Genomic DNA, 56088 nt, shown 5'->3' with positions numbered 1-56088 from the left:
CAGCAGCCCGTCCTCGCCGTGCACATGGTCCACCGCCCCGCTCTCGTACAGCGTGAGGTAGGCCTGCGGCGCCAGTCCGCGCGCCTCGGCCCACTCCTCGCTCGCCAGCAGCACCACCGCGGCACCGTCGGTGAGCGGCGTGGAGTTGCCGGCCGTCATGGTGGCGCCCGGCTGGTCGGTCCCGAACACCGGCCGGAGCCGCGCCAGTTGCTCCACCGAGGAATCCGGGCGGAGGTTCTGGTCGCGGGTGAGCCCGCGGTAGGGCACCACCAGCGGGTCGAAGAAGCCCCGTTCGTACGCGGCGGCCAGCCGTCGGTGGCTGGTGGCGGCCAACTCGTCCTGCTCCACCCGGCCGACGCCGGAGGCCCGGGCGGTGCGCGCGGCGTGCTCGCCCATGGAGAGCCCCGTGCGCGGCTCGGCGTTGCGCGGGATCTCGGGGACGAGATGCCCCGGGCGTACGCGGGCCAGCGCCCGTATCCGCGCGGCGGTGCCCTTCGCCCGCCTGGCCTCCAACAGGATGCGGCGCAGACGGTCGTCGACCCCGAGCGGGGCGTCGCTGGCGGTGTCGGCGCCCCCGGCCACCGCGGCGTCCACCGCCCCCAGGGCGATCTTGTTGGCGGCGGCGATCACCGCCTGGAGCCCGGTGCCGCAGGCCTGCTGGATGTCGTACGCCGGCGTACGCGGGTCCAGCTTGGAGCCGAGCACGGTCTCCCGCGCCAGATTGAAGTCCCGGCTGTGCTTGAGCACCGCCCCGGCGACGAACTCGCCGACCGCGCCCCGCCCTTCGAGCCCGTACCGCTCGACCAGACCGTCCAGGGCGGCGGTGAGCATCTCCTGGTTGGAGGCGGTGGCGTACGGCCCGTCGGAGCGCGCGAACGGGATACGGCTGCCGCCGATGACGGCGACCCTGCGAGGCGTTCCCGGCGGCATCATCTCGACCAGCTCCTGACCTCTGAGTAACCTTACTCTGGAGTAAATCTACGACCGGGCAGGGAGCTTCGACAATGGCCGACCGCTATCTGCGTCTCACCAGCACCGCACCGGGCCGCTTTCTGACCCGGCGCCTCGGACTGCCCCAACCCACCCCGCTGCGCCGGTGGTCCGAGCGGACCCCCGCCCTGGACGGCCCGCTGCTGCACCTCACCGCGGGCCCCAAGGGCCTGGACGGGCTGGCCGACACCGCGACCCGCGCGGGGCTCCCACCCGCCTCCGGCACCCCCGGCGAGCGGTACGCCGCCGTCCTGCTGGACGCCACCCACCTCGCCACCCCCGCCGACCTGGCCGAGGTGCACACCGCCCTCCACCCGGTCGTCCGGCGGCTCGCCCCCAGCGGCCGGATCGTCCTCGCCGGTGCGCCGCTCTCGGCCGCCGACCACCATCAGGCAGCCGCCCAGCAGGCGTTGGAGGGGTTCGTCCGCTCCCTGGGCAAGGAGATCGGCCACGGCAGCACCGTCAACCTCCTCCGGCTCACCGACCCGGCCGCCGCCGAGTCCACCCTCCGCTTCCTGCTCTCCCCCAGGTCCGCGTACCTCAGCGGCCAGGTCCTCGACACCACCGGCACCCTCCCCACCTCTCCGGGCGACCCCGCCCGCCCCCTCGCCGGCCGCACCGCCCTCATCACCGGCGCCGCCCAGGGCATCGGCGCCGCCGTCGCCACCGCCCTCGCCCGGGACGGGGCCCATGTCCTCTGCCTCGACGTCCCCGGCGCCCAAGCCGCCCTCACCCGCACCGCCGAACGCCTCGGCGGCACCCCGCTCCCCCTCGACATCACCGCCCCCGACGCCGCCGAGCACATCGCGTCCGCCGCCCCCGACGGCCTGGACGCCCTGGTCCACAACGCGGGCATCACCCGCGACCGCCGGCTGGCCAACATGCCCGCCGAGCGCTGGAACACCGTCCTGGACGTCAACCTCGCCGCCGTCCTCACCACCACCGACGCGCTGCTGGCCACCGGGGCGATACGCCGGGGCGGCACCGTGATCGCCACCGCCTCCATCGCGGGCATCGCCGGCAACACCGGCCAGACCAACTACGCGGCGAGCAAGGCCGGGATCATCGGCCTGGTCCGCGCCCTCGCCCCCCGCGCCGCCGCCGAGCACGGCGTCACCGTCAACGCGGTCGCCCCCGGGTTCATCGAGACCCGGATGACCGCCGCGGTCCCCCTGCTCATCCGGGAGGCGGGCCGCCGGATGAACTCCCTCGCCCAAGGCGGACTGCCCGAGGACGTCGCCGAGACCACCGCCTGGCTCGCCGACCCCGCCTCCGCCGCCGTCAACGGCCAGGTCATCCGGGTCTGCGGGCAGTCCCTGCTGGGGGCGTGACCCATGAGCCTCCCCCTCACCCTGGCCACCGGCGCCCTGCGCTCCCCCTTCAAGCGGCTCCCGCCGACCCCCGCCGCCCTCAGCCACACGGCGCGGCTGCACCGCCCGGCCGTCCGCCCCGACCCCCACCGCCTCCACACCTACAACCACCTCTGCGGCTACGGCACCGCCGAAACGATCCCCCTCCCCTACCCCCACCTCCTGGGCTTCCCCCTCGCCATGCGCCTGATGGCCGCCCCCGCCTTCCCCCTCCCACTGCTCGGCCTGGTCCACACCCGCATCACCCTCACCCGCCACCACCCCCTCACCCCCGACGCCCCCCTGGACCTCACCGTCCACGTCACGGGCCTCTCCCCCCACCACCGGGGCACCGAAGCCACCGTCACCACCGAGGCCCACTCCCCCGACGGCACCCTGCTCTGGGACTCCACCAGCGCCTACCTGGCCCGCCACCCCACCCCCGACCAGGACCAGGAGCGCACCGACCGGTCGGCCCCCGCTCCCCTCCCCGCCCTCGCCGAATGGCGGCTACCACCCGACCTCGGCCGCCGCTACGGCGCCGTCTCGGGCGACCGCAACCCGATCCACCTCCACCCCCTGACCGCCCGCCCCTTCGGCTTCCGCCGCCCCATCGCGCACGGCATGTACACCCTCGCCCGCTGCCTCTCCCAGCAGCAACTACCGGACGCGGTACGGGTGGAGGCGACCTTCACCGCCCCCGTACCCCTCCCCGCCACGGCCGTGTACGCCGCCGACAACCAGGCCTTCGAGCTCCGCGCACCCGACGGCCGGGCACACCTGCGGGGCACGGTGACGATCCCGTAGACGACCCGGAGGCCATCAGCCACGGTGATACGGGTCAGCCGCCCACCGGTCGGGTGGGGGTACGCAGGGTCGCGCGCGCAGCGGCCGAGCGTAATGAGGCGGTGAGACTGACCGTCGAACGGTCAGCGCGAGCCGCGAGCACGTGAGCCCGGAGTGCCCACGCCCCCACCCACCGAACCGCGGACCCGACCACCGAAGCCGCATCCGGCCACCGGACCGCCACCGCAACAGACCCACCCGCGCCAGCGAACCCACCGGGCAGCGGTCCGGACACCGGCGGCGCAAGCTGCCCACCGCGGCAGCGAACCCACCGGTCCTACGGCCGAACACCGGCGGCGCCAGCCGCCCACGTCAGCGCGACCACCGACGCCCCTCCATCAACCCGCCCAGCCCCGTCCAGGCGAAGTTCATCAGCATCCCCGCCGCCTCCTTCGCCGTGACCCCCGGATTCTGGTTCGCCCAGTCGGCCAGCGACTCCGCCGCGCCGACCAGGGCGTGGGCCAGCCCGGAGAGGTCGCGGTCGGTGAAGGCGGGGTCCTGGCGGGCATCGCGCGCGGCGACGCCGATCAGCCCGGTGACGAAGGCGACCAGCTCGTCCCGCATCGCCGCCACCTCCGCGGCGAAGGGCTCCCCATGGGTGCGGGCCTGCTGGTGCAGGACCGCCCAGCCGTCCGGGTGCTCGGCGGTGTGCGTGAAGAAGGCGGTGAGCCCCGCCCAGAGCTGCCCGTCAGCCGAGAGGCACGGCTCCCCTTCGGCACCGTCCACCCCGGCCCGTACCGCCGCGACCAGCGCGGCCGCCTCCCGCCGGATGCAGGCGGTGAACAGCTCCTCCTTGGAGTTGAGGTACAGATACACCAACGGCTTCGAGACTCCCGCGAGTTCGGCGATCTCGTCCATGGAGGCGGCCCGGTAGCCCCGCTGCCCGAAGGTGCGCACCGCCGCGTCCATCATCTGCCGCTCGCGCACCGCCCGCGGCATCCGCTTGCCCCGGACCCCCGGCACACCCCCGCCGACACCGCCGTCCCCATTACTCTCGCCCACGCCAGCCCGTCCTTCCCGCCCCGCGTCCCCGCGTCTCCGCGGCCCCACGGCCGCGCACCCGCACTTCCGCCGCCCGTACCGACCGGTAAGCGTACGGGTCGCGGCAACCGATCGCACCGGTATGCGAACAGGCGCCCCCGCCGCGAAGAGCGGCAGGGGCGCCTGTCAGGGTCGGTCACACAAGGAGAACGTGCCGAACGCGCGGCACGCGCGCTACGCCGCGGCCGGCACCGCCGCGCCCGGACGGCTGTCCTCGGACTCGGGCTCGCGCTCGTCCACCGGGGAGGACGTGGCGCTGTCGTAGGCCTCGCGGTCGAGGATGTTCTCGCGGGCGGCGACGATCACCGGGACCAGCGCCTGCCCGGCCACGTTGGTGGCGGTGCGGATCATGTCCAGGATCGGGTCGATCGCCAGCAGCAGGCCGACGCCCTCCAGCGGCAGGCCCAGCGTGGACAGGGTCAGCGTCAGCATGACCGTCGCGCCGGTGAGGCCCGCGGTGGCGGCGGAGCCGACGACCGAGACGAAGGCGATCAGCAGGTAGTCGCTGATGCCCAGCTGCACGTCGAAGATCTGCGCGATGAAGATCGCGGCCAGCGCCGGGTAGATCGCGGCGCAGCCGTCCATCTTGGTGGTGGCGCCGAACGGGACGGCGAAGGAGGTGTACTCCTTGGGCACGCCGAGGCGCTCGGTGACCCGCTGGGTGACCGGCATGGTGCCGACCGAGGAGCGGGAGACGAAGGCCAGCTGGATGGCGGGCCAGGCACCGCGGAAGAACTGGATCGGGTTGACCTTGGCGACGGTGGCCAGCAGCAGCGGGTAGACGCCGAAGAGGACCAGCGCGCAGCCGATGTAGACGTCGGCGGTGAAGGTGGCGTACTTGCCGATCAGGTTCCAGCCGTAGTCGGCGATGGCGTAGCCGATGAGGCCGACGGTGCCGATCGGGGCGAGTCGGATGACCCACCACAGGGCCTTCTGCAGCAGCGCCAGCACGGACTCGCTGAAGGTGAGGATGGGCTGTGCCTTCTCCCCGAGCTTCAGCGCGGCGATACCGGCGACGGCGGCCATGAAGACGATCTGCAGGACGTTCAGCTCGGTGAACGGCGTGATGACGTCGGTGGGGATGATCCCGGTGAGGAAGTCCAGCCAGGAGCCGGCGTTCTCGGGCTTCTTGCCGTCGGCCGGGGTGAGGCCGGTGCCGGCACCGGGGTTGGTGAGCAGGCCGATCGCGAGGCCGATGGCGACCGCGACCAGTGAGGTGATCATGAACCAGAGCAGGGTGCGGGAGGCCAGCCGGGCCGCGTTGTTGACCTTGCGGAGGTTGGTGATGGACACCAGGATCGCGAAGAAGACGAGCGGGGCGACGGCCAGCTTCAGCAGCTGGACGAAGATCGAGCCCACCTGGTCGAGGGTGGTGTAGAGCCAGGACACCTCGTAGCTGCGGGTGATCCAGCCGAGCAGGACGCCGAGGACGAGGCCGGCGACGATCTGGGCCCAGAACGGGACCTTGGGCAGCCGGCGCCTGGGGGCCGGCGCGGGGGTCGCGGTGGGCTCGGGGCTCACGGAGGCGGAGCTCGCGGACGCGGACAACGGACACACTCCAGTGCTGCGTATCGGGGAAATACGGGGAGGGGTGCGGCGCTCTCGCGATGAGGGTGGATGAGGGGGTGGCGCCGCTGCGATGCCGGTTCAGATGGAGGCGCGGCAACAGACCGCGGACATACAGCGGCAGAGATCGACGTGCAGGCGCGCCACGAGCGGGGTGCTCGCGGCGTCTTCGCGGAGGCGCACTGCGGTCGTCATGCCCTCACGGTAACACCCGTACTTTGAGAAGCTCAAAGGACTTCTTTGGGGTAGGAACGAAGGCCGAAAGGGCGGAGGAACACCAACACCCCAGGCAAAAGCGGAGCTTCTGCGCTGGGGTGCGGGGTGGACATCGGCCGGGCGTGACAGAGGTCACGACCTCGGCGGCAGGTCAGGAGGTGACGCTGTCCTCGCGGCTGCGGTTGGCCTCCAGGCGCGCCTTGGCGGTGTCGACCTGCTCGACGATCCGCTGGGACATGGCGTCGCGCTGCTTGCGCAGCAGGACGAAGGAGAGCGGGGCGGAGACCACCAGCGAGAGCAGCAGCACCCACAGCAGGTTGGAGTCGCCGAGGCCGCGCGGGAGCACACCGGCGTAGACCAGGCCCCAGACGGCGAGGAAGCAGCCGGCGAACACGCCGAAGCGCATCAGGGTGTAGCGGAGAGTGGCGCTCTTCCTGGTTTCGGCAGCGGCAGCGGCATCGGCAGCGGGCACGGCTGGGCCTCTTCCTTCCGGTGTTCCTTCTCATGGCGGTGCGGGGTACCGCCCGTCCAGTGAAGCACGTCCGCTTTGGAACACTTCGGTCAGCCCAGGGGCAGCAGCATCAGGATGTCGTCGCGGTCGTCGCCGTCGGCGACCCGGATGGCGCCGGGCACCCGGCCGACCTCGCGGTAGCCGCAGGCGGCGTAGAACCGTTCGAGGCCGAGGCCGCCCCGGCAGCCGAGCCGGATCGCCTCGATGGAGTCGAAGCCGCGTACCGCCTTCTCGGCCGCCGCCATCAGCTCCCGCCCGTACCCCTTGCCCTGGTGGGCGGGGTGGACCATCACGGTGTGGAGCCAGACCCAGTGGCGCATCAGCCGGTGGGTGTTGAAGGCGATGAAGGCGGTCGCGGCCACCGCGCCGTGCTCGTCCCGGCCGACCAGCAGCCGGTCGCGGCCCTCGGAGAGCGCGGTGAGGTGGCGCACCCACTCGGGGCGGATGTCCTCGGGAGTGACGGGCGGGACGAAACCGACGGCGCCGCCCGCGTTGGTGACGTCCGCCCACAGGGCGAGCACTCCGTCGCGCAGCGCGCCGTCCACCGGCGGGTCCAACTGGAAGGTGAGCGGCATGCCCCGACCCTAACCGGGCCCGTCGACCCGACCGGGCCCGTGGCCGGACCCCGACCGTGACCGGGGCCGCGGACCCGCCCCCCGGCGGCTTCAGACCCGCATCGGCTGCGGGGACTCGCGGCGGTCGGCGTCCGGGCCCGGGTACTCGCGGATGATCTCGTAGCGGGTGTTCCGCTCGACCGGGCGGAAACCGGCGTCCCGGATGAGGTCCAGCAGGTCGTCGCGGGTCAGCTTGTTCGGGGTGCCGTAGTTGTCGGCGTCATGGGTGATCTTGTACTCGACCACCGAGCCGTCCATGTCGTCGGCGCCGTGCTGGAGCGCGAGCTGCGCGGTCTGCACCCCGTGCATGACCCAGAAGACCTTCACATGCGGGACGTTGTCGAAGAGCAGCCGGGAGACGGCGAAGGTCTTCAGCGCCTCCGCCCCGGTCGCCATGGTCGTCCGCGCCTGGAGCTTGTTGCGGACCTTGCCGTCCTGCATGTCCACGAAGTCGTGCTGGTAGCGCAGCGGGATGAAGACCTGGAAGCCGCCCGTCTCGTCCTGGAGCTCGCGCAGCCGCAGCACATGGTCCACCCGGTGCCGGGGCTCCTCGATGTGCCCGTACAGCATGGTGGACGGGGTCTTCAGGCCCTTCTCGTGCGCCAGGCGGTGGATGCGGGACCAGTCCTCCCAGTGGGTGCGGTGGTCCACGATGTGCTGGCGGACCTCCCAGTCGAAGATCTCCGCGCCGCCGCCGGTCAGCGACTCCAGGCCGGCCTCGATCAGCTCGTCCAGGATGTCCGAGGCGGACATGCCGGAGATGGTCTCGAAGTGGTGGATCTCGGTGGCGGTGAAGGCCTTCAGCGAGACGTTCGGCAGCGCCTCCTTGAGGGCGCTGAGCGAGCGCGGGTAGTAGCGCCAGGGGAGGTTGGGGTGCAGCCCGTTGACGATGTGCAGCTCGGTGAGGTTCTCGTTCTCCATCGCCTTGGCGAGGCGGACGGCCTCCTCGATGCGCATGGTGTACGCGTCCTTCTCGCCCGGCTTGCGCTGGAAGGAGCAGTACGCGCAGGACGCGGTGCACACGTTGGTCATGTTGAGGTGGCGGTTGACGTTGAAGTGCACCACGTCACCGTTCTTGCGGGTGCGCACCTCGTGGGCGAGGCCGCCCAGCCAGGCCAGGTCGTCGGACTCGTAGAGGGCGATGCCGTCCTCGCGGGTCAGCCGCTCCCCGGACCGGACCTTCTCCTCCAGCTCGCGCTTGAGCCCCGCGTCCATATCCGGCCGCCTCTCCTACGTGTGTCGTGTCTGCCGCGTCTACCTGCGTCTGCCCGCGTCCACCCGCGTCTGTCCTGATCGGGCCGTCCCCACGGTACTCCCCGGGGGTCACTCCTCCTCGGGCAGCTCCCCGACCCGGTTCTCCCACTTGGTGGAGAGCACGATGGTGGTACGGGTACGGGAGACGCCCCGGGTGCCGGAGAGCCGGCGGATGGTCTTCTCCAGCCCGTCCACGTCGCTGGCCCGCACCTTGAGCATGTACGAGTCGTCGCCGGCGATGAACCAGCAGTCCTCGATCTCGGCCAGGTCCTTCAGCCGGCGCGCCACGTCCTCGTGGTCGGCGGCGTCGGAGAGCGAGATGCCGATCAGCGCGGTGACGCCGAGGCCGAGCGAGGCGGAATCCACGGTGGCCCGGTAGCCGGTGATGACCCCCGCGGCCTCCAGGCGGTTGATCCGGTCGGTGACGGAGGGCCCGGAGAGCCCGACGAGCCGGCCGAGCTCGGCGTACGAGGCGCGACCGTTCTCCCGAAGGGCCTGGATGAGCTGCCTATCCACGGCGTCCATAGACGTGAAGCCTTCCATTGTTCATCGATCCGGCAGGACAAGTGTAGAAAGAAAGGCGACCCGGCGATCACGCGCGGTGCGCGCCCGGCCCCGCGGGCGTGACGGAGGCACCGAAGCAGTCCCGTACGGGGTGCGGAGGCGTCAGCCGCGGGACTCCCCCGGCCCCGACTCCGGCTCCCGGGCCGAGCCGCCGCCCAGCTCCCCCTTCCAGCGCCGGTACAGCCCGTGTTCCACGCCCGCCGCGTCCAGCACCCGGCCGGCCACGAAGTCCACCAGGTCCTGGATGTGGGTGGCGCCCGCGTAGAACGCCGGGGAGGCCGGCAGCACCACGGCGCCCGCCTCGTCCAGCGCCACCAGGTGCCGGAGCGTCTGGCCGTTCAGCGGGGTCTCCCGCACCGCCATCACCAGCGGGCGGCGCTCCTTGAGGGTCACGCTGGCGGCCCGCTGGAGCAGGTCCTTGGAGAGGCCGAGCGCCACGCCCGCCACACAGGCGGTGGAGGCCGGCACCACCAGCATCCCCTTGACCGGGTACGAGCCGGAGGACGGCCCGGCCGCGAGGTCGCCCGCCGCCCAGTGCCGTACCGCGTCCACGTCCACGTCGAAGGTGCCCGGCTTGCCGTCCGCCCCGCGCGCCAGCCACTCCCGCAGGTCGTCCTGCCAGTGGGCGTCGCGGAAGGCGATCCGGGTCTCGTCCAGCAGGGTCAGCCGGGAGGCCCGGGACACCACCAGGTCCACGCTCTCCCCGGCCGCGAGCAGCCCCCGCAGCACGGCGGCGGCGTACGGGGTCCCCGAGGCCCCGGACACGCCGACGACCCAGGGCACACGCGGGCCGCTGACGGAGCCGGCGGTGGGGCCGGTGGCGGGGCTGCTGGTCATGGCCCCGAGCCTATCCGCCGGCCCGGCACCCCGGACGCGCGGTGCGCCGCGCGAGGGAACCACCCACCCCGCCCGCACGTTCCCCCCACACAGGACCGCGACGACCGCGCCGCCGCGAGGGGGTTCCCATGGCACGGGCACGGACGACGACCGGCGAGCTCACCGGCTGGAGGCACGTCTCCCGGGCGAAGGCCGCCGCCTGGCTGATGGCGGGCTGGATCGCCCTGCTCTGGGCCCTGGAGTTGGTGGACACGGCCACCGGGCACGCCCTGGACGGCTACGGGGTCAGCCCGCGGGACACCGGCGAGCTGCGCGACATCGTGCCCTCCGCCTTCCTCCACTACGGCTTCGACCATCTGATGGCCAACACCATCCCGCTGGCCGTGATGGGCTTCCTGGCCGCGCTCGGCGGCATCCGCCGCTTCCTGGGCGTCGCCGCGCTGATCATCGTCGCCGACGGCCTCGGCGTCTGGCTGGTCTCCCCCGAGTACAGCGTCACCGCGGGCGCCTCCGGCCTGGTCTTCGGCCTCTTCGGCTACCTGGTCGCCCGCGGCTTCGTGGACCGCAGCGCCCCCGACATCGTGGTCGGCCTGCTGGTCGGCGCGATCTGGGGCGGCTCCATCTGGTTCGGCATATCCCCCGGCCAGGACGGCGTCAGCTGGCAGGGCCACCTCTTCGGCCTGGCCGCCGGCATCCTGGCCGCCTTCGTCTTCCGCCGCCGGGCGCCCCGTAAGGCGGCCCCGCCGACCTACGTCTGAGGCCGGCGGAGCCGAGTGCCGGTCAGGAACGACGGGCGTTGGGATCGATCGGGAAGTCCGTCGTGTCGACCACCAGTCGGCCCAGCTCACCGTCGATGGTCACCGTCTTGCCGTAGGGCACGGTGTCCCGGCCGCGGTAACCCTCGGGGCCGGGATTCCAGTGCACGCGGCACTGCCCCCTGTACGGATCGAAGATGACGTAATGCGGAATGCCACGCCGTGCGTAGGCCTCGTCCTTCACCTCGTAGTCGTGTCGCACGCTGCTGGGCGACACGACCTCCATCACCAGCCGGATCAGCTCGGGAGGGTAAGCGCTGAGGTTCTTCGCCTGTTCCGCCTTGGGGATCACCGCCATGTCGGGGCAGTACTCGTTGTCACCGTCGAACGGAACCACTACGTCGCTGATAAAGGCCCAGTCCCGCGACAACTGCGGCTTGAGCGCGTCCCTGATCTCCCAAATCGTCTCCTGGTGGTACGGCTTCACCGGACTCATCATGATGTTGCCCTCGACAATCTCTGTCCGGTAACCGGGGAACATGTCCTCGAACCGGCTGAGCTGCGAGTGCAGGCGGTCGCTCTCCGAGATGGTCACGTCAGCCTCCCTTCCGTGCACTCGATGGTAGGCCGGACGCTAGCGACACGGTGAGGAGTCGAACTCCTCGTTCCTCGGCCGCTCACCCCTCCGGGCTACCCCCGCAGCCCCCGGACGACCAGGTCCAGCAGGGCGCAGGCGAAGAGGGCGATGCCGATGAAGCCGTTGACCGTGAAGAAGGCGCGGTTGAGGCGGGAGAGGTCGTGGGGGCGGACGATGGTGTGCTCGTAGACGAAGGCGGCGGCGACGACGAGGAGGCCGAGCCAGAAGAGGAGGCCCGCGCCGGTGAGCAGGGCGTACCAGACGAGCAGCCCGGTGGTGATCACGTGGGCGGCGCGGGCGCCGTGGAGGGCGGCGGGGATGCCGTAGCGGGCGGGGACGGACTTCACCCCGTGGGCGCGGTCGGCCTGGACGTCCTGGCAGGCGAAGATGAGGTCGAAGCCGCCGATCCAGACGCCGACCGCGAGGCCGAGGACCACCGCGTCCCAGGACCAGGCGCCGGTGACCGCGATCCAGGCGCCGACCGGGCCCATGGCCTGGGCCAGGCCCAGGATGGCGTGCGGGAAGTTCGTGAACCGCTTGCCGTAGGGGTAGACCACCATGGGCACGACGGCGATGGGGGCGAGGGCCAGGCACAGCGGGTTGAGGAGGGCGGCGGCGCCGAGGAAGACGGCCAGGGCGAGCAGGGCGCCGGTCCACGCGGAGCGGACCGAGACCGCGCCGGTGACCAGTTCGCGGCTCGCGGTGCGCGGGTTCCGGGCGTCGATCTCCCGGTCGATGATCCGGTTGCAGGCCATCGCGAAGGTGCGCAGGCCCACCATCGCCACGGTGACCAGCAGGAGTTCCAGCCAGTGCACGGAGCGGTCGGCCTCGAACATGGCGGTCAGCGCTGCGATGTAGGCGAAGGGCAGTGCGAAGACCGAGTGCTCGATCATCACCAGCCGGAGGAAGGACTTCACCTTGCCGGCCGGCTGCGGCCGGGGCGCGGGACCGGAGCTGACGACTCCGTCGGCGGTGGTCACGCGAGGCTCTCCAGGAAGGCGTCGAGGTCGGTCAGCAGGGCGGCGACGGGCAGCGGTCCGGTCTCCACGGTGACCGGGGCGGCGTCGTCGCCGGGCGGGGTGAGGCGGGCGGTGAAGGCGTACGCGTCCGGGCCGGCCGGGCGGGCGTCCAGCCGCAGTACGGCGCCGCCGTCCACGGTGAACGGCCCGGCGGAGGCGCCCAGTTCGGCGCGCAGCTGCTCGGCGAAGCCGGCCGGCTCGGTGTTCCGTACGCCGGGCAGGTCGAAACCGTCGCCTTCGCCGTCCCCGGTCTCGTAGAGCACCGCCCAGGTGTCCCCGGGCCCGGCGAACTCGGCCGGGTCGACGCCCGCCTCGGCGGCGGCCCGGATCACGTCGGGGTCGGCCGGGTCGAGCTCGGGGCGGACGAAGGCCACATAGGCGTCCTCGCCGCCGAGGAAGAGGGCCGGGCCGGCCATCGGGGAGCCGCTCACAGTCCGTACTCCTTCCAGCGCCGGTCCACCGTGGCCGCCGTCTCCGGGTCGGACACCACCATCTCGGGCCAGCCGCCGTCCCGGGTGTAGCCCTCCTCGGGCCACTTGGCGGTGGCGTCGATACCCGCCTTGCCGCCCCAGAACTGCTGGTAGGAGGCGTGGTCCAGATGGTCCACCGGCCCCTCGACCACGGTGAGGTCGCGGGCGTAGTCGGTGTTGCCCAGCGCCCGCCAGGACACCTCGTGCAGGTTGCGCACGTCGCAGTCGGCGTCGACCACGACGATCAGCTTGGTCAGCGACATCATGTGGGCACCCCAGATGGCGCTCATCACCTTCTGCGCGTGCTTGGGGTACTTCTTCTCGATCGAGACGATGGCGCAGTTGTGGAAGCCGCCGGACTCGGGGAGGTGGTAGTCCACGATGTCCGGGACGATGATCTTGAGCAGGGGGAGGAAGAAGCGCTCGGTGGCGCGGCCCAGCGGGCCGTCCTCGGTCGGCGGCCGGCCCACCACGATGGACTGGAGCAGCGGCCGGCGGCGCATGGTCACGCAGTCGATGGTCAGCGCGGGGAACGGCTCCTGCGGGGTGTAGAAGCCGGTGTGGTCGCCGAACGGCCCCTCGGGGAGGGTCTTGCCGGGCTCCAGCCAGCCTTCCAGCACCACCTCGGCCTGCGCCGGCACCTGGAGCGGCACGGTCTTGCAGTCGACCATCTCGATCCGCTTGCCCTGGAGGAACCCGGCGAACAGGTACTCGTCGATGTCCTCCGGCAGCGGCGCGGTGGAGGCGTAGGTGACGGCGGGCGGCGCCCCGAAGGCGATGGCGACCGGCAGCCGCTCCCCGCGCCGGGCGGCCACCTGGTAGTGGTTGCGGCTGTCCTTGTGGATCTGCCAGTGCATCCCGATGGTGCGCCGGTCGTGCCGCTGGAGCCGGTACAGCCCGAGGTTGCGGATGCCGTTCTCGGGGTGCCGGGTGTGGGTGAGCCCCAGGTTGAAGAAGGAGCCGCCGTCCCCGGGCCAGGTGAACAGCGCCGGCAGCGCGTCCAGGTCGACGTCCTCGCCGGTGAGGACCACCTCCTGGACGGGGGCGTCCTTCACCTTCCTCGGCGGTACGTGGGCCATCGCGCCGAGCTTGCCGAAGGCCTCGCGCACCCCGGTGAAGCCGTGCGGCAGTTCGGGGCGGAGCAGCCCGCCGATCTTCTCGCCGATCTCGTCGTAGGACTTCAGGCCCAGGGCCTTCAGGGTGCGGCGGTCGGTGCCGAAGACGTTCATCGCCAGCGGCATGGACGAGCCGCGCACGTTCTCGAAGAGCAGGGCCGGGCCGCCGGACTTCTGCACCCGGTCGACGATCTCCCCGACCTCCAGGTACGGATCGACTTCGGCCTTGATGCGCTTGAGGTCGCCGTCGCGCTCCAGCGCCCTGAGCAGCGAGCGAAGATCGTCGTAAGCCATGGGGTCCAGTATCCGCCACCGGCTACGCTGGCTCTGTCACCGGGGCTGTCGCGACACGGCCCGCCGCTGCTTCCAGGGGGCTGTCCCACATGCTCAGGGCGCTCATGTTCATCCTGCCGCTGGCGCTGACGATCTACGCCTTCATCGACTGCCTGAACACCTCGGAGGAGGAGACCAAGCACCTGCCGAAGGTGGCCTGGGTCTTCATCATCCTGCTGTTCTGGATCGTGGGCCCGATCGTCTGGCTGGTCGGCGGCAAGGCCCGCACCGGGCCCCGACCGTCCGGCGGCCGCGGGACCAGGGGCGCAGGCGGTGGCTGGGTCGCGCCGGACGACAACCCGGAGTTCCTGAAGTCGCTGGGCGGCGACCGCCCGGCCGCCCCGCGCGAGGACCGCGAGGACGAGCCCGCTCCTGAGCCCGCTCCCGAGCCCGCTCCCGAGTCCGGGAAGGACGCCCGGCCGGCGGACGAGCAGGGTGGCGGCGGCCCGGCCGACGGCGGCCCGGGCCCCTCGAAGTCCTGATGCCCGCGCGGGACACGGCTCAGGAGGCGTCGAAGTCGCGCGCCTCGTAGTCGTCGCGCAGTCCCTGCCAGCGCTCGGTGGACCAGGCCGCCCAGTCGGTGCGGTGGCCGTCCAGATGGGCGGCCAGGTGCAGGAAGTGGTCGTGCCAGCAGGCCAGCCGGTCCAGCCGCTGCTCCTCGGTGCCCCGGAACTCGTTGGTGAAGCGCAGCACGGTGCTGCCCGGCCCCTCGCCCGGCTCCAGCCGGAAGCGCATCCGGCCGTGCGGCCCCACCGTGTACTCGGCGACCCGCTCCGGGTCCCAGGCCGTCACCGTCCCGCTCTCGGCGGGCCCGGGGGCCGCCGTGCGGTCGGGCGGGGTCAGCCAGCGCAGTGCGACCTCGCCGCCGAGGCGGGGCTGGAGCCCCCGGGACTCGGCCAGCCAGTCGCCCAGCCCGCCGGGGGTGGTGAGCGCCAGCCAGACCCGCTCGCCGGGGTGCGGCAGCGGCACGGCGAAACGGAGGGTGTGCCGGTCGCCGCGGGTCTCCGTCTCACCGGGCGGCAGCAGCGTGGGGGCCATGCCTCCAGCGTCCCGCGCCGCCCGGCCGCGCGCTACCGCGCCTCCGCCGGAGCGGTCTCACACCCCGGCGATCACACCCCGGCGTAGGAGTGCTTGCTGTTCACGAAGATGTTCACGCCGTAGTAGTTGAAGAGGAAGCAGGCGAACGCGATGAGCGCGATGTACGCCGCCTTGCGGCCCTTCCAGCCGGCGGTCGCCCGGGCGTGCAGATACGCGGCGTAGGCGACCCAGGTGATGAAGGACCAGACCTCCTTGGCGTCCCAGCCCCAGTAGCGGCCCCAGGCGTCGCCGGCCCAGATGGCGCCCGCGATGATGGTGAAGGTCCACAGCGGGAAGATCGCCGCGTTGACCCGGTAGGCGAACTTGTCCAGGGACGCGGCGGCCGGCAGCCGCTCCAGCACCGAGCGGGCGAAGGCGCTCGGCGAACCGCCGCCCGCGAGCTTGCTCTCGTAGGAGTCGCGGAACAGGTAGAGCAGGGTGGCGACCGCGCCCAGGTAGAAGACGGCCCCGCAGAAGATCGCGGTGGAGACGTGGATCCACAGCCAGTACGAGTGCAGCGCCGGGACCAGCTGGTCGCTCTCGGTGTAGAGCCAGGTGGTGGCGATGCCGAGGTCCAGCAGGACGGTGGTGACCAGCGGCAGGCCCATCCAGCGGACGTTCTTCCTCGCCAGCAGGAAGCCGAGGTACGCGCCGACCGCCACCGTGGAGAAGGTGGTGGAGAACTCGTACATGTTGCCCCAGGGGGCCCGCTGCACCGAGATCGCGCGGGTGACCACGCCGGCCGCCTCCACCAGGAAGGCGAGCGTGGTCAGCGAGACGGCGATCCGCCCGTACAGGTCGCCCTGCTCGTCCCCGCCGGCCGCGCCCGGACCGTCCGGCACGTCCCGCGCCCCGCCGGCGGAGCGGGTGACCACCTTGGGGCGGTCCAGCACCGCCGTGCCGCCCGCGGCCTTCACCTGGGGGACGGCGGCCGGGGCGGCGGTACGGGCCGGGGTGAGCGCGGCGGCGGTGCGGCCGACCCTGCTGCGGCTGCCGAGGACCCATTCGGCGATATGCGCCAGGAAGGCGAGGGTGTAGACGGCCATCGACGAGTAGATGAGCACATTGCTCATCTCCGCGAGGCTCTCGTTGGTCGCGGCGGCGAGATTCACTTCTCAGCCCCTTCTTCGGCGGGGTCGACGGAGTCTGCGGGGGCCGCCGGGTCGGCGGCGGAGGCGGCGGCACGGGTGGGCTTGCCCGGGGTGGGGGACCCGGCGGGGTCTGCGGCGGGACGGGCGGGCTTGCCCGAGGCGGCGGAACCGGCGGAGTCCGCGGCGGGACCGCCGGAGCGGGCGGGCTTGCCCGGGGCAGGGGGCCGGGCGGAGTCCGCAGGGGTGACGGCGGAGTCGGCAGAGTCGGCGGCGGGCTCAGCGGGACCAGCCGGGGACGCGGCGTCCGGATCTGCCGCTTCCGGATCGACGGCTTCCGGGGCAGCCGCTTCAGGGTCGGCCGCTTCCGGGGCGACCGCTTCCGGGGCGGCGGCTTCCGGAGCAGCCGCTTCCCGGTCGGCCGCTTCCCGGTCGGCCGCTTCGGGGGCGGCGGCTTGCGGCTCCTCGCCCACGAGGGCATCCGTAGCGTCTCCGCCCCCGGGGCCCTCGGCCGCCGGTACGGTCGGGGCCACGGCGTGGAGCCGGGCGGCCAGTTCGGCCAGCTCCTCGGGGAGCTTCGCGGACTCGCTGCGGCCCAGGCCCGCCATCTCCACGACGGTCACCCCGTCGGGACCGGCGGTGGCCCGTACCCACACCCGGCGGCGCTGGATGAACAGCGAGCCGGCCAGACCCGCGATCGCGGCGATCGCCCCGGCCAGCGCCAGGCCGTTGCCGGGCTGCTGGGAGATCTGGAAGCTGGCCCACTCCTTGATCTCCTTCTCGAAGGTCACCGAGCCGGCGCCGTCGGGCAGCTTCATGGTCTCGCCGGGCAGCAGGGTCTGCTTGAAGACGTCGCCGTTCTTGTCCTTGAACGGCTTCAGCTTGCTGCGATCGAGCTGGTAGACGTTCTGCGGCAGCCCGCCGTTGACCCGCAGGTCGCCGTGGTAGGCGCCGAGGTTGAGGGCGGGGAAGGCCAGGCCCGGGAACTGGCTGAACATCTGGCCGTGGCCCTTGCCCGCGTACGTCGGCACGAAGAACGCCGGCAGGCCCAGCTGCTCCTTCTCGCCCTTCTTGTCGCGGTAGCCGTCCATCACCTTGATCACACCGGTGGAGGTGATGTTGTTGTCCACCGGCAGCAGCGGCACCGCGCCCTTGAAGACGACCTCGCCGCGCGGATCGCGGACGGTGACCACCGGGGCGTAGCCGTGGGAGATCAGGTACACCTTGGTGCCCTCGACCACCAGCGGCTCGTTGACCTTGATCCTGCCCTTCTTGTCCGGGCCGCCGGGCACCGAGTAGCTCACGTCCGCCTCGAAGGTGCGGGGCGTGCCGCGCTGCGGGCCGCTCGTCTCGTAGGTGCCGCTGAACTGGTCCAGGGTGAAGCTGAACGGGGCCAGGTCGTCGTTGTCGAAGAGGGAGCCGGAGCGGAAGTCGTCGTAGAGCGGCAGCGTGTTGGAGAAGCCGTCGCCCTCCACGACCAGCTTGCCGCCCTCGGACTTGAAGAGCTGGCCGGTGGCGAAGGCGACCAGCATCACGATCAGCGCCACATGGAAGAGCAGGTTCCCGGCCTCGCGCAGATAGCCCTTCTCGCCGGCGACCGAGCCCTTGGCGCGGTGCGCCCGGTAGCGGCGGCCCTTCAGCAGCCGCAGCGCGGCCTCGTCGACCTGCTCGGGCGTGGCCTCGGTGTGCCAGGTGGTGTACGCCGGGAGGCGGGTGAGGCGCTTGGGGGCGGCCGGCGGGCGGCCGCGGAGCTGGCCGACGAACTGCCAGCTGCGGGGCACGATGCAGCCGATGAGGGAGACGAACAGCAGGATGTAGATCGCGGAGAACCACACCGAGCTGTAGACGTCGAAGAGCTGGAGCTTCTCGTAGAGCGGGGTGAGGCCGGGGTGGGCGGCCTTGAAGTCCTGGACCTTCATCTCGTCCACGCCGTTCTGCGGGATGAGCGATCCCGGGATGGCGCCGAGGGAGAGCAGGAAGAGCAGGATCAGCGCGACCCGCATGGAGGTCAGCTGCCGCCAGAACCAGCGCAGCCAGCCGATCGGCCCGAGCGTCGGGCCGCCGGTGGAGGTGTCCTCCCGGGGGGCGGTGGACAGCTGGGCGCCGGCCTCGGCCTCGGAAGCCGTTTCGGCCTCGGAAGCCGCCTCGGCCTCGGAGGCGCGGTTCACGGCGCTCGTGTCGGTCTTGCTCATCGGACTAGATCCCCACCTGGAAACCGTTGGACCACACCTGCATCTGCTGCACCAGGGTGTCCCACACACCTGTGAGGAGCAGCAGTCCGGTCGCGATCATCATGGCGCCGCCGATCCTCAGCACCCAGGCGTAGTGCCGCTTGACCCAGCCGAAGGCACCGAGCGCCTTGCGGAAGGCGATGGCCGCGAGGACGAACGGTACGCCCAGACCGAGGCAGTACGCGAAGGTGAGCAGCGCCCCGCGCCCGGCGCTGGCCTGGTCGGAGGCGAGACCGAGGACGGTGCCGAGGGTCGGGCCGATGCACGGGGTCCAGCCGATGCCGAACAGGGCGCCCAGCAGCGGCGCCCCGATCAGCCCGGTGGCGGGCTTGTGGTGGAAGCGGAACTCGCGCTGGGTGAACCAGGGCATCAGCCCGGCGAAGAAGACGCCCAGCAGGATCATCAGCACACCGAGGATGGTGGTGAGGGTGCCCCGGTACTCCTGGAGGGTGGTGCCGAAGTAGCCGAAGAGGGCGCCGCCGGAGACGAAGACGGCGGTGAAGCCGAGGACGAACAGCGCCGCTCCGGCGGTCATCCGGCCGCGGCGGGCCTCGGCCAGGTCGGTGCCGGTGACCCCGGTCACGTACGACAGGTAGCCGGGGACCAGCGGCAGGACGCACGGGGAGAAGAAGGACACCAGCCCGGCGAGCAGGGCGATGGGCAGCGCGAGCAGCAGCGCACCGCTGTAAACCGTCTCGGTCATCGGGCTACTTCTCCGCGAGCTTCCCGGCGGCCTGTGCCGAGGCCTGCCCCGACGCCTTCCCGGCGGCCTGCCCCGAGGCCTTCTCCGCGACCAGCGGGTCGATCATCTCGCGCAGCTTGTCCTCGCCGAGGGCGGCCATCGAGCGGGCGGCGATCCGGCCCTCGCGGTCGAGCGCGATGGTGGTCGGGATGGTCTGCGGGTTGAGCGTGCCCTTGGGGAAGCCGTTCACCAGCAGCTTGCCCGCCGGGTCGTGCAGGCTCGGGTAGGTGATCCGGAAGTTCTTCTCGAACTGCACGGCCTGGTTCTCGTTAGGGTCGCGGACGTTGAGTCCGACGAACTCCACGCCCTGCTTCTTCAGCTCCTTGGAGACCTTGGCGAAGTGCGGGGCCTCGGCGCGGCAGGGGCCGCACCAGGAGCCCCAGACGTTGAGGACGACGACCTTGCCCTTGAGGTCGGCCACGTCGAACTGCTCGCCGGTGAGGGTCTTGCCCGCTATGGCCCCGGCCGGCTTGCGGTCGGCCGGGGCGACGGTGGCGATGCCGCTCTTGCCGGTGACGAAGTTGGTGCCGCCGCCGCTCTTGAGGTCGCCGTCGCCACCACCGCACGCGTTGAGCGTGAGCGCGGCCGCGACGGCGCCGGTGAGCAGCAGGGCGCGGCGGGTTCCGGAACTCGACCGAGGGCTCATGTGAAAAGTTTCGCATGGGCGTTCCGGGGATCTTCCGCGCCCCCCTGGCTGCCCGTAAAGGGCTGATGTGAATAGCGCCTAAGGAAGCCGGGAGCCTCCGGGGCTCCCTCGCATTCAAGATCGGCTCCGGCCCGCGGACCGGACCCCGTTCCGACCCCGCCCGGCCCTCGGAAGGGCCTCAGACGGACATCACACGGACATCACACGGACTTCAGGAAGGTGTTCCAGCCGCCGGTCGGGGACTGCCCGGGCTGCAGCGTACGCATTTTCTCCACGATCTTCGGGTCCTGCACGTCCAGCCAGTCGCAGAACTGGCGGAAGGAGACCATCCGCACGTCCTTCTTTCCGGCGATGTGCTTGATCGCGGATTCCACGGCGTCCATGTAGATGCCGCCGTTCCACTGCTCGAAGTGGTTGCCGACGAAGAACGGCGCGCGGTTGGACTCGTAGGCGCGCTGGAAGCCCGCGATGTACGCCTCGGTGGACTGCTTCTTCCACTCCGGGTAGCGGGAGGTCATGCCCTTGGTGGAGTTGCCGGACTGGTTGGCGAGCATGTTGTAGTCCATCGACAGCACCTCGAAGGCCCGCCCGGGGAAGGGGATCTGCTGGAGGGGCAGGTCCCAGACGCCCTGCTTCTTGGCGGGCCACATCTGGTGGCCGCCGGGCGAGCTGGCGTCGTACCGCCAGCCGAGCTTCTTCGCCGTGGGCAGCAGCTTGTCCTGGCCGAGCAGACAGGGGGTGCGGCCGCCGACGAGTTCCTTGCGGTAGTCGAAGGGCAGCGGGTCGAGGTCCTTCCAGCCGGAGATGGTCTTCCATTCGGTGACGAACTTCACCGCCTGGTCGATCTCGCTCTGCCAGTCCGCGGAGCTCCAGTTCCCCACCGATCCGGAACCGGCGCAGAAATGCCCGTTGAAGTGGGTGCCTATCTCGTGTCCGTCGAGCCAGGCCTGGCGGACGTATTTCAGCGTCTGCTTGATGTGGTCGTCGGTGAGGTAGCCGATGTCGGAGGCACCGACGCGGTTGTTCGGCGGGCGGTAGAGGGTCTGCTTGGACTCGGGCAGCAGATAGAGCCCGGAGAGGAAGAAGGTCATCGCCGCGTCGTGTTCCTTGGCGAGTTCCAGGAAACGGGGGAAGAGGCCGTTGCCGACCTCGCCCGCGCCGTCCCAGGAGAACACCACGAACTGCGGCGGGGTCTGACCCGGCTCCAGCGGTACGGGCCGGTCCGGCTGGTGGGGCTGCTTGCCGGTGTCGGCGGTGGAGCCGTCGCCTATCAGCCTTTCCTTGGCGATCGGAGAGGCCGAAGCCCCGCCGCCCTTGCCGGGGTCGCCGGCACGACCCGCCCCGCCGCCACCGGACTTGCCGCCCGCCGACTCGCAGCCGGCGACCCCGAGGGCGGCCGCTGCCCCGACTCCCGCTCCGAGCAGTCCCCTTCGAGTGATGCCGCGCATATCGTCCCCATCCGCGTTCGCGCTTTTCGCTGCCGTGCCGGCGCTCCCTACTTGACTTGGGTCAAAACCGGCATTCAGTGAGAGGGACGGGGAAGTCGCGCGGTTCCGGAGCGGGGTGCACCACTTCGCAGTGTCATGCACTGACCACACAGCGGCGCCCGGCCCCGTACCCATCAGATACGGAACCGGGCGCCCTGTGCCCTGCTCAGATGCCTTACTAGGCGCCGAAGGCCTTGGACGCACCCTTGGACCTGGCCGGCTTGGCACCCGCGCGCAGATGCGGCGGGACCAGGTCGAGCGCGGGCTCGCTGTAGCCGACCGAGACCAGCTTGGCGCCCTGGTAGGTGAAGGAGGTCAGCGAGGCGAGGGTGCACTGCCGGCGGCGCGGGTCGTGCCAGAGCCGGCGGCGCTCGGCGAAGCTGCGGACGATCCAGATCGGCAGCTGGTGGCTGACGCACACCGCCTCGTGGCCCCGGGCGGCGTCCCGGGCCGCGTCCAGCGCGCCCATCATCCGCACCACCTGCTCGATGTACGGCTCACCCCAGGAGGGGCGGAACGGGTTGGTGAGGTGGCGCCAGTTCTCCGGGCGGCGCAGCGCCCCGTCGCCGACGCCGAAGGTCTTGCCCTCGAAGACGTTGGCCGCCTCGATCAGCCGCTCGTCGGTGGCCACGTCCAGGCCGTGGGTCTTGGCGACCGGTCCGGCCGTCTCCTGCGCCCGCTCCAGCGGGGAGGACACCACATGGGTGACGTCCCGCGCCGCGAGGTGCTCGGCGACCCGGTCGGCCATCCGCCGCCCCAGCTCGGAGAGGTGGTAGCCCTCGCGCCGCCCGTAGAGCACCCCGTCCGGGTTGTCCACCTCGCCGTGGCGCACCAGGTGGACGACGGTGACCTCGCTCTCCTTGCCCCCGCTCACGCGGCGCCCCCCGGGGTGGCCTGGGCGGCGGCGCGGGCGGCGGCCGGCAGCGCGTCGGCGATCCGCTCGATGGCCCGGGCGTCGTGCGCGCTGGACACGAACCAGGACTCGAAGGCGGACGGCGGCAGGTAGACGCCCTCGGCGAGCATGGCGTGGAAGAAGGCGGTGAAGCGGAACGACTCCTGGCGCTTGGCGTCCTCGTAGTTCCGCACCTCGTCCCCGGTGAAGAACACCGAGAACATGCTGCTGGCGGTCTGGACCCGGTGCGCCACGCCCTCCTTGTTCAGGGCGATGGAGACCAGCTCCTGGATCTCCCGGGAGACCGCGTCCACCTTCGCGTACGCCCCGTCGTCCAGCAGCCGCAGCTGGGCGAGGCCGGCGGCGGTGGCGACCGGGTTACCGGAGAGGGTGCCCGCCTGGTAGACCGGGCCGGCCGGGGCGAGGTGCGCCATCACCTCGGCGCGCCCGCCGAACGCGGCGGCCGGGAAGCCGCCGCCCATCACCTTGCCGAAGGTCATCAGGTCGGGGACGACCCCGTCCACCCCGAACCAGCCGGCCCTGCTGGTGCGGAAGCCGGTCATCACCTCGTCCGAGACGAACAGCGCGCCGTGCTCCGCGCAGAGGTCCTTGAGCCCCTGGTTGAAGCCCTCGGCCGGCGGGACCACGCCCATGTTGCCGGGCGAGGCCTCGGTGATCACACAGGCGATCTGGCCCGGGTTGGCGGCGAAGGCCTCGCGCACCGCGTCCAGGTCGTTGTACGGCAGCACGATGGTGTCGCCGGCCTGGGCGCCGGTGACGCCCGGGGTGTCCGGCAGGGCGAAGGTGGCGAGACCGGAGCCGGCGGCGGCCAGCAGCGCGTCCACATGCCCGTGGTAGCAGCCGGCGAACTTCACCACCTTGGCGCGGCCGGTGAAGCCGCGGGCCAGCCGGATCGCGGACATGGTGGCCTCGGTGCCGGAGGACACCAGGCGCACCTGCTCCACCGGGGCGACGCGGTCCACGATCTCCTCCGCGAGCGCCACCTCGCCCTCACCGGGCGTGCCGAAGGAGGTGCCGCGGGCGACGGCCTCCTGCACCGCGGCGATCACCTCGGGGTGGGAGTGGCCGAGGATCATCGGCCCCCACGAGCAGACGAGGTCCACGTACTCCCGGCCGTCGGCGTCCGTCAGGTACGGACCGTCACCGGACACCATGAACCGGGGCGTACCGCCCACGGCTCGGAAGGCGCGCACGGGCGAGTTGACACCGCCGGGCGTCACTCGGGACGCGCGGTCGAAAAGCGTCTGTGAGACTGGGGCTTCGTATGAGTACGGCACGTTGTCCTGACCTGCGAGTACGGGTACGGCTACGGCTGACGGGCGGGCGGCGGCGGGGCGCCGTGGGAAGGTCCGTACGGCGGTCCCGCCCGACGGGCCCGTTGAACGGACCGCCCGCCCGCGACGTTCTTCACGACGAGGCGCCGGACCTCCGCGTCTGCGAAACTGGAGCCTCATAGGGAATGGTCACGCGATCCATGGTGTCAGAGGCGCGGGCCCATCCGCGGACAGGTGTTTCACCACACGTCCGTGGGGGAGGTCACTGTCACGATGATCGGGTTGCGCGGCGGGGGCTGTGTTACCTAAAAAGCAGTCGGGTGGAGATATGCATCGCGGTGGCGGACTGGGCGAGGGGACCGACGACCTGGGTCCCGAGCCTGCCCGGCGGGGAAGGCACCGACGCGAGCAGGACGGACCTCTGGGGAGCACCGGGCCCCTGGGCGGCAGCACAAGCGGGGGTGGCCGGGGCATGGGGGTGACCTACAAGTACTTCGGCGCGCCCGACGGCGCCACCGCGGCCCGGGTGCCGATCTCGATGCGCCCGGAGGAGCTGGGCGGCGACGAGCTCGGCATGGGCGGGATGTTCACCAAGATCAAACCCGAGACGATAGCCGCGATGGTGCTCACCGGCATCCAGGGCATGCCCCTGCACCGCGTCCCCCCGCTGGAGCTGGTCGTCCTCCACCCCGACTACGCGGTGGTCAAGCTCCCGATGACCGTCGTCGACCCGCTGCGCGGCGTGGGCGAGGAGTCCGTCGGCGCCGCCGCCTTCATCTGGTCCACCGTCCCCGACCGCGGCGGCCCCCGCGACGCCTTCAACGTCTACCAGCTGCTCCACGAGTGGCAGGACTTCAGCCACCGGCTCCACGAGGCGGGACACCAGCCGTACTGCCTGGTGTGGCCGTAGCGGCGCCACCCGCAGCCTCGCTGCGCTCGCTGCCGTACGACAGCGTCCGCACCGAGAGCCGGAGGCCGCCGCCTTCCTGACCGGGCCCTGAGACCGGGCCCGGGTCAGGACCGGATAGGCCCGGGTCAGGACCGGGCCGCGCCCACCGCCGCCGCGGCCCGTTGCGGGAGGCGCGGCGCTGGGACTCGGGCTCCGGGCGTCAGCGCCGTACGGAGCCCACCGCCGCCGCCACCGCGTGCAGGAAGCGCGCGGTCGCGGCGGCGCTCGGCGGGGTCTCCGGGTTCCAGTCGGCGAGCCGGGCGCCGGGCGGTACCGGCGGGGGTGAGGCGTGCGCCCGGTTGTCGGCGAGGACCACGTCCGGGGCGAGGCTCAGGGCCTCCTCGGGGGTGGTGGTCAGCCAGTTGACCCCGCCGCCGGGGGCCGGTTCGACCAGTTCGACGCCGAGCTCCACCAGGTGCCGCAGCTCGGGCCAGGTGGCCGGGCGGGCCAGGTGGACCTGCTCGTCGCCGGCGCCGGACAGCGCGAGCACCCGGACACCGGGGGCCGCGGCGACCGCGTCCCGGACCGCGCGCTCGGCCACCGCCAGCGGATCGGCGCCGGTACGGGGCAGCCGCCCGTCCTCGGCCAGGCTCCGGGCCAGGTCCGCGAAGCGCCCCAGCAGCGCGGGCAGCGGGGCGCCGCCCACCGAGAGCGCGACCAGCGGCACCCCGAGCGGACGGGTCAGGGAGTAGGGGTACTTCTCGTCGTAGGTGACGTCCACGACGAGGTCGGGGCGCAGCCCGTCGAGGACCTCGTCGGTCAGCTCCGGGCCCGGCCCGAGGTAGGGCACCCCGGCCGCGGTGAGGCCGCCCGACTTGGCCGGGTCGGGGAGTGCGCCGTCGTGGTTGGAGCCGTACACCCCCACCGGGGTCACCCCGAGGTCGTGCAGGGCCGCCCCGGCCCGTACATAGGCGACGATCCGGCGAGGCCGGGCCGCCGCCCGGACCTCCTGCCCGGTGTCGTCGGTGAACGCCCACCCGGCGCCGCCCGCCGGCACCGTGCCGTCGATGGCCGTCTGTGCTTCCGTATCGTCCGTCCCGTCCCGCACCGCGCCGCTCCCCTCGTGTGTCCCGCCCTGACGGACGGGCTGCGCCCACCATGGTCCCGAACCGGCCAACCGCACAAGGGTGCCTACGGCAAGGAACGTGCCAGGGGCCTCGCGCGGGCTCCGGACCAGGTCGGACGGCCGGGGACGGCATCGGGCGGGCGCGTTGTCAGTGGCGGCGCGTACGGTCGGGGACATGGACGATCAGGGGTGGGCCGGGGTGCGCCGGCGGGTGGGGGCCGTCGGTGACCGGGTGGGGGCCGAGGGCGTGTTCGGGGCGCTGGGGCACCGGTGGGCGCTGGAGGAGCCGCTGACCGCGGAGGAGCTGGCCGACCTGGAGGCGGGCACGGGGGTGCGGCTGCCGGAGGAGTACCGCAGCTTCCTGCTGGAGGTCGGCGCGGGCGGCGCCGGCCCCGGGTACGGGCTCTTCCCGCTCCGCCGGGAGGAGGGGCGCTGGCGGCTGGAGGGTGACGGGGCGGACCTGGCCGACCTCTCCCGGCTGGCCGAGCCGTTCCCGGAGCGCGGGCCGGACCCGGAGCTGCTGGCCGCGCTGCTCGCGGAGTGCCCCGAGGAGGAGGACTTCGACGACATCGAGGAGTTCGACGAGGCGTACGAGGCGTGGGACGAGCGGTGGGGCGCGGTGCTGTTCGCGCCGGAGCGCACGGCCGGCGCCCTGGTCCTCTCCCAGCTGGGGTGCGCCCGGCGGGAGTGGCTGGTGGTGAGCGGTGTCCACCGCGGCACGATGTGGTCCGACCGCCGTGCGGACGACGCCGACCTGGCCCCGCTGACCCACCAGGACGGCACCCCGGTGACCTTCGCCCGGTGGTACCGGGGCTGGCTGGAGTCGGCCGAGCGCGCCACCGGCGCGGCCGGCCCGGGCCGAGAAGGGGCAGCACCCGGGTGGGGGCTGGAAGGGGCAGCACCCGGCCCGGGACCGGAAGGGGCACCACTCAGCCCCGGCCGAGAAGGGGCAGCACCCGGCCCGGGGCCCGGCGGGGGGATACCCGGCCCGGACCCCGGGGGGAAACCTGCTGGTCCGGTCCCCGCGCCGGTGACATCCTGAACGGCGTGAACGGACCGGAGATCGAGATCAGCTTCGCGCCCGCGCTCGCCCTCTTCGTCGCGGCCCCGCGCCGCGCCGGGCGCACCGCCGCGGTGACCGACGGGGTGTCCACCCTGGGCCATGTCGTGGAGTCGCTGGGCGTGCCGCTGACCGAGGCCGGGGAGCTGCTGGTGGACGGCCGCCCGGTCGCGCCCTCGCATGTCCCGGCGGCCGGGGAGCATGTCCATGTCGCCGGGGTGCGGCGCCCGCAGCAGGTGCCCGGGGCGCCGTTGCGCTTCCTCCTGGACGTCCATCTGGGCACCCTGGCCCGGCGGTTGCGGCTGCTGGGAGTGGACGCGGCGTACGAAAGTGAGGACATCGGGGACGGGGCGCTGGCCGCGCTCTCGGCCCGGGAGCGCCGGGTGATGCTCTCCCGCGACCGGGGGCTGCTGCGGCGGCGCGAGCTGTGGGCGGGCGGCTATGTCTACAGCGACCGCCCCGACGACCAACTCCGGGACGTCCTGGAGCGGTTCGTCCCGCCGCTCGCCCCGTGGACCCGCTGCACGGCGTGCAACGGGGAGCTGGCGCAGGCCGACAAGGAGACGGTGCGGGCCCGGCTGGAGCAGGGCACCGAGCGCACCTACGACGTCTTCGCCCAGTGCTCGGCCTGCGACCGCGTCTACTGGCGCGGCGCCCACCACTCCCGGCTGGAGTCCATCGTGGCCGACGCCCTGAGGGAGTTCGGCGGCGCGGCGGCGTAGGGGCCGGCCGTATTGCGGTGACGGGCTCCGCCGGGGAAGGGCCGCCCGGCCCCGGAGCCGTAGCCGTGGCCGGCGCCGTAGCCGTAGTCGGCGCCGTAGCCACCGCTCGCCCGGAGGCCCGTCCCCCACATGGCACCCTGACCCCCATGCTGATCGCCCGCTCCGTCGCCCTCTTCGTCCTGGCCGCCCTCTGCGAGATCGGCGGCGCCTGGCTGGTGTGGCAGGGGGTACGGGGCGGGGCCGGCGAGGCGGGGCGGGGGTGGCTGTGGATCGGCGCCGGGGTCGTCGCCCTCGGCGCGTACGGCTTTGTCGCCACCCTCCAGCCGGAAGGCGACTTCGGCCGGATCCTGGCCGCGTACGGCGGGGTGTTCGTGGCCGGCTCGATCCTGTGGGCCATGGCCGCCGACGGCTACCGCCCGGACCGCTTCGACGTGGCGGGCGCGCTGATCTGCCTCGCCGGGATGGCCGTGATCATGTACGCGCCGCGCGGCCGCTGAGCCCCAGGGGCCTGGCGGCCCGACGCCCAGGACCCTGGCGGCCCGGACACCTCCGCGCACCCGACGCCCCCAACGCCCCGGACGGCGCCACCCGGGCGTTGCCTATCCTGGCCGGTACCGGCCGCCGTTCGACCACCCGTACGAGGAGCACGCCCATGACCTCCGCCCCCGCAGTCACGCCCGTCGCCGTCGTCACCGGGGCGAGCAGCGGTATCGGCGCGGCCACCGCGCGGCAGCTCGCCGAGGCGGGCCACCGGGTGGTGCTGACCGCCCGCCGCAAGGACCGGATCGAGGCGCTGGCGGCCGAGCTCACCGCGGCGGGCCACCAGGCCGCCGCCCACCCCCTGGACGTCACCGACCGCGCGGCCGTGGACGCCTTCGCGGCCGGGCTGGACCGCTGCGACGTACTGGTCAACAACGCGGGCGGGGCGCTGGGCGCGGACCCGGTGGCCACCGGCGACCCGGCCGACTGGCGGCAGATGTACGAGGTCAACGTGATCGGCACGCTCAATCTGACCCAGGCGCTGCTGCCCGCGCTCACCGCCTCCGGCGCCGGCACCGTGGTGGTGGTCAGCTCCACCGCCGGGCACGCGGCCTACGAGGGCGGGGCCGGCTATGTCGCGGCCAAGAACGGCGCCCGGGTGCTGGCCGAGACCCTCCGGCTGGAGATCGTCGGCACCCCGGTGCGGGTGGTGGAGGTCGCCCCTGGCATGGTGAAGACCGAGGAGTTCGCCACCACCCGGTTCCGCGGCGACACCGAGAAGGCCGCCAAGGTCTACGAGGGCGTGGCCGAGCCGCTGACCGCAGACGACGTCGCCGACACCATCGCCTGGGCCGTCACCCGCCCCCCGCACGTCAACATCGACCTGCTGGTGGTCCGCCCGCGCGCCCAGGCGTCCAACTCCAAGGTCCACCGCGAGCGCTGAGCCGGGCCCGGGAGGCGGTACGGGCCCGCGGCCCGGGAGGGCGGTACGGGCCCGCAGTACGGCAGGCGGTACGGGAGGCCTCGTACCGCCTGCCGTCCGCCTCAGCCCTTCACACACACCAGCTGGCGGAGCTTGGCCACCACCTCGACCAGGTCCCGCTGCTGGTCGATGACCTGCTCGATCGGCTTGTACGCGGCCGGGATCTCGTCCACCACCCCGGCGTCCTTGCGGCACTCCACGCCCCGCGTCTGGTCCTCCAGGTCCCGGGTCGAGAACCTCCGCTTCGCCGCGTTCCGGCTCATCCGGCGGCCGGCGCCGTGCGAGGCGGAGTTGAAGGAGGCCTCGTTGCCCAGGCCCTTCACGATGTACGAGCCGGTGCCCATCGAGCCGGGTATGATCCCGTAGTCGCCGGAGCCGGCCCGGATCGCGCCCTTCCGGGTGACCAGCAGGTCCATCCCGTCGTACCGCTCCTCCGCCACGTAGTTGTGGTGGCAGGAGATCACCGGCTCGAAGGTGACCTTCGCCTTCCTGAACTCCCCGCGGACCACGTCCTGGAAGAGCGCCATCATGATCGCGCGGTTGTACTTGGCGTACTCCTGCGCCCAGAACAGGTCGTTGCGGTAGGCCGCCATCTGCGGGGTGTCCGCCACGAAGACGGCGAGGTCGCGGTCGACCAGCCCCTGGTTGTGCGGCAGCTTCCGCGCCTGCCCGATGTGGTACTCGGCCAGCTCCTTGCCGATGTTGCGCGAACCGGAGTGCAGCATCAGCCAGACCGCGCCGGACTCGTCCAGGCAGAACTCGATGAAGTGGTTGCCGCCGCCGAGCGAACCCATCTGCTTGGCCGCCCGCTCCCGGCGGAAGTGGACCGCGTCGGCGATCCCGTCGAACCGGGACCAGAAGTCGTCCCAGCCCGCCGTCGGGAAGCCGTGCAGCCGCCGCGGGTCGACCAGCTCGCCGTGCATCGAGAAGCCGACCGGGATCGTCTCCTCGATCTTCGAGCGGAGCCGCGACAGATCACCGGGCAGGTCGTTCGCGGTCAGCGAGGTCTTCACCGCCGACATCCCGCAGCCGATGTCCACACCGACCGCGGCCGGGCAGACCGCGCCGTGCATGGCGATCACCGAGCCGACCGTGGCGCCCTTGCCGTAGTGCACGTCCGGCATGACGGCCAGGCCCTTGATCCACGGCAGGGTGGCCACGTTCTGCAGCTGGCGCAGGGCGCCGTCCTCCACCGTCGCGGGGTCGGCCCACATCCGGATGGGAACCTTCGCCCCCGGCATCTCCACGTACGACATAACTCCTCGATTCCCCCGGAAACACATCAGAAGACACAGAGCGGAAAACCGGTGCCAAGGCCCGCGAAAGCGGCGACGGACCGGCAGCGACGGCAGCGCGTGCGATACACATTGTGTGCGGCGGCCGTACGCGACCGCCAACCCGTTTTCCGTCCACCGACCCGATCGCCGTCCGTCCCGGCGGACCGGCCACGCGGCACCGTGCGCCACGGCACACCGCGGTACACCGCGTGCACCGAGGTACAGCGCATCGCAGCGAGAGGAGCCCCACCGTGCGACGCAGGGCCCACACACCCCGCGACACCGCGGCCGGCACCGCGACCGCTCGCGCGGCGACCCGCCGTACCGGCTGGGCCGCGGCCCTCGCCGCCGGCGCCGTGCTGCTGACCGGGTGCACCGGCGGCAGCGGACCGGACGGCGCGGCCCAGGACTCCAAGGCCGGCGACGGGGCCGGGCAGGCCGCCGCCCCCGGCCGGTACCGCACCCTGCTGGAGCCCTGCGGCTCGGTCTCCGCCGCCACCCTGCGCGAACTGCTGCCGAGCGCCGCGGACCTCACCGACGAGCAGCGCGAGCGGGTTTACCAGGGCACCCCGGCCGTCACCTACGACACCGACCGCCGGGCCGGCTGCAGCTGGAAGGCGGACGGCCCCGACGCCTCCCACCAGCTGGTGCTGGACTTCGAGCGGGTGGTCTCCTACGACCCCGAGGTCAGCGACGACGAGCGGGCGCAGCAGGTGTACGGCGACAAGGAGTCGGCCGTGCTGCCCGCCGCGCCGCCCACCGCCTCCGCCAAGCCCTCCACGCCGGACGGCGCCCCCTCCGAGTCCCCTGCCGACCCGTCCCCCACCTCCGAGACCTCCCCCGGCGGCGCCCCCCGGCCGAGCGCCTCCGGCAAGCCCGGCGGCTCCGGCCCGCTGGACCCCTCCGGCAGCGCCGCCACGGGCGAGGGCCTGGAGCCCCGGGTGCTCACCGGCCTCGGCGACGCGGCCTTCCTCGACGACGTCCTGGACCGGGCCGGCTCCACCGCCCAGTACCGCACCGTCAGCGTGGTGTTCCGCACATCGAACGTCGTCGTCACCATCCGGTACGCCGAGCAGCCGGCGAGCATCACCGAGGTGCCCGACAGCGCGGAACTGCAGGACAAAGCCCAGGGACTGGCCCGCGGACTGGCCGAGCGGTTCGACGAGTAGCGGCCCCCCGCCCCCGCGCGACCGGCCCGCCCCCGCCCCCGGCCCGCCGCCGATCCGGGCTACCGTGGCCGCACGTCCGGACGCACAAAGGCGCACCGCACAAAGGCGCACCGCACAAGGGCGGACCGCACGAAGGCGCACCGTACGACGGCACACCCGTACGAAAGCACTCCCGTACGACAAGCGAAGGAACCATGCAGCGATCAGCCCCGCGACTCACCCGCATACTCGCCTGCGCAGCCGTACCGGTGATGCTCGTCGCCGCCGGCTGCTCGTCGGACTCCGGCAGTGACGGCGCCGACGGGGCCCCGAAGCAGTCGCCCACCGCGGCCGCCTCGCCCTCCCCCACCCCCACTCCCACCGTGGAGCCGGCCGTCTACGGCGAGCTGCCCGAGCCCTGCAAGGCCGTCGCCGAGGTGACGATCAAGGACCTGGTGCCCGAGGTGAAGCGCAAGGGCGGCACCCCCGGCCAGACCAGCGACACCGCCAGCCGCGGCAGCTGCTCCTGGAACGGGCTGGACGACAAGGGCGTCAAGGGCTCCCAGTACCGCTGGCTGGACGTCTCCCTGCTGCGCTACGAGTCCGACCCCTCGCTGGGCAGCGGCGAGCAGCGGGCCACCGAGAACTTCGCCAAGGAGGTCGCCAAGGTGAAGGCGACCCAGGGTGCCAAGGACGTGAAGTCCGCCCCCGCCAAGGGTCTCGGCGACGAGGCGATGGCCATCGGCTACGGGCTGAAGAAGTCGGACGAGGACTTCACCTACGCGGCCATCGTGACCCGCACCGAGAACGTGGTCGTCACCATCTCCTACAACGGCGCCGGCTTCGCGGGCTCCGACACCCCGGACCGCGAGGACCTCGCCAAGCAGGCCACCCGCGCCGCCAGGGACGCGGTCAAGGCCGTGGCCGCGGCCAACAAGTAACACCGCGGCAGGCTGGAGCCCGGCACCCCCGCCCACCCGCGGCGGTGCCGGGCTCCGCGCTTCTCCGCAGCGCGTGCCGCCCCGCGTTGACGGCACCTCAGGCCTCCCCGAGGGACGTCTCCCGAACGCGTGTGCCAGGCTTTGCCCCCGGTAGGACATACAGGGAGGGGATCGCGGGTGGCCGCGATGCAGTTGACACGTACACACCGGGTGCTGATCGGCCTGGTCATCGCCGGTGCGGTGATCATCGCCGGGATCGGTTTCGCCGGCTCGTACGCGGCGGTGCGCGAGCTCGCCGAACGCAAGGGCTTCGGCGACTTCTCGCTGGTCTTCCCCATCGGCATCGACGCCGGCATCTGCGTGCTGCTGGCGCTGGACCTGCTGCTGACCTGGCTGCGGATCCCGTTCCCGCTGCTGCGGCAGACGGCGTGGCTGCTGACCATCGCCACGATCGCCTTCAACGGCGCCGCCTCCTGGCCGGACCCGCTCGGCGTCGGCATGCACGCGGTGATCCCGGTCCTGTTCGTGGTCGCGGTGGAGGCCGCTCGGCACGCCGTCGGGCGGATCGCCGACATCACCGCGGACAAGCACATGGAGGGCGTACGGCTCACCCGCTGGCTGCTCTCCCCGGTGCCGACCTTCCGGCTGTGGCGGCGGATGAAGCTGTGGGAGCTGCGCTCGTACGAGCAGGTCATCAAGCTGGAGCAGGACCGGCTGATCTACCAGGCCCGGTTGCAGGCCCGCTACGGCCGCGCCTGGCGCCGCAAGGCCCCGGTGGAGTCGCTGATGCCGCTGCGGCTCGCCCGGTACGGCGTCCCGCTCGCGGAGACCGGCCCCGCCGGACTCGCCGCGGCCGGCATCGAGCCGGCCCTGCTGCCGCCGAGCCCCCAGGAGACGGCCGCCGAGCCCCTTCCCCTCACCACCGGCGCCCCCGCGCTGCCCGAGGCCGCCGACCAGGTCGAGCACCGGGGCGGGGAACGGGACCGGGAACAGCCGCAGCAGCACCCGGAGGTGGACCCGGAGCAGGAGCCCCCGCGGCCCTCGCCGACCGAGGCGGCCGAGGCGGTACGGCCCGAGGCGGCCCCGCAGGAGCAGCACGGGCAGCGGCCCGACGAGCAGCAGCCGTACGGACCCCAGCCCCAGGACGTACCGGAGCAGCCGTACGGACCGGAGCAGCCGTACGGCCCCCAGCCCCAGCACGCGCCTCAGCCGCCGTACGGGCCTCACGGGCCTCACGGGCCCCAAGCTCCGCAGGACGCCGACGCCACCGACGCCGTCGACTACTCCAGCCCGTGGTTCAGCGCCCCGCGTGAGCCCCAGCCCGCGTACCAGGGGGCGTACGACCCGGAGTACGGCGAGGCGGCGGCCGAGGAGGCAGTGCCGGAGGTCGTGCTGGACACCGAGGCGTTCGGGCGGGCCGCCTACGAGGCGTACAAGGAGTTCAAGGAGCAGTACGACGACGCCCAGCCCAACGCCCAGGTCTTCGGCGACTACCTGGCCAGCCGGCTCAGCATCCGGCACCCGCAGGGCACCACGCTGCTGAACCGGCTGCTGCCCGGCTTCGAGAAGCGCTACCAGCAGGACCTGGCCGCCGACCAGCCCGCCTGAGCGCACCCGAACACGCCCTGGGCCCCGCCGCCGGCGATCGGCGGGGCCCAGGCCTGTGTCCGTACCGGTCAGGCGGCGGTCGCCAGCAGCGTCCGGACCCGGTCGGCGCCGACCGCGAGCAGCAGGGTGGGCAGCCGGGGGCCGGTGTCCCGGCCGACCAGCAGCCGGTAGAGCAGGGCGAAGAAGGTGCGCTGGGCGACCTTCAGCTCCGGCGTCGGCTTGGCCTCGGGGTCGAGCCCGGCCATCACCTTGGGCACCCCGTAGACCAGGGTGGTCAGCCCATCCAGCGACCAGTGGCTGTCCAGGCCCTCCACCAGCAGCCGCAGCGACTCGCGCCCCTGCTCGTCCAGCGAGCCCAGCAGCTCGGTGTCCGGCTCGGTGCGCACCACCGTCCGCTGGTCGGCGGGGACCTGGGTGGAGATCCAGCTCTCCGCCCGGTCCAGCCGGGGCCGGACCGCGTCCAGCGAGGTCAGCGGGTCGGACGGGTCCAGCTCGCTGAGGATGCGCAGGGTCTGCTCCTCCTGGCCGCCGGTGATGTCGGCGACCGAGGCGAGGGTGCGGTACGGCAGCGGGCGCGGCGTACGCGGCAGCTCGCCGCCCGCGGTGTGCACCGCGCGGGAGTGCGCGGCCGCGTCGGCCGGCAGCACCGAGCCGTCGGCCACCTTGGACTCCAGCTTGTCCCACTCGTCGTACAGCCGCTGGATCTCCTGGTCGAAGGCGATCTTGAACGACTGGTTCGGCCGGCGGCGGGCGTAGAGCCAGCGCAGCAGCGGCGCCTCCATGATCTTCAGGGCGTCGCCCGGGGTGGGCACCCCGCCCCGCGAGGAGGACATCTTGGCCATGCCGGAGATGCCCACGAAGGCGTACATCGGGCCGATGGGCTGCACCCCGTCGAAGATCTCGCGGACGATCTGCCCGCCGACCACGAAGGACGAGCCGGGCGAGGAGTGGTCCACCCCGCTGGGCTCGAAGATCACGCCCTCGTACGCCCAGCGCATCGGCCAGTCGACCTTCCACACCAGCTTGCCCCGGTCGAACTCGCTGAGCTTGACCGTCTCGGTGAAGCCGCAGACGCAGGAGTACGTCAGCTCGGTGGTCTCGTCGTCGTACGCGGTGACGGTGGTGAGGTCCTTGCCGCAGCCGCCGCAGTACGGCTTGTACGGGTAGTAGCCGCCCGCACCGCCGGAGCCGTCGTCCTCGGCGGCCGCGCCGGAGCCCTCGGCGGCCTCCAGCTCCGCCTCCTCCACCGGCTTCTGCTGCTGCTTGGCCTGCTGCTTCTTCGGCTGGCCGGTGGCCTTGTCCTTGGTCCGGTACCGGTCCAGGATCGCGTCGATGTCGCCGCGGTGGCGCATGGCGTGCAGGATCTGCTCGCGGTACGCGCCGGAGGTGTACTGCGCGGTCTGGCTGATCCCGTCGAACTCCACGCCCAGCTCCGCCAGCGAGGCGGTCATCGCGGACTTGAAGTGCTCCGACCAGTTGGGGTGCGGGGAGCCGGCCGGGGCGGGCACCGAGGTCAGCGGCTTGCCGATGTGCTCGGCCCAGGACGCGTCCACGCCCGCGACGCCGTTCGGCACCTTGCGGTACCGGTCGTAGTCGTCCCAGGAGATGAGGTGGCGCACCTCGTGGCCCCGGCGGCGGATCTCGTCGGCGACCAGGTGCGGGGTCATCACCTCGCGGAGGTTGCCCAGGTGGATCGGGCCGGACGGGGAGAGCCCGGAGGCGACGACGACCGGTTTGCCAGGCGCACGTCGCTCCGACTCGGCGATGACCTCGTCCGCGAAACGGGAGACCCAGTCGGTCTCGGTGCTGCTCTGAGCCACGATCGGCACGTCCTTGCTTCTCTTCGGTGCTGGCTGGTCGTCGGTCCCGGGGGCGCGGAACGGGGCGCCCGCCCCGGGAGAGGCCATTGTCCCAGACAATGCGTTTGCGCCGCATGGGAGAATGGCAGCCGCAGCCGCCGGGGCCCCCGGGCCCCGCACATCGGCGGCCGCCACGACGACGACCACGACAGGAACGGAAGCCATGGCCTCGGTGCCCTCCCTCGCTTCGACCGTCCAGCAGCGCCTCGCGGACGCCCTCACGGCCACCCTGCCGGAGGCCGGGTCCGCCGACCCCCTGCTGCGACGTAGCGACCGGGCCGACTTCCAGGCCAACGGCATCCTGGCGCTGGCCAAGAAGCTCAAGGGCAACCCGCGCGAGCTGGCCGCCAAGGTCACCGACGCGATCTCCGCCGACGATCAGGCCGACGACCTCTTCGACGGCATCGAGGTGTCCGGCCCCGGCTTCCTCAACATCACCCTCACCGACCGGGCCATCGTCCGGGCGCTGGCGGCCCGGGCCGCCGACGACCGGCTCGGGGTGCCGCTGGCGCCCGCCCCGGGCACCACGGTCATCGACTACGCCCAGCCGAACGTGGCCAAGGAGATGCACGTCGGCCACCTCCGCTCGGCGGTGATCGGCGACGCGATGGTGCGGATCCTGGAGTTCACCGGCGAGAAGGTGGTCCGGCGCCACCACATCGGCGACTGGGGCACCCAGTTCGGCATGCTCATCCAGTACCTCACCGAGCACCCGCACGAGCTGGACCACGAGAGCGGCGCGGAGGTCTCCGGCGAGGAGGCGATGTCCAACCTCAACCGGCTGTACAAGGCCTCCCGGGCGCTGTTCGACTCGGACGAGGAGTTCAAGGCCCGCTCCCGGGACCGGGTGGTGGCGCTCCAGTCCGGCGACGAGCGGACCCTCGCCCTCTGGCAGCGGTTCGTGGACGAGTCGAAGATCTACTTCTACTCGGTGTTCGACAAGCTGGACATGGAGATCGCCGACCCGGACGTGGTCGGCGAGTCCGGGTACAACGACATGCTGGAGGAGACCTGCCGCATCCTGGAGGAGACCGGCGTCGCCGTCCGCTCCGAGGGTGCGCTCTGCGTCTTCTTCGACGACGTCAAGGGCCCCGACGGCAACCCGGTGCCGCTGATCGTCCGCAAGTCCAACGGCGGCTACGGCTACGCGGCCACCGACCTCTCGGCGATCCGCGACCGGGTGCACCACCTGGGCGCGGACACCCTGCTGTACGTGGTGGACGCCCGGCAGTCGTTGCACTTCAAGATGGTCTTCGAGACCGCCCGCCGGGCCGGCTGGCTGAACGAGCGGACGCACGCCGTGCAGCTGGCCTTCGGCACGGTGCTCGGCAAGGACGGCAAGCCGTTCAAGACCCGTGAGGGCGAGACGGTCCGGCTGGTGGACCTGCTGGACGAGGCCGTGGAGCGGGCGGCCGCGGTGGTCCGGGAGAAGAACGAGGACCTCAGCGAGGACGAGGTCGCCGAGCGGGCGGCACAGGTCGGCATCGGCGCGATCAAGTACGCCGACCTGTCGACCTCCGCCTCCCGGGACTACAAGTTCGACCTGGACCAGATGGTCTCGCTCAACGGCGACACCTCCGTCTACCTCCAGTACGCCTACGCCCGGATCCGGTCCATCCTCCGCAAGGCGGGCGACGCGCGCCCGGCGGCCCACCCCGAGCTGCCCCTGGCCCCCGCCGAGCGCGCCCTCGGTCTGCACCTGGACCAGTTCGCGGAGGTCCTGGCGGAGGTGGCCGAGTCCTACGAGCCGCACAAGCTGGCCGCGTACCTCTACCAGCTCGCCTCGCATCTGACGACGTTCTACGCCCAGTGCTCGGTGCTCGGCGCGGACACCCCGGAGCAGAGGGAGAACCGCCTCTTCCTCTGCGAGCTCACCGGCCGCACCCTCCACCAGGGCATGGAGCTGCTCGGCATCCGCACCCCCGAGCGGCTCTGAACGCACGACGTCGGCAAGGCTCCTCCCGTGTTCGTCCGGGAGGCCTTGCCGACGGTCTACTGGCCGCGGGCGTGCCGGCCCTCGGGCGTCCGCAGCGAGGGCAGCCGGAGAGCCACCGACCGGTGCTTGGCGGTGGCCTGCGGGAACTGGAGGAGCAGGGCCGCCGCCACCAGCGGCAGGATGAGCAGTACGAGGGTCACCATCGTCGTTCTTCCTTCCGTGCGTCGCGTCCGTCCCACTCCGCTTGACCGGATACGCGCCCCGAAAACCCCGGTTGTCCCTTCCTGCGATGGCATGCACCCCGGCGCACGCCTCCCACGACCCGCGCCCCGGCGGCTCCCGCACTCTGCCCACCCGCCCGGCTACTCCCCGGTCGGCGCCGCTCCCAGCACCTGGTGGCGGCCCCATTCGCCCAGCGGGGCCAGCGCCTCGTTGAGCTGCGCACCACGCGGCGTCAGCGCGTACTCCACCCGCGGCGGCACCTCGTCGTACGCCGTCCGCCGCACGATCCCGTCCGCTTCCATCTCCCGCAGCTGGGCGGTGAGCACCTTCTCGCTCACGCCCTTCAACTGGCGCCGCAGCTCACCGAACCGGACGGAGCCGTACTCCTCCAGCACCCAGAGCGCGAGCACCTTCCACTTGCCGCCGACCACGTACATCGCGGCGTCGATCCCGCACTGGAACCCGTCCGTTCGGCGCACGCCCCGCCCCCCACCTGCACCCTCACCAGCGGGTAACCACCCACTTCGAGGTACTACTTGATCACCGGGATGTACGGGATGTTCGCCGGCGCGGCCCAGGCGTTCGCGCTGGTCCGCCGGGACGGCCTGGACCCGGCGGCCTTCGCCGGGCTGCTCGGTCCCTGGCTGACCGCCATGGCCGGGCTGGTGCAGGAGTCCGGCGGCACCCCGGACGACGAGGGCTCCAGCCTCGCCATGCAGGTGGCGAGCACGGCGGTGCTGCTGCGCACCGCCGAGGAGCAGCGGGTGAGCTCCGAGCTGCTGACGCCCTACTACGCCCTGATGGCCCGGGCCCTGGAGACCGGCCGGCCGGCCGACAAACTGCTGCTCACCGAGGAGTGAGGAGGAGAGGACGGAGTACGGCGCTCAGCCGCGGTTCAGCCGCTGCGCGGCCTCGGTGGCCCAGTAGGTGAGGATCATCTTGGCGCCGGCCCGGCGGATGCCGGTGAGCGTCTCCAGGATGGCGGCGTCCCGGTCGATCCAGCCCTTCTCGGCGGCCGCCTCCACCATCGCGTACTCGCCGCTGATCTGGTACGCGGCCACCGGCACGTCCACCGCCTCGGCGACCTTCGCCAGGATGTCCAGGTAGGGGCCGGCGGGCTTCACCATCACCATGTCGGCGCCCTCTTCGAGGTCCAGCGCCAGTTCCCGCAGCGACTCCCGGGCGTTGGCCGGGTCCTGCTGGTAGGTCTTGCGGTCGCCGCGCAGCGAGGAGCCGACCGCCTCCCGGAACGGGCCGAAGAAGGCCGAGGAGTACTTCACGGTGTACGCGAGGATCGCCACGTCCTCCTTGCCGATGGTGTCCAGGGCGTCGCGGACGACCCCGATCTGGCCGTCCATCATCCCGCTGGGGCCCACCACATGGGCCCCGGCGTCGGCCTGGACCTGGGCCATCTCGGCGTACCGCTCCAGGGTGGCGTCGTTGTCCACCCGGCCCTCGGCGTCCAGCACCCCGCAGTGGCCGTGGTCGGTGTACTCGTCCAGGCAGAGGTCGGACATGACCACCAGGTCGTCGCCGACCTCGGCGCGCACATCGCGCAGGGCCTGCTGGAGGATGCCCTCGGGGTCGGTGCCGGCGGTGCCGGCGGCGTCCTTCTTGGCGTCCTCCGGCACGCCGAACAGCATGATCCCGGAGACGCCCGCGGACACCGCCTCCACGGCGGCCTTCCGCAGGGTGTCCCGGGTGTGCTGGACGACCCCGGGCATGGCGGAGATGGGCACCGGCTCGCCGATGCCCTCGCGGACGAAGGCCGGCAGGATCAGATCGGCCGGGCTCAGCCGGGTCTCCGCGACCATCCGCCGCATCACGGGGGTCGTCCGCAGTCGCCGGGGCCGGGTGCCGGGAAAGGAACCGTACGAAGTCATACCCGTCACGCTACGCCCGCCCGGACCACCCGATTGCCGACACCCCGTCGGTCCGCCCCGGGGCCGGACGCCCCGCACTCGCCGAAGGCCCGCCCGGCGCGACCCCGGGCCGCCGAGGGCCCGGCCCCGTCCGCCGCCATCCACCGCCGGGTACGCCGGAGGCCCGGCCGGGAGCAACCGCTCCCGGCCGGGCCTCCGCACGCGTGCCTAGGTGGTCGACCGGCGCCGGCGGGCGCCCGCGCGGCGCTCGCTGGGGCGGGTGACCGGGTCGCCGGCCTCCAGCGCGGCGGCCCGGCGGCGCTCGCCGAACTCGGCCAGCGCCTCCGCCAGCTTGTGCACCGACGGCTCGGGCGAGAGCACGTCCACCCGCAGCCCGTGCTCCTCCGCGGTCTTCGCGGTGGCCGGGCCGATGCAGGCGATCACCGTCACGTTGTGCGGCTTGCCGGCGATGCCGACCAGGTTCCGCACGGTGGACGAGGAGGTGAAGAGCACCGCGTCGAAGCCGCCGCCCTTGATCGCCTCCCGGGTCTCGGCCGGCGGCGGCGAGGCGCGCACCGTCCGGTAGGCGGTGACGTCGTCCACCTCCCAGCCCAGCTCGATCAGCCCGGCCACCAGAGTCTCGGTGGCGATGTCGGCGCGCGGCAGGAAGACGCGGTCGATCGGGTCGAAGACCGGGTCGTAGGGCGGCCAGTCCTCCAGCAGCCCGGCCGCGGACTGCTCGCCGCTGGGCACCAGGTCCGGCTTGACTCCGAACTCGACCAGGGCCTTGGCGGTCTGCTCGCCGACCGCGGCGACCTTGATCCCGGCGAAGGCGCGGGCGTCCAGCCCGTACTCCTCGAACTTCTCCCGCACCGCCTTGACCGCGTTGACCGAGGTGAAGGCGATCCACTCGTAGCGGCCGGTGACCAGGCCCTTGACCGCCCGCTCCATCTGCTGCGGGGTGCGCGGCGGCTCCACGGCGATGGTCGGCACCTCGCTGGGCACCGCCCCGTAGGAGCGCAGCTGGTCGGAGAGCGAGGCGGCCTGCTCCTTGGTGCGCGGCACCAGGACCTGCCAGCCGAACAGCGGCTTGGACTCGAACCAGGCGAGCCGGTCGCGCTGCGCGGCGGCGCCGGCCTCGCCGACCACGGCTATCACCGGGCGGTGGCCCTCCGGCGAGGGCAGCACCTTGGCCTGCTTCAGCACCTGGGCCACCGAGCCCAGCGTCGCCGACCAGGTGCGCTGGCGGGTGGTGGTGCCGGCGATGGTCACCGTCATCGGGGTGTCGGGCTTACGGCCCGCCGACACCAGCTCGCCGGCGGCCGCGGCCACCGAGTCGAGCGCCGAGGAGACGACCACCGTGCAGTCCGAGGCCCCGGCCTCGGCCCAGCAGCGGTCACTGGCGGTGCCCGCGTCGACGAAGCGCACATCGGCGCCCTCGGCGTCGCGCAGCGGCACCCCGGCGTAGGCGGGCACCCCGACCGCGGTCGCGACCCCGGGCACCACCTCGAAGGGGATGCCCTCGGCGGCGCAGGCGAGCATCTCGGCGCCGGAACCGCCGTCGAGCCCCGGGTCGCCGCTCACCGCACGGACGACCCGCTTGCCGCCCCGCGCGGCCTCCATGACAAGATTGGCCGCATCCCTCAACACGGGGACACCGGCGCTCATTGACGCCTCGTCGACGACCGTCAGCTCGGGCGTGCTCACGCCCGCGCGGGCATGGCCGCGGACGACGTCGAGCACCTCCGGTTCGGCGATCAGCACGTCCGCGCCGGCCAGCGCCTCCACGGCGCGCAGCGTCAGCAGACCGGGATCACCGGGTCCGGCGCCGAGGAAGGTGACGTGCCCGCACGCGGAGAACGCCGAGGAAACCTGGGATGCAGTGGTGGGGCTCAAAGTGCTCGCTCCCCCATAAGACCGGCCGCACCCTTGGCCAGCATCTCGGCCGCGAGTTCGCGGCCGAGGGCGACGGCGTCGTGGTGCGACGCGGGTACGGGACCGGTGGTGGACAACTGCACCAGCGCCGAGCCGTCGGTGGTACCGACGACGCCGCGCAGGCGCATCTGATGAACATCCTGTCCGTCGGTCTGGAAGTCGGCGAGCGCGCCCACGGGGGCGGAGCAGCCGGCTTCCAGAGCGGCGAGCAGGGACCGCTCGGCGGTCACGGCGGCCCGGGTGTGCGGGTCGTCGAGCGCGCCGAGCGCGGCGGTGAGCTCGGCGTTCGCCGCCGGGCACTCGACCGCCAGGGCCCCCTGGCCGGGGGCGGGCAGGACGGTGTCGACGGCGAGGAAGTCGCTGACCTCACCGCCGCGTCCGATCCGGTTGAGCCCGGCCGCGGCCAGCACGACCGCGTCCAGTTCCCCGTTGCGCACGTAGCCGACACGGGTGTCGATGTTCCCGCGGATCGGCACGCAGCTGATCTCCATGCCGTGGCTGCGGGCGTACGCGTTGAGCTGCGCCATCCGCCGCGGCGAGCCGGTGCCGACGCGGGCGCCGGCCGGCAGCTCCTCGAAGGCCAGTCCGTCCCGGGCGACCAGCACGTCCCGCGGGTCCTCGCGCCTCGGCACGGCGGCCAACGCCAGTTCCTCGGGCTGCGCGGTCGGCAGGTCCTTCAGCGAGTGGACGGCGAAGTCCACCTCGCCGGCCAGCAGCGCGTCCCGCAGCGCGGTGACGAAGACACCGGTGCCGCCGATCTGCGCCAGGTGCTCGCGGGAGGTGTCGCCGAAGGTGGTGATCTCCACCAGCTCCACGGGGCGGCCGGTCAGCTGCCGCACGGCCTCGGCGACATGCCCGGACTGGGCCATGGCGAGCTTGCTCCGCCTGGTCCCCAGCCTCAATGCCCTGTCGGTCATTCTCACCCTCGATTCGGGTCGTTCACGTCGGCCCGGCTGACGGCGGCGACCGTCTCCGGGTCGAGGTCGAAGAGTGTGCGCAGCGCGTCGGCGTATCCGGCGCCGCCGGGCTCCCCGGCCAGCTGCTTGACCCGTACCGTCGGCGCGTGGAGCAGCTTGTCCACGACGCGGCGCACGGTCTGGGTGATCTCGGCGCGCTCCTTGTCGGCGAGGCCGGGCAACCGGCCCTCCAGCCGGGCCATCTCGGAGGCGACCACGTCGGCGGCCATGGTGCGCAGCGCGACGACGGTGGGCGTGATGTGGGCGGCGCGCTGGGCGGCGCCGAAGGTGGCGACCTCGGCGCCGACGATGGCGCGCACCCGGTCGACGTCGGCGGCCATCGGGGCGTCCGCGGCGGCCTCGGCCAGCGACTCGATGTCCACCAGGCGCACACCGGGCAGCCGGTGGGCGGCGGCGTCGATGTCGCGGGGCATGGCGAGGTCCAGCAGCGCGAGCGGGGCGGCGCCCGGTCCCCGGCCCTGGGCGGCGGCCTCGATGTCGGCGGCCTTCAGGACCAGTCCGGTCGCCCCGGTACAGGAGACGACGACGTCGGCGCGGGTCAGCTCGGCGGGCGCGTCGGCCATGGCGACCGCGCGGGCGGCGACACCGGTGCCCCCGGGCTCGGTGAGGATCTGTACGAGCCGGGAGGCGCGCTCGGCGGTGCGGTTGGCGATGACGACCTCGGCGATGCCGGCCCGGGCGAGGGTCGCGGCGGCCAGCGAGGACATCGAGCCGGCGCCGATGACCAGGGCGCGCTTGCCGTGCGCCCACCGCTCGACCTCGGCCCCGGCCGCCAGCTGCTCCAGGCCGAAGGTGACCAGGGACTGACCGGCCCGGTCGATGCCGGTCTCGCTGTGGGCCCGCTTGCCGACCCGCAGCGCCTGCTGGAACAGGTCGTTCAGCAGCCGTCCGGCGGTGTGCAGCTCCTGGCCGCGGGCGAGCGCGTCCTTGATCTGGCCGAGGATCTGGCCCTCGCCGACCACCATGGAGTCCAGTCCGCAGGCCACCGAGAACAGGTGGTGGACGGCCCGGTCCTCGTAGTGGACGTAGAGGTAGGGGGTGAGCTCCTCCAGGCCGACGCCGCTGTGCTGGGCGAGCAGCGTGGACAGCTCGGCGACCCCGGCGTGGAACTTGTCCACGTCGGCGTAGAGCTCGATCCGGTTGCAGGTGGCGAGGACGGCGCCCTCGGCGGCCGGCTCGGCGGCCAGGGTGTCCTGGAGCAGCTTGGTCTGCGCGTCGGGGTCGAGTGCGGCCCGCTCCAGCACGCTCACCGGAGCGCTGCGGTGGCTGAGGCCGACGACGAGGAGGCTCATGCCGGCATCACGGCGGGCATGTCCCCGTCAGGCCCGTTCCGGCCGTCGCCCGGCGCGTCGGCCGGGGCCGCCGGGGCGGCGGCGGTACGGGCGGCGACCGGGGGCGCCACCGGGGCGGCGGCGGCCGGGGCCGGGGCGCCGTTCTCCTCGCCGGCCTTGCGCTGCTCGTGGAAGGCGAGGATCTGCAGCTCGATGGAGAGGTCCACCTTGCGCACGTCGACGCCGTCCGGGACGGACAGCACGGTGGGCGCGAAGTTCAGGATGGAGGTCACCCCGGCCGCGACCAGCCGGTCGCAGACCTGCTGGGCCGCCCCGGCGGGGGTGGCGATGACGCCGATGGAGACGCCGTTCTCGTCGATGATCCGCTCAAGGTCGTCGATGAACTGCACGGCAATCCCGGCGACCGGCTTGCCCACCATCGCGGGGTCGGCGTCGATCAGCGCGGCGACCCGGAAGCCGCGGGAGGCGAAGCCCCCGTAGTTGGCGAGGGCGGCGCCCAGGTTTCCGATGCCGACCATGACGATCGGCCAGTCCTGGGTGAGCCCGAGCTCGCGGGAGATCTGGTAGACGAGGTACTCGACGTCGTAACCCACCCCGCGCGTCCCGTACGAACCGAGGTAGCTGAAGTCCTTGCGCAGCTTGGCGGAGTTGACCCCCGCCGCCGCGGCGAGCTCCTCGGAGGAGACCGTCGGCACGGAGCGCTCCGACAGCGCGGTCAGCGCCCGCAGGTACAGCGGGAGCCTGGCGACGGTGGCCTCGGGGATGCCTCGGCTGCGGGTCGCCGGTCGGTGAGTTCGGCCAGTTGCCACGGTGCTCCTGCGGGATGAGCTGGGCTGTGGGCGGCCGTGTGTCCAAGGACCGCCCCGTCGACAGCAGGCTATGTCTTTGTGAACGCGTGCACAAAGATGGTGTCCGATTTGTCCGCGCAAAGTGACCGGGCTCACGCACACCGATCGCGCCATCCCGGAACCGTCGTCCGAGGCGGCCCGTTGGGGAGCCGAAGGGGGCAAAGCCGTACACACTCCTTGGTACCGCGCCCCCGAACCGCAACAAAACGTACCCATGGTACCAGCCTTTCCCGGTCATCGCCGCCCCGTGAGCGTCCCTTTGCACACCGGAGCACGCCCCGCGCCACCGCCGCCCCGGACGCCCCCGGACGTCGATTTCCGGCCACGGCCACCGGCCCGCGGAGGGCCCACGGCCACCGGGCACGGCGGCGAAGCCCGGCGATGGCTCGGGACGCCCTCAGGACGCCAGCGCCCGGCGCAGCCGCTCCGGGTCGACCTTCCAGAAGGTGTGCTGCTCACCGTCGACCAGCACCACCGGGATCTGCTCCCAGTAGGCCCGGTGCAGCTCCTCGTCGCGGGTGATGTCCTTCTCCTCCCACACCGCGCCGGCCTCCTCGCACACCGCCGCCACCACCGTGCGCGCCTCCTCGCACAGATGGCAGCCCGGCTTCCCGATCAGGGTCACCGTCCGGGGCCCGGCCGCCGCCCCGTCCTTCTTCTTACTCGCCTTACCCGCCCGTCCGAACATGCGCCCATTCTCCCGCCCCGGCCGCCCTCCCCGGGACGATCTCCGCCACCCGCCCGCCGCCCGCTGTTCACACCATGGCATCCCCACAAGTCGGGCACGGCCGAACACAGTGGCTATGCTCACGGCATGGCCGCACTGGGATGGCTCACGCGACACCGGCGCCCCGCCACGGCGCGGAGCGTGCTGGCGGGCGAGGCGTCGGCCGAGGCCGCCCGCAAGACCTCCGCCGCACTGGAGACGCAGGAGCGGGGCACCGACCTCCCCGGCCTGCCTGTCGAACCGGTCTTCCCGGTCCAGGGCGACGTCCGGGCCGCCGCCTTCTTCGACCTCGACAACACCGTGATGCAGGGCGCCGCGATCTTCCACTTCGGGCGCGGGCTGTACAAGCGGAACTTCTTCCAGCGCCGCGAGCTGGCCCGGTTCGCCTGGCAGCAGGCCTGGTTCCGGCTGGCCGGCGTCGAGGACCCCGAGCACATGCAGGACGCCCGCGACAGCGCGCTGTCCATCGTCAAGGGGCACCGGGTCTCCGAGCTGATGAGCATCGGCGAGGAGATCTACGACGAGTACCTGGCCGACCGCATCTGGCCCGGCACCCGCGCGCTGGCCCAGGCCCATCTGGACGCCGGGCAGAAGGTGTGGCTGGTCACCGCCGCCCCGGTGGAGACGGCCACCATCATCGCCCGCCGGCTCGGGCTGACCGGGGCGCTGGGCACCGTCGCCGAGTCGGTGGACGGCGTCTACACCGGCAAGCTGGTCGGCGAGCCGCTGCACGGCCCCGCCAAGGCCGAGGCGGTACGGGCGCTGGCCGGCGCCGAGGGCCTGGACCTGGACCGCTGCGCCGCCTACAGCGACTCGCACAACGACATCCCGATGCTCTCGCTGGTCGGCCACCCCTACGCGATCAACCCGGACACCAAGCTGCGCAAGCACGCGCGCTCCCTGGAGTGGCGGCTGCGCGACTACCGCACCGGCCGCAAGGCCGCCAAGGTCGGCATCCCGGCCGCCGCGGGCGTCGGCGCCCTGGCCGGCGGGACCGCCGCCGCGGTCGCCCTGCACCGCCGCCGCCGCTGAGACCTCGCGAGAGCCCCCACCGGCCTGGCCGGGGCATGCGGAGGCACCCCGCCGCACCCCAAACCACCTTCCTACCCCCGTACCGCCGCGGCCAGACACACCCCGGCCACTCGGGCACAACAGATCGCCGACTCGGCCAGAATTTGCCACCATCCGATCAACAAGCGATCGGCAAGTGTGAACGATTCCGTCGCGAAGACGCCACAAAGACGACTGAATCAATGATTTGCGCAACTCGGTGTAGCGCTCCCTGCACTAAGCGTTATTCTCCTCAAACGCATACGGCAACCCAGCGCGTCGCTACGACGGGTGAATGGTTGGCGTACTGCACGTGATGGAAGCTCTGCCACTGGGAGTCCCGTGTACCCACACGTCGGGGTTGACGCCTCGGGCCTGGCTACGCTCCGCGCGACGGTCCTCGGCCACCTGCGCGGACTCGTCCCCACCGCGTACGCCGTCCCGGCCCTCGCCGCACCCGCGCTCGCCGGCCCCTGCTACGCGCTCGCCGACGGTGGTCCCGCCGTGGCCAGACGCGCCGGGCGCGGTGGTGCGGGCGCCCAGGCCACCGCCCGCCGGCCCACCGCGGACAGCGACAGCGCCCGGATGATGGACCTGGTGGAGCGCGCCCAGGCCGGCGAGGCCGACGCCTTCGGACGCCTCTACGACCAGTACAGCGACACCGTGTACCGGTACATCTACTACCGCGTCGGCGGCAAGGCGACCGCCGAGGACCTCACCAGCGAGACCTTTCTGCGCGCGCTGCGCCGGATCTCCACCTTCACCTGGCAGGGCCGTGACTTCGGCGCCTGGCTGGTCACCATCGCGCGCAACCTGGTCGCGGACCACTTCAAGTCGAGCAGGTTCCGACTGGAAGTGACCACCGGCGAGATGCTGGACGCCAACGAGGTGGAGCGCAGCCCCGAGGACTCGGTGCTGGAGTCGCTCTCCAACGCCGCCCTGCTGGAGGCGGTGCGCAAGCTCAACCCGCAGCAGCAGGAGTGCGTGACGCTCCGGTTCCTCCAGGGCCTGTCGGTCGCCGAGACCGCCCGGGTGATGGGCAAGAACGAGGGCGCGATCAAGACCCTGCAGTACCGCGCCGTGCGCACCCTGGCCCGGCTGCTGCCCGAAGACGCCCGCTGACGGGGCCGTACACCCGGTCCCGTCCCCAACTCACCCTCGGTGACGCCTCGATGACGCGCTGGTCGGATCATCTTCCGTGCGTAACCCAAGTGCCGCGACGCTCGTTGAGCGGGATGCAGGCTCCCTATGGTCGCCCCCTGAGCGCCGCTCCTCACTCGTTCGTGTGGACGGACTCAAGGTGTGCAACCCTCCGGACCCCCCGGGGAGTCGACCGTCATGACGAGAGGAGGTGCCGCCAGTGATCGCGAACGTATCGGCGCACCGGCGGGCGAACGCCTTCGCCCAGGCCCTGGAAGAGCAGTCGGCCACGCCGTCCGGGACCCCGGCCGAACCGACCGCCGAGCCGTCCGCCGAGTCGGCCGGGCAGGGTCGGCTGCTGGCCCTGGCGAGCGGACTCGGCGAGCTGCCGAAGCCGGAGCTGGACCCGGAAGTGAAGGTGGTGCAGCGAGCACAGCTGGTCGCCGCCATGGAGGCCATGTTCGCCGAGGGCGGCGCGTCCGCGGGCCCTACGGTGCCCCCGCAGCGGGCCCGCGGCGGGCGGGGCGCCCATCGCGCCACCGGGCTGCGGAGGTTGCGCCCCCGCTCCCGCTGGTCCAAGGGCCTGGCCGCCGGCGGGCTCACCGTCGGTGTGGCGGCCGGGGCGTTCAGCGGAGTGGCCGCTGCCAGCTCCGACGCCCTCCCCGGTGACTCGCTGTACGGGCTGAAGCGCGGCATGGAGGACCTCAAGCTCGGCATGGCGGACGGCGACGCCGACCGCGGTGAGATCTACCTCGACCAGGCCTCCACCCGGCTCAGCGAGGCCAGACGCCTGCTGGAGCGGGACCGCGCCGGCGCCCTGGACCACGAGTCCCTGGGCGAGATCAGACGGGCCCTCAGCGGTATGCAGCACGACGCCGCCGAGGGCCACCGGCTGCTCCGCCTTGCCTACGAGCGGGACGGCGCCATCGCCCCGATGGCCACGCTCAGCTCCTTCACCCGCAGCCACCGCGACACCTGGAACGGCCTGCGCGACCGGCTCCCGGTCCAGCTCACCGACGTGGGCAACCAGGTCAGCGATGTCTTCGCCGCCATGGACGAGGACGTCCAGCCGCTCCAGGCCAAGCTCCCCCAGCCCCCGCAGCGCGGCGGCACCGGCGGCCGCACCTCCAGCCGCCCGCCGAGCGGCGCCACCCAGGACGCCCCCGGCAGCACCGAGCGCCCGGACGAGCAGTCCCCGACCGCCCCGGAGGCCCGGCCCACCGGAAGTTCCCCGAGCTCTCCCGGCAAGCCCGGCCCCACCGGCTCCCGCCCCACCGAGGACGACGGCCTGCTCGGCAACGCCCCCGGCGGCATCCTCCAGCCCGACCGGGACACCCCGCCACCCTCCGGCAGCGGCGGAGACGGCGGCGGTGGCACCGGCGGCCGGGACACCCCCGACCCGGCCCCGGACATCACCATCCCCCCGCTGCTGCCCGGGATCATCCCCGGCCTGGGCTTCGAGCAGGACGAGGAGCGCTAGCCCCCGGCGACGCGCAGAGCACGGCGAGGCCCCCTTCCCGGTCACGGAAGGGGGCCTCGCCATTGCCGAGACGGCGGCCGGCTCAGAAGAAGACCGACCGCCGCTGCACCAGCAGCTTGTACAGGGTGTGCTGGATCTGCTCGCGCACCTGGTCGGTCAGGTTGAACATCAGCATCGGATCCTCCGCCGCCTCCGGCGAGAACCCGTCCGTGGGGATCGGCTCCCCGAACTGGATCGTCCACTTCGTCGGCAGCGGCAGCAGGCCCAGCGGGCCGAGCCAGGGGAAGGTCGGGGTGAGCGGGAAGTACGGGAAGCCCAGCAGCCGCGCCAGGGTACGGGCGTTGCCGACCATCGGGTAGATCTCCTCCGCCCCGACGATCGAGCACGGCACGATCGGCACCCCCGCGCGCAGCGCCGTCGAGACGAACCCGCCCCGGCCGAAGCGCTGGAGCTTGTACCGCTCCCCGAAGGGCTTGCCGATGCCCTTGAAGCCCTCCGGCATCACCCCGACGACCTCACCGCGCTGCAGCAGCCGCTCCGCGTCCTCCGCGCAGGCCAGGGTGTGCCCGGCCTTGCGGGCCAGCTCGTTGACGACCGGCAGCATGAACACCAGGTCCGCCGCGAGCAGCCGAAGATGGCGCCCGGCCGGATGGTTGTCGTGCACCGCGACCTGGAGCATCAGCCCGTCCAGGGGCAGGGTGCCGGAGTGGTTGGCCACCACCAGCGCCCCGCCCTCGGCCGGGATGTTCTCGATGTCCTTCACCTCGACCCGGAAGTACCTGTCGTACAGCGGCCGCAGCAGCGACATCAGGACCTGGTCGGTCAGCTCCTCGTCGTAGCCGAACTCGTCCACCTCGTACTCGCCGGTGATCCGCCGCCGCAGAAAGGCCAGCCCGCCCGCGATCCGGCGCTCCCACTCCCCCGCGACGGCGGGCGGCTCGGACGCGGCACCGGAGTCGGCACCGGGGTCGCCGACCTCCGCGCCGGGCAGCGCGCTGACCGGCGCGGGGTGCTCCGCCGGCTCCCCGGCGGGCCGCCGCCCGGGCCCCGGACCGCCGCGGCGCCGCGCCGAGCGCTGCCCGCCGGGGCGCGGCCGGTCCTCGTCGAACGGAATGACCTTGGCGTCCGCCATCGTGAATCGCGCTCCCTCATCCGCCGCTGTGCGTGGTCGTGGCCCCCGTGCCGCCCGCTCCCCGTCCCGGCCCCGGCTGCGCGACCCGGTCGGCGATCCGGTCGACCGCCCGGCCCAGGACGGTCGGCGGCAGCAGCCCCCGGCCCCGGCTGCGCGCGAAGTCCGCGAAGGCCTCCACGGTCGTGTACGCGGGTTCGAACCCGAGCGTCTCCCGCATCTGCACCGTACTGACCACCCGACCGTGCGTCAGCAGCCGGATCTGCTCGGTGGAGAAGTCCGTGGCACCGACGGTGCGCAGGGCGCTGCCGACCCAGCGGACCGCGGGCAGCAGCACCGGCATCGTGGGCCGCCCCAGCCGCCGGGAGCACTGCGAGAGGGTGAGCACCCCGTCCCCGGCGATGTTGAAGGTGCCGCTGTTGAGGGTGGCCCGGCGCGGCTCGCGGGAGGCGATCCGCAGCACGTCGATCACATCGTCCTCGTGGACGAACTGGAGCCGGGGGTCGTAGCCGAACACCGTCGGCAGCACCGGCAGGGAGAGGTACTCGGCGAACGGGGTGTCCGCGGCGGGCCCCAGGATGTTGGCGAACCGCAGGACGCAGACCGCGACGTCGGGCCGCCGCCGGGCGAAGCCCCGGACATAGCCCTCGACCTCGGCGGCGTCCTTGGCGAAGCCGCCGCCGGGCAGCGACTTCGGCGGGGTGGCCTCGGTGAAGACCGCCGGGTCGCGCGGGGCGGAGCCGTAGACGCTGGTGGTGGACTTCACCACCAGCCGCTGCACCGAGGGCGACTTCTGGCAGGCACCGAGCAGCTGCATGGTGCCGATGACGTTGGTCTCCTTGACCGCGGTGCGGCCGCCGGCGCCCAGCGGGGTGCCGGTGACGTCCAGATGGACCACGGTGTCCACGTCGTACTCGGCGAGCAGCCGCCCTATCGTCGGCTGCCGGATGTCGGCGCGGACGAACAGCGCCTCACCCAGGTCGTGTCCGGGGGCCTCGGCGTCCACCGCGATGACCCGGTCCACGTCCGGGTCGCGCTGGACGCGGTGGACGAACCGGCCGCCGAGCTGCCGGGCCACGCCCGTGACGAGTACGGCCTTCCCCACGATCAGCGCCTTCCGCTCGGTCCTCGCCCCAGCCGCCACCGTAGCGGGTGACCGGCCGCCTGTGACGACCGCCGCACTCCGCTGGCGGAGGCGGGGGCCGGAAACAGCAGCGCGGCCCTCCCACCGCTCGGGTGGAAGGGCCGCGATGACGCGCGCGCGACGCTTACTTCTTGTTGCGACGCTGCACACGGGTGCGCTTGAGCAGCTTGCGGTGCTTCTTCTTGGCCATCCGCTTGCGCCGCTTCTTGATAACAGAGCCCACGACTACCCTCGCTCACTTCTCTTACTCGGTGCGGGGCGTCTGGGCCCACACGACCTACGTCGGCCTAGCGTACCCGCCCGAGCGTCACGCTCGTAATCCGAGGGGCCGCGGGACCCCGGCCCGCCCGTCATCCGAGGGGCCGCGGGACCACGGCGGCTACGCGCTCTCCACCCCCACGAAGGAGTCGCGGAGGTACTCGTGCACCGCCTGCTCCGGGACCCGGAAGGACCTGCCCACCCGGATCGCCGGCAGATGACCGCTGTGCACCAAGCGGTACACGGTCATCTTCGACACACGCATCACCGAGGCGACCTCCGCCACGGTCAGGAACTTGACCTCGTTGAGAGGCCTCTCACCAGCAGCAGCCATGACCCACCTGCACCTTCCGCCCGCGCCGCCCACCGGCTTCCCCTTCCGGTGACTCTTCGTCGCGGTGCGCTCACTCACCAGATTAGGGGCGGGTGATACGAGTGGGGAAGAGGAGCAGCCATCGTCCGTTTACCGTGCGAGACCCGCGTGTTGGAGTACGCGGCGGGCCGGCGGCCGGTACGCGGCGGTCGGCATGCCGTCGTCGAGCGGCACCGCGACCGCCACCCGCCCCTCGGCCTCCGCCACGAAGACGGCCGGATCGTCCGCGTCGGCCAGCCCGATCGCGGCAATGCCCAGCTGACCAGCCCCGCAGACCCAGCCGTGGTCCCCCACGACCAGCTCCGGCAGCCGGCCCCCGGCGTCCGCCGCCGCTTCCAGCACGGCCCGCACCGGCAGCGGCGAGTGGCTGTGCGCCCCGGGTGCGCCCCGCGTCCGCTCCTCGCCCGCGACCCTTACCAGCGCGACCCCCCGTACGTAGTCGAGCGTGTGCGTGCGTACGCCGAACCGGGTCGTTATGTCGACACATCTCCCCTGCGCGGGGGTGAGGACGGGACAGCCCGCCGCCGACAAAGCGTCTGCGAGCTCGCCGTAGAAAGGGAGCAACCGGTGCGGGTGTCCGGTGCCGAACAGCACCGCCTCCCTACGCTCGACCGCCTGCCGCAGCCGTACCGCGAACGCCTCCAGCGCGGCGAGCGTACGCTCCGGGTCGATGGTCTCCGGCCCCTCCCGGTACGCCGGGTCGGCCGACACCCCGCACCGCTCGGCCATCAGCCGCAGCACGTCCCCCCGGTCCCACCGCCCGGCCGGCACCAGCCCCAGCGTCACCCGGGGGTCCCGGTCCGCGAACAGCCGGTAGCTGCGCAGGCATCCGGCCCGGGTGGCGGACACCCGCCCGGCCAGCCCGTCCGCCAGCAGCCGCGCCCGCAACTCCTCGGTGGTCAGCACCCGCCGATGCTCCCGCGACCCGGGCCGCCGGGTCCCGGGAACGGCCCGCGCACCCCCCGGTCGGGCGACGCCCCGGAGCACCCGCGGCACCGGCTCAGGGCAGCAGGCCCCGCAGCGGGAACGCCGCCCGGCGGGCGGCCAGCACCGCCTGGTCCAGCCGGTCCGCCGGGTCGTAGCCGTCCTCCCAGGGCCGCCACTGAACGGGCCACCGCCCGTCCGTCATCCGCCCCGGCCCCAACTGCCGGGTCCGCGCGTACACCTCGTCCCGCCAGGAGGACGGGATCACCGACTCCGGCGCCACCTCGGCGTGCGCCGCGATGCCCACCAGATGGGTCCAGGAGCGCGGTACGACGTCCACCACCGCGTAACCGCCGCCGCCCAGCGCCACCCAGCGCCCGTCCGCGTACGCGTGCGCCAGCTCGTGGCAGGCGCTCTGCACGGCCCGCTGGGCGTCCAGCGACACCGCCAGATGCGCCAGCGGGTCCTCGAAGTGGGTGTCCGCCCCGTGCTGGGTGACCAGCACCTGGGGGCGGAAGTCCGCCAGCAGCTCCGGCACCACCGCGTGGAACGCCCGCACCCAGCCCTCGTCCCCGGTGCCCGGCGGCAGCGCCACGTTCACCGCGCCGCCCTCGGCCGCCCCCGCCGCGCCGGTCTCCTCCGGCCAGCCGGTGCCCGGGAACAGAGTCCGCGGATGCTCGTGCAGCGAGACGGTCAGCACCCGGGGGTCCTCCCAGAACGCCGCCTGCACCCCGTCCCCGTGATGCACGTCCACATCCACGTACGCCACCCGCTCCGCGCCCAGCTCCAGCAGCCGGGCGATCGCCAGCGAGGCGTCGTTGTAGACGCAGAAACCGGCCGCCGAGCCGGGCATGGCGTGGTGCAGCCCGCCCGCGAAGTTCACCGCGTGCGCCGCCTCGCCCCGCCACACCGCCTCGGCCGCGCCCACCGACTGCCCGGCGATCAGCGCCGAGGCCTCGTGCATCCCGGCGAACGCCGGATCGTCCAGCGTGCCCAGCCCGTAGTCCTGGTCCGCCGAGCCCGGATCGGCCGAGGCCGCCCGCACCGCCGCCACGTAGTCGGCCCGGTGCACCAGCCGCAGGGTGGACTCCCCGGCCGGCTTCGCGGCCACCACGTCCACCTTCCGGTCCAGCTCGTACGCCCGCACCAACCCCATGGTCAGTGCGAGCCGGACCGGGTCCATCGGGTGGCTCGGCCCGAAGTCGTACCCGGTTACTGCGTCATCCCACATCAACAGTGCGCGGCCGCTCATGACCGCCACCGTATCGGTCACCCGCCGCGCCGAACGCGCGGGCGTACCCTGCCGCCGCCAGCACCAGCACCATCGGCACCAGCATCGCCCCCCGGTGGCTCCACACCTCCCCCAGCGCGCCCACCAGCGGCGCCCCCACCAGGAAGCCGACGTAGTTGAAGACGTTCACCCGGGCCACCTCCGCGTCCCCCCGGGCCGCCGCGAACACCTGCGGCACCAGCACGCTCAGCCCCAGGCCCAGCACCGTGAATCCGGCCACTCCCGTCCACGGCCCCGGAGCCCCGGCCACCACCGCGAACCCGAGTGCGGCCAGCACCGCCCCGCCCCGCACCACCGCCACGGCCCCCAGCCCCCGCACCGCCCAGTCCCCCACACCCCGCCCCAACAGGGTCGTCACCATATAGGCGTTGTACGGCACGGTCGCCAACGCCTCCGAGCCCCCCAGCACATCGTGCAGATACGCGGCGCTCCAGTTCGACACGGTCGAGTCCCCGATGTACGCGACGGCCATCACCAGGCACAGCGGCAGCAGCACCCGCCCCGACCGCCCCCCGCCGCCTTTTTCCTCCCTCGTCTCCGTCCCCCCGTCCCGCACATACCACCGGCTCCCCACCAGCGCGGTCGGCAGCAGCACTCCCACCACCGGCAGATACGAGCCCCCCAGCGACACACCCTCCCGGGCCGCCCAGTACGCCAGCGAGGCCCCCACGATCCCGCCCAGGCTGTACGCCGCGTGGAAGCCGAGCATGATGGAGCGCCCGTACGCCCGCTGGAGGCCGACGCCGAGCATGTTCATGGACGCGTCCAGCGCGCCCACCGCCAGCCCGAACACCCCGAGCGCGACCGCCGCCTGCCAGAGCCGGTCCCCCACCGCCACACCGGCCAGCGCGAGCAGCACCACCGGCTGCGACCACCGCAGCACCGCCCCCGGCTCCGCCGCCCGCCGCTCCACCGCCCACCCGGCGGCCACGCTCCCCACCCCCGCCAGCACCGGCACCGCGGCGAGGAAGACCGGCAGCAGCCCGTCCGAGATCCCATACCGCTGCTGTACGGCGGGGATACGGGTCACCAGCAGCGCGAACGCCACCCCCTGCACCCAGAACGCCAGCCCCAACGCGCCCCGCCCGCGCCGCAACACCGTCGTGTCCATGGCGGCACAGCGTAGGCCGCCCCACCCCGTACCGGGGAGCCTGCGGGCAGGGTCAGCCCCGCAGCAGCTTCCCCAGCTCCCCCATGTCCCCGAAGTAGCCCTCCGCGCCCGGCAGTCGCTCCGCCGGGGTCATCGCCGTGAACGCGAACACATCCATCCCGGCGGCGTGCGCGGCCTGGACGCCGAGCGGGCTGTCCTCCACCACCGCACACCGCTCCGGGGCCACCCCCATGCGCTCGGCCGCGTACAGGAAGAGGTCCGGGGCCGGCTTCCCCCGTCCCACGTCCTCCGCGCTGAAGACGATGCCCTCGCCGAACCACCGGTCCAGCCCGGTGGCCCGGTGCCCCACCCGGATGCGCTCATGGCTCCCCGAGGACGCCACGCAGTACGGCACCCCGTCGGCGGTCAGCTTCTCCAGTACGTCCACCACCCCCGGCACCGGCCGCAGCTCCCGCTCGAACGCGGCGAAGACCCGGGCGTGGAAGGTGTCGTCGAAGTCGGCCGGCAACCGCCGCCCGGTGCGCTCCAGCACCAGGTCGTGAATGCGGTGCATGGCGGACCCCATGTAGTCCCGCAACGAGTCCTCGTAGGTAGTGGTGTGCCCCAGCTCGGTCAGATAGGCGGCGAGCATCCGGTTGGACAAGGGCTCGCTGTCCACCAGGACACCGTCGTTGTCGAAGACGACCAGGTCATAGCGCATATCAGCACCCTAGACGAGCCGC

General features: G+C 72.9%; 55 protein-coding genes and 1 pseudogene (1 of these 56 only partly in view). 17 read left to right on the top strand and 39 right to left on the bottom strand.

The features are described 5' to 3' along the window. Nucleotides 1–930: the 5' portion of an acetyl-CoA C-acetyltransferase gene (locus M1O15_RS28090; RefSeq protein WP_248637018.1), read on the bottom strand. 333 nt of this gene lie to the left of the window's left edge; 930 of the gene's 1263 nt are visible here — the first part of the coding sequence; it begins with the start codon at nucleotides 928–930; its stop codon lies beyond the left edge, outside the window. A gap of 74 nt (nucleotides 931–1004) precedes the next feature. Here M1O15_RS28090 and M1O15_RS28085 point away from each other — a divergent pair, with 74 nt between their 5' ends. Both M1O15_RS28085 and M1O15_RS28080 read left to right on the top strand, forming a co-directional pair. Further along, nucleotides 1005–2321, top strand: coding sequence for a 3-oxoacyl-ACP reductase (locus M1O15_RS28085; RefSeq protein ID WP_248637008.1), 1317 nt, complete (start codon nucleotides 1005–1007; stop codon nucleotides 2319–2321). 3 nt (nucleotides 2322–2324) lie between these two features. Beyond that, on the top strand, nucleotides 2325–3146 hold the full coding sequence (locus M1O15_RS28080) for a MaoC family dehydratase (protein ID WP_248637007.1): 822 nt from the start codon (nucleotides 2325–2327) through the stop codon (nucleotides 3144–3146). Between the two features lie 351 nt (nucleotides 3147–3497). Here M1O15_RS28080 and M1O15_RS28075 read toward each other — a convergent pair whose 3' ends face one another. From M1O15_RS28075 to M1O15_RS28045, 7 genes are all read right to left on the bottom strand, one after another. Then, complete coding sequence (locus tag M1O15_RS28075; RefSeq protein WP_282577364.1) at nucleotides 3498–4124, bottom strand: TetR/AcrR family transcriptional regulator; 627 nt, start codon at nucleotides 4122–4124, stop codon at nucleotides 3498–3500. 276 nt (nucleotides 4125–4400) lie between these two features. Beyond that, the gene (locus tag M1O15_RS28070) at nucleotides 4401–5747 is read right to left on the bottom strand and encodes a dicarboxylate/amino acid:cation symporter (RefSeq protein ID WP_248637006.1); all 1347 of its coding nucleotides are present in this window, start codon (nucleotides 5745–5747) and stop codon (nucleotides 4401–4403) included. A gap of 412 nt (nucleotides 5748–6159) precedes the next feature. Beyond that, nucleotides 6160–6480, bottom strand: a complete 321-nt coding sequence (locus tag M1O15_RS28065) for a DUF4229 domain-containing protein (RefSeq protein WP_308282415.1) — start codon at nucleotides 6478–6480, stop codon at nucleotides 6160–6162. Nucleotides 6481–6569: 89 nt separating this feature from the next. After that, nucleotides 6570–7094 carry a GNAT family N-acetyltransferase gene (locus M1O15_RS28060; protein ID WP_248637005.1) on the bottom strand — a complete coding sequence of 175 codons (525 nt, stop codon included), beginning with the start codon at nucleotides 7092–7094 and terminating at the stop codon, nucleotides 6570–6572. Nucleotides 7095–7184: 90 nt separating this feature from the next. Continuing rightward, entirely contained in the window at nucleotides 7185–8348 is a 1164-nt protein-coding gene (gene mqnE / locus M1O15_RS28055) for an aminofutalosine synthase MqnE (protein ID WP_248637004.1), read from the bottom strand. A gap of 108 nt (nucleotides 8349–8456) precedes the next feature. Further along, entirely contained in the window at nucleotides 8457–8912 is a 456-nt protein-coding gene (locus M1O15_RS28050) for an Lrp/AsnC family transcriptional regulator (protein ID WP_105869286.1), read from the bottom strand. A gap of 141 nt (nucleotides 8913–9053) precedes the next feature. Then, nucleotides 9054–9788 (bottom strand): UbiX family flavin prenyltransferase, encoded by a 735-nt coding sequence (locus tag M1O15_RS28045; protein ID WP_248637003.1) that lies wholly within the window; start codon nucleotides 9786–9788, stop codon nucleotides 9054–9056. A 128-nt stretch (nucleotides 9789–9916) separates the two neighbouring features. On the opposite strand from M1O15_RS28045, the gene M1O15_RS28040 reads away from it, so the two are divergent. Beyond that, a complete protein-coding gene (locus M1O15_RS28040; RefSeq protein WP_248637002.1) occupies nucleotides 9917–10546 on the top strand; it encodes a rhomboid family intramembrane serine protease in 630 nt (209 codons plus the stop codon). A 22-nt stretch (nucleotides 10547–10568) separates the two neighbouring features. Here the strand turns inward: M1O15_RS28040 and M1O15_RS28035 are convergent, their stop codons facing one another. The 4 genes from M1O15_RS28035 to M1O15_RS28020 all read right to left on the bottom strand — a co-directional run bounded on the left by M1O15_RS28035 (nucleotide 10569) and on the right by M1O15_RS28020 (nucleotide 14078). After that, nucleotides 10569–11138 (bottom strand): Uma2 family endonuclease, encoded by a 570-nt coding sequence (locus tag M1O15_RS28035; RefSeq protein ID WP_248637001.1) that lies wholly within the window; start codon nucleotides 11136–11138, stop codon nucleotides 10569–10571. A gap of 95 nt (nucleotides 11139–11233) precedes the next feature. After that, complete coding sequence (gene mqnP, locus M1O15_RS28030; protein ID WP_248637000.1) at nucleotides 11234–12160, bottom strand: menaquinone biosynthesis prenyltransferase MqnP; 927 nt, start codon at nucleotides 12158–12160, stop codon at nucleotides 11234–11236. Next, nucleotides 12157–12615, bottom strand: coding sequence for a hypothetical protein (locus tag M1O15_RS28025; protein ID WP_282577360.1), 459 nt, complete (start codon nucleotides 12613–12615; stop codon nucleotides 12157–12159). The genes mqnP and M1O15_RS28025 overlap by 4 nt, the downstream gene beginning before the upstream one ends. Before the next feature lie 11 nt (nucleotides 12616–12626). Then, nucleotides 12627–14078 carry a menaquinone biosynthesis decarboxylase gene (locus M1O15_RS28020; RefSeq protein ID WP_248636998.1) on the bottom strand — a complete coding sequence of 484 codons (1452 nt, stop codon included), beginning with the start codon at nucleotides 14076–14078 and terminating at the stop codon, nucleotides 12627–12629. Nucleotides 14079–14167: 89 nt separating this feature from the next. On the opposite strand from M1O15_RS28020, the gene M1O15_RS28015 reads away from it, so the two are divergent. Beyond that, nucleotides 14168–14599, top strand: coding sequence for a PLD nuclease N-terminal domain-containing protein (locus M1O15_RS28015; RefSeq protein ID WP_248636997.1), 432 nt, complete (start codon nucleotides 14168–14170; stop codon nucleotides 14597–14599). 19 nt (nucleotides 14600–14618) lie between these two features. Here M1O15_RS28015 and M1O15_RS28010 read toward each other — a convergent pair whose 3' ends face one another. The 8 genes and pseudogenes from M1O15_RS28010 to hemL form a co-directional block, all read right to left on the bottom strand. After that, the gene (locus M1O15_RS28010) at nucleotides 14619–15155 is read right to left on the bottom strand and encodes an SRPBCC domain-containing protein (RefSeq protein ID WP_248636996.1); all 537 of its coding nucleotides are present in this window, start codon (nucleotides 15153–15155) and stop codon (nucleotides 14619–14621) included. Between the two features lie 71 nt (nucleotides 15156–15226). Next, nucleotides 15227–16306: a c-type cytochrome biogenesis protein CcsB gene (gene ccsB, locus M1O15_RS28005; protein ID WP_248636995.1), complete on the bottom strand. Its 1080-nt coding sequence runs from the start codon at nucleotides 16304–16306 to the stop codon at nucleotides 15227–15229. 389 nt (nucleotides 16307–16695) lie between these two features. After that, nucleotides 16696–18474: pseudogene (resB, locus tag M1O15_RS28000) on the bottom strand (cytochrome c biogenesis protein ResB); the annotation flags it as partial. 4 nt (nucleotides 18475–18478) lie between these two features. Beyond that, a complete protein-coding gene (locus M1O15_RS27995; protein WP_248636994.1) occupies nucleotides 18479–19216 on the bottom strand; it encodes a cytochrome c biogenesis CcdA family protein in 738 nt (245 codons plus the stop codon). A gap of 4 nt (nucleotides 19217–19220) precedes the next feature. After that, on the bottom strand, nucleotides 19221–19901 hold the full coding sequence (locus M1O15_RS27990) for a TlpA family protein disulfide reductase (protein WP_248636993.1): 681 nt from the start codon (nucleotides 19899–19901) through the stop codon (nucleotides 19221–19223). A 200-nt stretch (nucleotides 19902–20101) separates the two neighbouring features. Further along, a complete protein-coding gene (locus tag M1O15_RS27985; RefSeq protein ID WP_248636992.1) occupies nucleotides 20102–21349 on the bottom strand; it encodes a polysaccharide deacetylase family protein in 1248 nt (415 codons plus the stop codon). A 217-nt stretch (nucleotides 21350–21566) separates the two neighbouring features. After that, a complete protein-coding gene (locus tag M1O15_RS27980; protein WP_248636991.1) occupies nucleotides 21567–22262 on the bottom strand; it encodes a histidine phosphatase family protein in 696 nt (231 codons plus the stop codon). Further along, the gene (gene hemL, locus M1O15_RS27975) at nucleotides 22259–23578 is read right to left on the bottom strand and encodes a glutamate-1-semialdehyde 2,1-aminomutase (RefSeq protein ID WP_248636990.1); all 1320 of its coding nucleotides are present in this window, start codon (nucleotides 23576–23578) and stop codon (nucleotides 22259–22261) included. The genes M1O15_RS27980 and hemL overlap by 4 nt, the downstream gene beginning before the upstream one ends. Before the next feature lie 325 nt (nucleotides 23579–23903). On the opposite strand from hemL, the gene M1O15_RS27970 reads away from it, so the two are divergent. Further along, the gene (locus M1O15_RS27970) at nucleotides 23904–24485 is read left to right on the top strand and encodes a hypothetical protein (protein WP_248636989.1); all 582 of its coding nucleotides are present in this window, start codon (nucleotides 23904–23906) and stop codon (nucleotides 24483–24485) included. A gap of 199 nt (nucleotides 24486–24684) precedes the next feature. Here M1O15_RS27970 and M1O15_RS27965 read toward each other — a convergent pair whose 3' ends face one another. Then, a complete protein-coding gene (locus M1O15_RS27965; RefSeq protein WP_308282414.1) occupies nucleotides 24685–25572 on the bottom strand; it encodes a substrate-binding domain-containing protein in 888 nt (295 codons plus the stop codon). A 193-nt stretch (nucleotides 25573–25765) separates the two neighbouring features. Between M1O15_RS27965 and M1O15_RS27960 the strand changes: the two genes are divergently transcribed. The 4 genes from M1O15_RS27960 (at nucleotide 25766) to M1O15_RS27945 (ending at nucleotide 28795) form a co-directional block, all read left to right on the top strand. Further along, nucleotides 25766–26632, top strand: coding sequence for an SMI1/KNR4 family protein (locus tag M1O15_RS27960; protein WP_308282413.1), 867 nt, complete (start codon nucleotides 25766–25768; stop codon nucleotides 26630–26632). Between the two features lie 5 nt (nucleotides 26633–26637). Continuing rightward, nucleotides 26638–27372, top strand: coding sequence for a Mut7-C RNAse domain-containing protein (locus M1O15_RS27955; protein WP_248636988.1), 735 nt, complete (start codon nucleotides 26638–26640; stop codon nucleotides 27370–27372). Nucleotides 27373–27518: 146 nt separating this feature from the next. After that, nucleotides 27519–27869: a YnfA family protein gene (locus M1O15_RS27950; RefSeq protein ID WP_248636987.1), complete on the top strand. Its 351-nt coding sequence runs from the start codon at nucleotides 27519–27521 to the stop codon at nucleotides 27867–27869. Nucleotides 27870–28024: 155 nt separating this feature from the next. Beyond that, nucleotides 28025–28795, top strand: coding sequence for an SDR family NAD(P)-dependent oxidoreductase (locus M1O15_RS27945; RefSeq protein ID WP_248636986.1), 771 nt, complete (start codon nucleotides 28025–28027; stop codon nucleotides 28793–28795). A gap of 101 nt (nucleotides 28796–28896) precedes the next feature. Here the strand turns inward: M1O15_RS27945 and M1O15_RS27940 are convergent, their stop codons facing one another. Further along, the gene (locus M1O15_RS27940; RefSeq protein WP_248636985.1) at nucleotides 28897–30090 is read right to left on the bottom strand and encodes an RtcB family protein; all 1194 of its coding nucleotides are present in this window, start codon (nucleotides 30088–30090) and stop codon (nucleotides 28897–28899) included. A 272-nt stretch (nucleotides 30091–30362) separates the two neighbouring features. Here M1O15_RS27940 and M1O15_RS27935 point away from each other — a divergent pair, with 272 nt between their 5' ends. From M1O15_RS27935 to M1O15_RS27925, 3 genes are all read left to right on the top strand, one after another. Then, on the top strand, nucleotides 30363–31280 hold the full coding sequence (locus M1O15_RS27935) for a DUF3558 domain-containing protein (protein WP_308282412.1): 918 nt from the start codon (nucleotides 30363–30365) through the stop codon (nucleotides 31278–31280). A gap of 194 nt (nucleotides 31281–31474) precedes the next feature. Next, nucleotides 31475–32200, top strand: a complete 726-nt coding sequence (locus tag M1O15_RS27930; protein WP_248636984.1) for a DUF3558 domain-containing protein — start codon at nucleotides 31475–31477, stop codon at nucleotides 32198–32200. A gap of 177 nt (nucleotides 32201–32377) precedes the next feature. Continuing rightward, nucleotides 32378–33808: a DUF2637 domain-containing protein gene (locus M1O15_RS27925; RefSeq protein WP_248636983.1), complete on the top strand. Its 1431-nt coding sequence runs from the start codon at nucleotides 32378–32380 to the stop codon at nucleotides 33806–33808. A 68-nt stretch (nucleotides 33809–33876) separates the two neighbouring features. Here the strand turns inward: M1O15_RS27925 and lysS are convergent, their stop codons facing one another. Then, nucleotides 33877–35637, bottom strand: coding sequence for a lysine--tRNA ligase (gene lysS / locus M1O15_RS27920; RefSeq protein WP_248636982.1), 1761 nt, complete (start codon nucleotides 35635–35637; stop codon nucleotides 33877–33879). Nucleotides 35638–35830: 193 nt separating this feature from the next. On the opposite strand from lysS, the gene argS reads away from it, so the two are divergent. After that, entirely contained in the window at nucleotides 35831–37603 is a 1773-nt protein-coding gene (gene argS, locus M1O15_RS27915; RefSeq protein WP_248636981.1) for an arginine--tRNA ligase, read from the top strand. A gap of 56 nt (nucleotides 37604–37659) precedes the next feature. On the opposite strand, the gene M1O15_RS27910 is transcribed toward argS, so the two are convergent. Together M1O15_RS27910 and M1O15_RS27905 are read right to left on the bottom strand one after the other, a co-directional pair. Further along, nucleotides 37660–37806, bottom strand: a complete 147-nt coding sequence (locus M1O15_RS27910; protein WP_248636980.1) for a hypothetical protein — start codon at nucleotides 37804–37806, stop codon at nucleotides 37660–37662. A gap of 159 nt (nucleotides 37807–37965) precedes the next feature. After that, nucleotides 37966–38262, bottom strand: a complete 297-nt coding sequence (locus tag M1O15_RS27905; protein ID WP_248637013.1) for a winged helix-turn-helix transcriptional regulator — start codon at nucleotides 38260–38262, stop codon at nucleotides 37966–37968. 99 nt (nucleotides 38263–38361) lie between these two features. On the opposite strand from M1O15_RS27905, the gene M1O15_RS27900 reads away from it, so the two are divergent. Continuing rightward, nucleotides 38362–38685 (top strand): imine reductase family protein, encoded by a 324-nt coding sequence (locus M1O15_RS27900; RefSeq protein WP_248636979.1) that lies wholly within the window; start codon nucleotides 38362–38364, stop codon nucleotides 38683–38685. A 24-nt stretch (nucleotides 38686–38709) separates the two neighbouring features. On the opposite strand, the gene hemB is transcribed toward M1O15_RS27900, so the two are convergent. From hemB to M1O15_RS27870, 6 genes are all read right to left on the bottom strand, one after another. Further along, a complete protein-coding gene (hemB, locus tag M1O15_RS27895) occupies nucleotides 38710–39708 on the bottom strand; it encodes a porphobilinogen synthase (protein ID WP_248636978.1) in 999 nt (332 codons plus the stop codon). Between the two features lie 207 nt (nucleotides 39709–39915). Further along, complete coding sequence (locus tag M1O15_RS27890) at nucleotides 39916–41583, bottom strand: bifunctional uroporphyrinogen-III C-methyltransferase/uroporphyrinogen-III synthase (protein ID WP_248636977.1); 1668 nt, start codon at nucleotides 41581–41583, stop codon at nucleotides 39916–39918. Next, complete coding sequence (gene hemC / locus M1O15_RS27885; RefSeq protein ID WP_248636976.1) at nucleotides 41580–42539, bottom strand: hydroxymethylbilane synthase; 960 nt, start codon at nucleotides 42537–42539, stop codon at nucleotides 41580–41582. Before hemC ends, M1O15_RS27890 begins: the two co-directional genes overlap by 4 nt. A gap of 2 nt (nucleotides 42540–42541) precedes the next feature. After that, complete coding sequence (locus M1O15_RS27880) at nucleotides 42542–43891, bottom strand: glutamyl-tRNA reductase (RefSeq protein ID WP_248636975.1); 1350 nt, start codon at nucleotides 43889–43891, stop codon at nucleotides 42542–42544. Further along, a complete protein-coding gene (locus tag M1O15_RS27875; RefSeq protein ID WP_248636974.1) occupies nucleotides 43888–44700 on the bottom strand; it encodes a redox-sensing transcriptional repressor Rex in 813 nt (270 codons plus the stop codon). The genes M1O15_RS27880 and M1O15_RS27875 overlap by 4 nt, the downstream gene beginning before the upstream one ends. A 436-nt stretch (nucleotides 44701–45136) precedes the next feature. Beyond that, on the bottom strand, nucleotides 45137–45427 hold the full coding sequence (locus M1O15_RS27870; protein WP_248636973.1) for a glutaredoxin family protein: 291 nt from the start codon (nucleotides 45425–45427) through the stop codon (nucleotides 45137–45139). A 126-nt stretch (nucleotides 45428–45553) separates the two neighbouring features. Here M1O15_RS27870 and M1O15_RS27865 point away from each other — a divergent pair, with 126 nt between their 5' ends. The 3 genes from M1O15_RS27865 (at nucleotide 45554) to M1O15_RS27855 (ending at nucleotide 49136) form a co-directional block, all read left to right on the top strand. Next, nucleotides 45554–46498 (top strand): HAD family hydrolase, encoded by a 945-nt coding sequence (locus M1O15_RS27865; RefSeq protein WP_248636972.1) that lies wholly within the window; start codon nucleotides 45554–45556, stop codon nucleotides 46496–46498. 360 nt (nucleotides 46499–46858) lie between these two features. After that, nucleotides 46859–47638, top strand: coding sequence for an ECF subfamily RNA polymerase sigma factor, BldN family (locus M1O15_RS27860; RefSeq protein ID WP_248636971.1), 780 nt, complete (start codon nucleotides 46859–46861; stop codon nucleotides 47636–47638). A gap of 238 nt (nucleotides 47639–47876) precedes the next feature. Continuing rightward, nucleotides 47877–49136 (top strand): DUF5667 domain-containing protein, encoded by a 1260-nt coding sequence (locus tag M1O15_RS27855; protein ID WP_248636970.1) that lies wholly within the window; start codon nucleotides 47877–47879, stop codon nucleotides 49134–49136. 82 nt (nucleotides 49137–49218) lie between these two features. On the opposite strand, the gene M1O15_RS27850 is transcribed toward M1O15_RS27855, so the two are convergent. The 8 genes from M1O15_RS27850 to M1O15_RS27815 all read right to left on the bottom strand — a co-directional run bounded on the left by M1O15_RS27850 (nucleotide 49219) and on the right by M1O15_RS27815 (nucleotide 56066). Then, entirely contained in the window at nucleotides 49219–50268 is a 1050-nt protein-coding gene (locus M1O15_RS27850) for a lysophospholipid acyltransferase family protein (RefSeq protein ID WP_248636969.1), read from the bottom strand. A 16-nt stretch (nucleotides 50269–50284) separates the two neighbouring features. Further along, nucleotides 50285–51370: an NAD-dependent epimerase/dehydratase family protein gene (locus M1O15_RS27845; protein ID WP_248636968.1), complete on the bottom strand. Its 1086-nt coding sequence runs from the start codon at nucleotides 51368–51370 to the stop codon at nucleotides 50285–50287. Between the two features lie 163 nt (nucleotides 51371–51533). Then, nucleotides 51534–51632 (bottom strand): 30S ribosomal protein bS22, encoded by a 99-nt coding sequence (locus M1O15_RS27840; RefSeq protein ID WP_003948845.1) that lies wholly within the window; start codon nucleotides 51630–51632, stop codon nucleotides 51534–51536. A 156-nt stretch (nucleotides 51633–51788) separates the two neighbouring features. Then, on the bottom strand, nucleotides 51789–52001 hold the full coding sequence (locus tag M1O15_RS27835) for a helix-turn-helix domain-containing protein (protein ID WP_105870973.1): 213 nt from the start codon (nucleotides 51999–52001) through the stop codon (nucleotides 51789–51791). Nucleotides 52002–52130: 129 nt separating this feature from the next. Continuing rightward, nucleotides 52131–52946, bottom strand: a complete 816-nt coding sequence (locus M1O15_RS27830) for a phosphatase (RefSeq protein ID WP_248636967.1) — start codon at nucleotides 52944–52946, stop codon at nucleotides 52131–52133. Between the two features lie 94 nt (nucleotides 52947–53040). Further along, nucleotides 53041–54216 (bottom strand): acetoin utilization protein AcuC, encoded by a 1176-nt coding sequence (locus M1O15_RS27825; RefSeq protein WP_248636966.1) that lies wholly within the window; start codon nucleotides 54214–54216, stop codon nucleotides 53041–53043. Further along, a complete protein-coding gene (locus tag M1O15_RS27820; RefSeq protein WP_248636965.1) occupies nucleotides 54185–55366 on the bottom strand; it encodes an MFS transporter in 1182 nt (393 codons plus the stop codon). Before M1O15_RS27820 ends, M1O15_RS27825 begins: the two co-directional genes overlap by 32 nt. 52 nt (nucleotides 55367–55418) lie before the next feature. Further along, a complete protein-coding gene (locus M1O15_RS27815) occupies nucleotides 55419–56066 on the bottom strand; it encodes an HAD family hydrolase (RefSeq protein WP_248636964.1) in 648 nt (215 codons plus the stop codon). Nucleotides 56067–56088 lie beyond the last annotated feature (22 nt).

It is taken from the genome of Streptomyces lichenis (assembly GCF_023218175.1).
Taxonomy (GTDB): domain Bacteria; phylum Actinomycetota; class Actinomycetes; order Streptomycetales; family Streptomycetaceae; genus Streptomyces; species Streptomyces lichenis.
This window is presented reverse-complemented; position numbering and strand designations above follow the sequence as displayed.

Bases quoted from the DNA above. Each gene is read 5' to 3' on its own strand.
- M1O15_RS27820 (WP_248636965.1), bottom strand. From the start codon at position 55,366: ATGGACACGACGGTGTTGCGGCGCGGGCGGGGCGCGTTGGGGCTGGCG.
- mqnE (WP_248637004.1), bottom strand. From the start codon at position 8,348: ATGGACGCGGGGCTCAAGCGCGAGCTGGAGGAGAAGGTCCGGTCCGGG.
- M1O15_RS27905 (WP_248637013.1), bottom strand. From the start codon at position 38,262: ATGTACGTGGTCGGCGGCAAGTGGAAGGTGCTCGCGCTCTGGGTGCTG.
- M1O15_RS27880 (WP_248636975.1), bottom strand. From the start codon at position 43,891: ATGAGCCTCCTCGTCGTCGGCCTCAGCCACCGCAGCGCTCCGGTGAGC.
- M1O15_RS27865 (WP_248636972.1), top strand. From the start codon at position 45,554: ATGGCCGCACTGGGATGGCTCACGCGACACCGGCGCCCCGCCACGGCG.
- M1O15_RS27835 (WP_105870973.1), bottom strand. From the start codon at position 52,001: ATGGCTGCTGCTGGTGAGAGGCCTCTCAACGAGGTCAAGTTCCTGACC.
- M1O15_RS28080 (WP_248637007.1), top strand. From the start codon at position 2,325: ATGAGCCTCCCCCTCACCCTGGCCACCGGCGCCCTGCGCTCCCCCTTC.
- hemC (WP_248636976.1), bottom strand. From the start codon at position 42,539: ATGACCGACAGGGCATTGAGGCTGGGGACCAGGCGGAGCAAGCTCGCC.
- M1O15_RS28010 (WP_248636996.1), bottom strand. From the start codon at position 15,155: ATGGCCCCCACGCTGCTGCCGCCCGGTGAGACGGAGACCCGCGGCGAC.
- M1O15_RS28060 (WP_248637005.1), bottom strand. From the start codon at position 7,094: ATGCCGCTCACCTTCCAGTTGGACCCGCCGGTGGACGGCGCGCTGCGC.
- M1O15_RS28020 (WP_248636998.1), bottom strand. From the start codon at position 14,078: ATGGCTTACGACGATCTTCGCTCGCTGCTCAGGGCGCTGGAGCGCGAC.
- M1O15_RS27815 (WP_248636964.1), bottom strand. From the start codon at position 56,066: ATGCGCTATGACCTGGTCGTCTTCGACAACGACGGTGTCCTGGTGGAC.
- M1O15_RS28085 (WP_248637008.1), top strand. From the start codon at position 1,005: ATGGCCGACCGCTATCTGCGTCTCACCAGCACCGCACCGGGCCGCTTT.
- M1O15_RS27960 (WP_308282413.1), top strand. From the start codon at position 25,766: ATGGACGATCAGGGGTGGGCCGGGGTGCGCCGGCGGGTGGGGGCCGTC.
- M1O15_RS27910 (WP_248636980.1), bottom strand. From the start codon at position 37,806: ATGGTGACCCTCGTACTGCTCATCCTGCCGCTGGTGGCGGCGGCCCTG.
- M1O15_RS27940 (WP_248636985.1), bottom strand. From the start codon at position 30,090: ATGTCGTACGTGGAGATGCCGGGGGCGAAGGTTCCCATCCGGATGTGG.
- M1O15_RS27825 (WP_248636966.1), bottom strand. From the start codon at position 54,216: ATGAGCGGCCGCGCACTGTTGATGTGGGATGACGCAGTAACCGGGTAC.
- M1O15_RS28045 (WP_248637003.1), bottom strand. From the start codon at position 9,788: ATGACCAGCAGCCCCGCCACCGGCCCCACCGCCGGCTCCGTCAGCGGC.
- M1O15_RS27930 (WP_248636984.1), top strand. From the start codon at position 31,475: ATGCAGCGATCAGCCCCGCGACTCACCCGCATACTCGCCTGCGCAGCC.
- M1O15_RS28075 (WP_282577364.1), bottom strand. From the start codon at position 4,124: ATGCCGCGGGCGGTGCGCGAGCGGCAGATGATGGACGCGGCGGTGCGC.
- M1O15_RS28040 (WP_248637002.1), top strand. From the start codon at position 9,917: ATGGCACGGGCACGGACGACGACCGGCGAGCTCACCGGCTGGAGGCAC.
- M1O15_RS27995 (WP_248636994.1), bottom strand. From the start codon at position 19,216: ATGACCGAGACGGTTTACAGCGGTGCGCTGCTGCTCGCGCTGCCCATC.
- M1O15_RS27950 (WP_248636987.1), top strand. From the start codon at position 27,519: ATGCTGATCGCCCGCTCCGTCGCCCTCTTCGTCCTGGCCGCCCTCTGC.
- M1O15_RS28050 (WP_105869286.1), bottom strand. From the start codon at position 8,912: ATGGACGCCGTGGATAGGCAGCTCATCCAGGCCCTTCGGGAGAACGGT.
- M1O15_RS28015 (WP_248636997.1), top strand. From the start codon at position 14,168: ATGCTCAGGGCGCTCATGTTCATCCTGCCGCTGGCGCTGACGATCTAC.
- M1O15_RS27970 (WP_248636989.1), top strand. From the start codon at position 23,904: ATGCATCGCGGTGGCGGACTGGGCGAGGGGACCGACGACCTGGGTCCC.
- M1O15_RS27945 (WP_248636986.1), top strand. From the start codon at position 28,025: ATGACCTCCGCCCCCGCAGTCACGCCCGTCGCCGTCGTCACCGGGGCG.
- M1O15_RS27985 (WP_248636992.1), bottom strand. From the start codon at position 21,349: ATGCGCGGCATCACTCGAAGGGGACTGCTCGGAGCGGGAGTCGGGGCA.
- hemB (WP_248636978.1), bottom strand. From the start codon at position 39,708: ATGACTTCGTACGGTTCCTTTCCCGGCACCCGGCCCCGGCGACTGCGG.
- M1O15_RS27850 (WP_248636969.1), bottom strand. From the start codon at position 50,268: ATGGCGGACGCCAAGGTCATTCCGTTCGACGAGGACCGGCCGCGCCCC.
- M1O15_RS27870 (WP_248636973.1), bottom strand. From the start codon at position 45,427: ATGTTCGGACGGGCGGGTAAGGCGAGTAAGAAGAAGGACGGGGCGGCG.
- argS (WP_248636981.1), top strand. From the start codon at position 35,831: ATGGCCTCGGTGCCCTCCCTCGCTTCGACCGTCCAGCAGCGCCTCGCG.
- M1O15_RS28025 (WP_282577360.1), bottom strand. From the start codon at position 12,615: ATGGCCGGCCCGGCCCTCTTCCTCGGCGGCGAGGACGCCTATGTGGCC.
- M1O15_RS27990 (WP_248636993.1), bottom strand. From the start codon at position 19,901: ATGAGCCCTCGGTCGAGTTCCGGAACCCGCCGCGCCCTGCTGCTCACC.